Here is a 57,671-nt window from a genome sequence, read left to right on the forward strand (position 1 = left end):
ACCTCTACGGCGGCCGCACCACCCACGACAGCGACGACGCCGCCCGCCTCGCCTCCGAGCTGCCCATGGGCCGGGCCGTGCGTGAACTCGTCGGCGCCGTCGACTACTTGCGCCGACACGAGGCCGTCCGGGGAGACGCGGTGGGCGCCGTGGGCTTCTGCATGGGGGGCGGCTTCGTCCTGGCGCTCGCCGCCGAGGCGGGAGAGAAGATCGCCGCGGCCGTCCCGTTCTACGGCGTCGTCAGTGACGACGAGGTCGACTTCACGAACCTGAGGGCCGACGTCCTCGGCCACTACGGCGAGTTGGACGAGAACGCCACTCCGGAGCGCGCCGAGGAGATCGCCGCGCGCATCCACAGGGAGTCCGGGGCGAAGGTGACCATCGAGCGCTACCCGGCGGGTCACGCCTTCGCCAACGAGGAGAACCACCTGGGCACTTACGACCCGGAGGCGACGCGGCTCGCCTGGGAGCGCACCCTCGCCTTCCTCGGGGAGCGGCTCTGAGCGTGCCGTCGGACGCTGCCATCGTGCCGCCGGACGGTGCCGGCCCTGATGCCGTCCGACCGGCGACACAGGCCTGGGCGCCGGAGCAGGACCGGCGACCAGGCCTGTGCCGCTGCCCCGTCCGCCGCTCGCGCATCCCCCCGGTCAGGCCCCTCCGCTCGCCCGTCTCCCGGCCCGGACCGTGCGACTCGCGCGTCTCCCGGCCCGGAACTCCCCGGCCCACCGCTGAACTTGCATTGCAGCCGCGGGAAGAGGAGGGGCCGCGGGAAGGGAACGGGCGGCGGGGAGGGGACCAGCCGCGGGGCTCCGCTCAGGGCAGCAGGACGACCTTGCCGCCGGGATGGCCCTCCGCGAGGAAGCGGTGCGCGTCGGCCGCCTCCGCGAGGGAGTACGTACGGGCGACGACGACCTCGATCTCCCCCTGGTGTGCGAGCTCGGCGAGCTTCCGCCACGAGCCGGCTCTGATCTCGGTGCCGGGGTCGGCGTTCGGGCCGCCGCCGATCAGCTTGATCCCCGTGTCCCCCCGGTCGAAGGCGAGGATGGAGACGATGCGGCCGGGGTCGGGCACGAGTTCGAGGGAGAGGTCGATCGCCTCACGCGTGCCGGAGGTGTCGATGACCGCGTCCACGCCGCCGGGTGCCGCCTCGCGCACACGTTCACGCAGGCCTTCGCCGTACCGCACGGCGGTCGCTCCGTAGCGTTCGACGGAGTCCAGATGGCTCTCGCCCGCCGTGCCGATGACTCTCACGCCGTCCGCCACCGCGATCTGCGCCGCGAGCAGGCCCACGCCGCCCGACGCCCCGTGGATCAGCAGCGTCTCACCCTCGGAGACACCGATCACGGTGAGGGCGTGCACGGCCGTCGCGCCGGCGAGCCGCAGCCCGGCGGCCTCCTCCCACGACAGTTCCGGCGGCTTCGGCGCGACGCTCGACGCGGGCACCGTCAATTCGGTCGCGTAGGCGCCGGGGGCCGGGTGGACCATCACCTCGTCCCCGACGGACAGAGGGCCGGCAGGGCCCTCGGCGTCCCGGCCGACGGCGGTCACCACGCCGGACAGCTCCAGGCCGACCGGCATCGGCAGCGCGGCCGGATCGGCGCCCATGGCGCCGCCGTAGAGCTTGTAGTCGACGGGGTTGACCCCGATGGCCATGGCCCGCACCGTGACCTCGCCGGGTCCCGGGACGGGGACGTCGGACTCGATCAGGGAGAGGACTTCCGGGCCGCCGTACGAGTCGGCCACCACACGCTTCGCCATGCCGCGGTCCCTTCGCTCGGGTGTCCGTCACCCGCCAGGGTCGCACCGGGCGGGGCGGTACGCGCGGCGGCCGGAAGCCGCACGGGCGCAGGCAGCCCGGGAGCGGCCGGGGGACCTGGAGTGGCCTTGAGCGCGGGAGCGGCCGGGGGACCCGGGCCCGCCCGGCACTGCGCCGTCACGGCGCGAGCGTGCGCACCGGCTCTCCCGCCGCCCAGGCGGCGATGTCCTCCACGGCCTCCCCGTAGAAGATCCGGTACGTCTCCTCGGTGACGTATCCGATGTGCGGGGTCAGGACGGTGCGGGGCGCGGTCCGCAGCGGGGCGTCGGCAGGCAGCGGCTCGACGTCGTAGACGTCCAGGCCGGCACCGGCGAGACGGCCCTCGATCAGGGCGTCGACGAGTGCGTCGGTGTCGATCAGCGGACCGCGCGAGGTGTTGACGAGGTAAGCGGTGGGCTTCATCCACGACAGCTCCTCCCTGCCGATCAGCCCCCTGCTGCGTTCGCTGAGTTTGTAGTGGACGGTCACGATGTCGGCCTCGGAGAAGAGGGTCTGCTTGCTGACCGGCTCGGCACCGCGTTCGCGGGCGGTCGCCGGTTCGAGGTTGCTGCTCCAGGCCAGTACGCGCATGCCGAACGCCCGCCCCACGGTGGCCACTCGCGACCCGAGCCGTCCGAGCCCGACGATGCCGAGAGTGTGTCCGTACAGGTCACCGCCTATGGAGTGCTGCCACTGCCCCTCGCGGACCCCGGTCGACTCGGCGGGGATGTGGCGCAGCAGGGAGAGGATGAGCCCCCAGGTGAGCTCGGGCGTCGCGGTGGCGGGGCTCTGCGTGCCGCAGACGGTCACGCCGTGGCGTTCGGCGGCGGCCAGGTCGATCGAGGCGTTGGCCATCCCGGTCGTGACGAGCAGGCGCAGGTCCGGGAGGCGTTCGAACCGCTCGGCGGTGAACGGGGTGCGCTCGCGCATCGCCACGACGACCTCGTAGCCGCGCAGTGCCTCGGCGAGTTCGTCTGTGCCGGCGATGTGCTCGTGGAGGAAGGTGACTTCGGCGTCCAGACTCTGCCAGTCGGCGAAGTGGTGGGCGGCCTGCTGGTAGTCGTCGAGGACGGCGACGCGCACGGTCGTTCCTTTCGTACGGGATCACTGGGCCCCGGGTCCCCGTGGACCACGGTGCCGTCTGGGGCTCGCTGTCGTCCGGGCCCCCGGGGCCACGGCGTCCGGGTCGCGGACGACGTGCGGCGATTCCGGGTGACCTGCCCCTGACGTGGACCTTAAGTCCTTCGCGCGCTTCCGCGTAGCCCTGGGGCGGACGCGGTCCCCGAGGTGACCTGGGACGCGCGGACGCCGGATGCGGGACGCCCGGACGCCCGGACGCCCGGCCACCGGCCGGGCCGCGGGGGCTGCGCCGTGCGAGCACCGGCACGTGCCGGACCGTACGCAGGCGTCGGCGGCCGCTCTCCCGCGCCGCACCGCCGTGACGCCGGGGCGGTCCCGCACTTGAAAAGCGTCCGGCACGGGTCCGGCACGTGTCCGGCATGGACGGTGACTCGTTCCGGAGGTATCGAAGCCGTCGGGGGCAGCACGGAACCACCCGAGGAGTACATCGCCATGCCCAAGAAGACCGCACGCTCACTGGCCGCCAACCGTTCGATGCTGTCGCACAAGGCCGCGTATGCCCTGCGCAACCCGGGGCGGGTCGCCCCGTACGTGCGCCGTGCCATCCGGGACTCCTGGCTGCGCTTCAGGCACCCGGACCATGTCGGCTACTACCGGGCCGTGATGGCCTCGGACACCGCGAACGATCCCGAGGCGGCGGTCGGGAGCGGCAGCCACGAGCGGTGGCTCGCGCTCGGGCGGATGCAGTTCGACTTCCTCAAGGAGCACGGGCTTCAGCCCCAGCACCGCATGCTCGACATCGGCTGCGGAAATCTGCGTGCGGGCTGGCGGTTCATCCAGTACCTCGACACCGGCAACTACTACGGCATCGACATCTCCCCCGACATCCTCATCTCCGCGAAGGAGACGCTCACAAGGTACGAACTGCAGGAGAAACTCCCCCACTTGACGCTCACGCACGACCTGAGGCTCGACTTCCTGCCCAGCGGGCACTTCGATGTCGTGCACGCGCACAGCGTCTTCTCCCACTCGCCGATCGAGGTCATCGACGAGTGCCTGGCCCACGTCGGGCGGGTCCTGGCCCCCCGCGGCTTCTTCGACTTCACCTTCGACCGCACTGAAGGCGCGGAACACCAGGTGCTGCGTGAGGACTTCTACTACCGGACCGAGACGCTGGCCGCTCTCGCACGGAAGCACGGTCTGGCTGCCCGCTTCATGGACGACTGGGAGAAGCTTCCGCACAAGCAGTCCAAGATCCGCGTCTCGCTCGAGGACTCATCCGTGTCTGCCGAGAACTGACGTCTGCGGGGGGACGGGAACGGGTCCGAAGCCCGCCCGCCCGGTGCGACGCCCGCGCCGTGTGACGCCCGCGGCCCGCCGTCTGCGAAGCGCACGCGTGCTATTGACGGCGCGGCCCGGCGCCGGTGAGGTGGCTGTCCAACCCCCACAGACGGAAGGCAGTTCACATGCAGGGCATGACCACGGGCTCGCCGTCCCCCGGCGGCGGCCCGGGAGGCATACGCAGAACCGCACGCATCCTCGCCACGCTGACAGTGGTGGCGCTGGCCGCGGGAAGCGGTGCGGGTCTCTCGTCCGCCCAGGACACCCAGGACGCCCACGGCGCGCAGGGCGCGGTGAAGAAGACGGACGGCGCGCGGCACCCGGGTAAGGACGGGACCACCGAGGCGCGCGAGGCCACGTCCCCCTTCACGGGGCTTCCCGCCGATCCGGCGCCCGTGCTGGCCGTGAAGATCGACAACCACAAGGACGCACGCCCTCACACGGCGGTCGAGGACGCCGACATCACCGTCGTGGAGAAGGTCGAGGGCGGGCTGAGCCGGCTGCTCGGCATCTACTCCAGCAAGCTGCCCGACTCGCTCGGGCCCGTGCGCAGCGCCCGCGCGTACAACGTGGAGCAGCTGCGGATGTTCGACCGTCCCGCGCTCTCCTACTCGGGTGCGCGCGCGGGAGTCGAGGACCTCATAGAGAAGTCGACGCTCCACGCCCGCTCCCACGACAAGTACCCCGAGCCCTATTTCCGCGGCGGCGACAACGAGGCCCCGCACAACCTCTACGTGCACCCGGACGAGCTCCTCGACACCGCACCGGAGGCCAGCGAGAGCGCCGACATAGGTTTCCGCTTCGCGGACGACGCCCCGGAGGGCGGCGAGCCCACGAAGGAGCGCACGGTCGACTACGGCTCGGCCGAGACCACCTTCAACTGGTCGGAGAAGGAGGACCGTTGGCTCACCTCCTTCGACGGTGCCCCGGCGACGAGTACCGGCGGGGCGCGGCTGGGCGGCAGGACCGTGATCGTGCAGAAGGTGGAGATGCCGCCGGACGACGGCGGTACGCCGTACGAGAAGACCGTCGGCAGCGGCGATGCGACGGTGCTGCGCGACGGCAAGGCGTACGAGACGAAGTGGGAGCGCCCTACCGCCGAGTCGGGCACGAGCTTCACGCTGCCGAACGGCGAGCGGATGCCCTTCGACCGCGGCAACGTGTGGCTCGTCTACGAGGAGGCCTGAGCGCCGGCGCACGGTGAACGGCCGACGGCGCACGCCCGGTGTCCGGCGTGGCCGCACCGTGCGCAAAAGGGGCGCCGGCGGCGGACGGACGGCCCGCCGCCGGCACCTGGGTACCGGCCCCGCCTCCGGGGCTGCTCCTCAGCGGAGCGGAATTCCGCGCGCGTGTTCCATGCGTCCTCGGCTGCCTGGACCTTCTGACGTGCGGTCTCCAGGGTGAACGGCGGCAGCGGCGGGCGAGCGTTCACGTCGGGTGCCTTTCTCGGCGTCTGCTCCGGACGGGCTCCGGCTTCCGTGCGGTCGGGGCGGCGCCATTCCCTCCCCGCACGTCCAGGGGCTTACCGGACGCCCGGCCGCTTTTCCACTTCCGGTGGCGGCACGACCTTCGTCCTCAGACCGGCACGACGGTCACGGCGCTGTCCAGCCCCTTGAAGTCGTCGGCGTTCCGCGTGAAGAGCGGCAGGCCGTGGAACGAGGCGATGGCCGCGATCATCAGATCCAGTCTCCGGGGACGGGGATCACGATGCCGGGCGAGAGTGAGTGCGACGAGCGTTCCGTAACGGGCCGCCGCATCACCGTCGAACGGCAGGGGGTCGAAGTCGGCAACAGCTGCCCCCAGCTTCTCCATACGCCTCGTTCGCGCGACAGGATCCTTGGCCAGGGCCACACCTTGGTGAAGTTCAGCCAGGGTGATGGCTGTCAGCTCGGGGACAGCCGGGAGATCTGCGGGGTCGAGGACGTCCAGGTCGATATAAGTGCAGGTGTCCAGCACACCGGACTGCGGTCGCTCAGTCACGGTGGCGTTCCCAGGGGTCGTCACCGACACGGTCCTCGGTTCCGAAGAGCTCATCCGCTTCACGGCGCAGCTGATCATGATCGACGCGAGGCAGCTTGCGGTGTCGTGCCACGAGTTCCTCGGCGCTGAGGCGAGGCCTTCGGTGCAAGGGTCGCAGTTCGGCCACCTCGGTTCCATTACGAGTGATGTGGTACGTCTCGCCGCCTTCGACTGCGTTCATGACAGCTGCGGAGTTGTTGCGGAACTCGCGCTGAGTGATGGTCTTCATGACTCGATTGTAGCTCCATGTGTCTCGCTGAGCTACATGCCCATCCTGGTGCTCGCCGGGCGGCATGGGCTCACGCCACCAGATACTCCTCGTCCCGTACGTCCGTGATGAACATCCGGCCGGGTGCGTGGGTGATCGCGAAGGGCGGGCGGGACGCCATCACGGCGGCCTGGGGGGTCACGCCGCAGGCCCAGAAGACGGGCACGTCGCCGGGGAGCACGTCGGTGCGGTCGCCGAAGTCCGGCTCGTCGATGTCCGCGATCCCGAGCAGTGCGGGGTCACCGGTGTGCACGGGCGCGCCGTGGACCGCGGGCATGCGGCCCGTGACGCGGACCGCGGTGGCCACCGATTCCTCCGGCACGGGCCTCATCGAGACGACCATCGGCCCCTTCATCGCGCCCGCGGGACGGCAGCGGCGGTCCGTGACGTACATGGCGACGTTGCGGCCCTGCTCGATGTGGCGCAGCGGAACCCCGGCCTCCGCCAGCGCCCATTCGAAGGTGAAGCTGCACCCGATGAGGAAGGTCACCAGGTCCTTGCGCCACCGGCCGGTCACCTCGGCGGGCTCCTCGACGAGTTCGCCGTGCTCCCACACCCGGTACGCGGGCAGGTCGGTGCGCAGGTCCGCGCCGGGGGCGAGGACGGTGGAGGTCTCCCCCGGTTCCGTCACGTCGAGCACCGGGCAGGGCTTGGGGTTGCGCTGGCAGAAGAGCAGCACGTCGTAGGCCCAGTCGCGCGGTACGGAGATGAGGTTGGCCTGCGTGTATCCGGGGGCACGGCCGGGGGTGGGGCCGGCGTCGCCGTCGCGGATCAGCGCCCGCGCCTCGGCGGCGCCGGCGGCCACGGTCGCCGGTGTCGGCCCAGGGGCCGGTGTGCCGTGCGTCGTAGCGGGTGTCGCTGGGGGCATGGCGTGTGACCTCCGTCGGTCGGGCGAGCGGCACTTGTGACGACCGGCGTGGCCGGGCCGGAGTCGACCGGTCCCGGCCACGCGGTGCGCCGGGCGGGTCAGACCAGCGCCCGGCCCCGGGTCTCGGGCAGCCCCAGCAGGGCGATGAGGGCGACTCCGTAGCCGGCGGCCCCGAAGACGAGGGCACCGCTGACACCCCAGCTGTTGGCGAGGAAGCCGACCAGCGTGGGGAAGAAGGCGCCGACGGCGCGGCCAGTGTTGTAGACGAAGCCCTGCCCGGTGCCGCGCACGGCTGTCGGGTAGAGCTCGCTCAGGAAGGAGCCGAAACCGCTGAAGATGGCCGACATGCAGAAGCCGAGCGGGAAACCCAGCAGCAGCACGAGGGTGTTGGAGCCGGTCGGCACGTTGGTGTAGGCGAGGACGGCGAGCGCGGAGAGCACGGCGAAGACCGCGACGTTGCGCTTCCGCCCCAGCTTGTCCGTGAGGTAGCCACCGGTGAGGTAGCCGATGAAGGCGCCGGAGATCAGGAACGTCAGGAAGCCGCCGGTGCCGACGACGGTCAGCCCGCGGTCCGTCTTGAGGTAGCTGGGCACCCAGGTGGCCAGCGTGTAGTACCCGCCCTGCACGCCGGTGGAGAGCAGCACGCCGAAGAGCGTGGTGCGCCGCAGTTCGGGAGTGAAGATCGCGGAGAAGGAGCCCCGTTCGCGGCTGTTCATGCGCTGCTCGGCCGCCTGCGGCGCGTCCGTGACGTTGCGGCGCACGTAGATGATCAGCAGTGCGGGAAGGGCACCGGTCCAGAACAGCACGCGCCAGGCGACCGATTCGTCGAAGAGCTGGAAGACAGCCGTGTAGACGATGACGGCCAGCGCCCAGCCCACGGCCCACGAGCTCTGGATGACGCCGAGGGTGCGACCCCGGTTCTTCGCCGAGGCGTACTCGGCTACGAGGATCGCGCCGACGGCCCACTCGCCGCCGAAGCCGAGGCCCTGCAGGCCGCGGAAGACCAGCAGCGTCTCGTAGTTGGGGGCGAAGCCGCACAGCAGGGTGAACAGGGCGTAGGTGACGACGGTGAGGATCAGCGTCCTGACGCGTCCGATGCGGTCGGCGAGGATGCCCGCGACCGCGCCGCCGACGGCGGAGACGACGAGGGTGACGGTGGTGAGCAGGCCGGTCTGGCCCGGGTCGAGGCTGAAGTACGCGCCGATGGCGACCATGCCGAGCGGCAGCGTGAAGAAGTCGTAGGAGTCCAGCGCGTAGCCGCCGAACGAGCCCGCGAAGGCGCGGCGCCCGGAGGCGCCGAGCTCCTTGAACCAGCCGAAGGGGCCGCCGGAGCCCTCGCCCGGCCCTGAGCCGGGTTCGCTGCCGGAGTCCCGTACGGAGACGTGCTCGGACCCTGCGCCCTCCTGGGGAGCATTCGGTATCGGGTTGCTTTTCATGTGCACCTCGCAGAGGGGAAAGGGGCGCCGTCTTGGATGTGGGCGAGCCTGTGGTGCCTGCTCGATGTCCGGGATAACGTAGAGGATCGTTGAACGATCCTTCAAGGGGTTCGTAGCGCTGTATGCGGGGCATGCACGCCAGGAGGAGCCGCGGATCAAGAAGGGGGCGCGAGTTGGAGACGACCGATCCGGAGCCCGCGCGGCTCCCTGCCGTACAACGCGCGGTGCCGTCAGCCGTGCCGCCCTCCGCCGAGCCCGCGTTGAGGTCCGCGGTGCCCGCGCGGCACAACGAACTGGCGGGCGACCGCGCGCTGTTGAGCCGTACCAGCACGGCGGAACGCGTGGCGGACGTGCTGCGCAGCCGCATCGCCGAGGGGTTCTTCCCGCCGGGGGCCCGGCTGTCGGAGGGCGACATCGGCGGCGTGCTCGGCGTCTCGCGCAACACGCTGCGGGAATCGTTCCGGCTGCTCACCCACGAACGGCTTCTGGAACACCAGCTCAACAGGGGCGTCTTCGTCCGCGTACTGAGCGTCGACGACGTCCTCGACATCTACCGCGTGCGGAAACTCATCGAGTGCGGAGTCATGAACCAACTGGCCGAGGCGGGGCCGCCGTTCGGCCTCGACGCACTCGCCGCCACCGTCGCCGACGGTCAGGCCGCCACCCGGGAGTGGCGGTGGAAGGACCTGGCGACGGCGAACATCCACTTCCACCGCGAGGTGGTCGCGCTGGGGCGAAGTCCCCGCACGGACGAGGTCATGAGCAGCGTGCTGGCCGAACTGCGGCTGGCCCATCACGTCATGGACAGCCCGCGCCGCCTCCACGAGCCCTACCTCGCACGCAACCGGGAGATCCTGCGCACCCTCCGCTCGGGCGACGCGGCGGGGGCGGAACGGATGCTGCGGGAGTACCTGGAGGACTCCCGCAGGCAGATCGTCACCGCCTACGCGCAGCGCCTGGGCGCCGGCGGAGACCGGGACGCCCAGGGCGCGTGAAGCACTCAGCCGATGGGCTCCGGCATGGGCACCACGTCGTAGGTCAGCGAGATCTCGCGGCCCGTCGCCGGGTCGCCGAGCTGGACGCGCCAGCGTCCGGCGAACTGGTCCTCGCCGTGCAGCATCGGGATGGTCCCGGAGATCAGCACCGTGCCGGGCTCCAGTTCGCCCCGCTCACGCAGCACCTCCGCCCAGTGCTGCGGGGGGAGCAGGTCGGCGCCGGTGCCGTCCTGGATCAGCTGCTCCCCGGGGCCGCCTTCCGTGCCGGTGCCGGTGCCGGGGTCGTTGCCAGAGTCAGTGCCGGTGCCGGTGCCGCCTTCCGTGCCGGTGCCGGTGCCGGTGCCGGTACCCGCGGGGCCGTTGCCCCCTCCGGCGCCGCTCACCCAGGCGCGAAGGGTGAGACCGTCGATGCGGTCGGCGACGTCGTCGAACCGCCACGCGCTCGTGGCGAGCACGTCCGGGGCAGCGTTCTTGCTCCAGGCCACGCCGTACGTCTCCAGCTCGCGGTCGGTGTGGTCGCACGCCGCCGTCAGCAGCAGGTCCCCGGTGTCGTCGACGACGAGCGCCCACTCGGCCTCGCCGGAGGTCTTTCCGTGCTGCGCGAGAACCGTTCCGGTCTGCTGCGCGAGGTAGGGCGAGACGGGGTAGAGCGCAGGAGTCGTGGAGGGCGCGGGCACTCCCAGTTCGGCCAGCTCCGCCACGTGGGCGGCCACGTCGTCCTGACTGCGGCCCGCGTAGCCGGCGTTGAGCAGACGCTTCACGGTCACGGCGCGCCGGGTGCCGTCGGGGAGCGTGAAAGACAGGCCGGTCATGGGATTCCTCCAGGTCGGTCTCGGTTTCGCAGCGGTAAATTCCGCGCCCTGAGGGTTGCGCATACGAGCTGTATACAGCAAGTATGCCCCGTGTCCCGAAGGAACCCGACCGTGAGGAAGCTCCCGTGGACCACAAGACGTCGCACAAGGCGGCAGCGGACGAGCCCGATCCGCACAGCGGCGCGGGCGATCCGGCAGCTCCCGGCGATCCAGGAGCTCCGGCCGGTCCCGGCGAGGACGCCGGCATGAGCAGCGCACGCCGCAAGGACCTGACGAAGGCGTTCACCGCCAGCCTCACCGGGACCTCGCTCGAGTGGTACGACTTCGCCGTCTACTCGGCCGCGTCCGCGCTCGTCTTCGGAAAGCTGTTCTTCCCCTCCGGCGATCCCCTCACGGGCACGCTGCTCGCGTTCTCCACGTACGCGGTCGGCTACGTCTCCCGCCCGCTCGGGGGCTTCGTCTTCGGACGGCTCGGCGACGTGATCGGGCGCAAGCGCGTCCTCGTCGCCACGCTCGTCCTCGTCGGCGTCGCCACCTTCCTGATCGGCTGCCTCCCGACACACGCGGTGGCCGGACCGGTCGCTCCCGCGCTGCTGGTCCTGCTGCGCTTCGCCCAAGGTGTGGGCGTCGGCGGCGAATGGGGCGGCGCCGTACTGCTCTCCAGTGAGTTCGGCGATACACGGCGACGCGGATTCTGGGCCTCCGCGGCCCAGGTCGGGCCGCCCGTCGGCAACCTCATGGCCAACGGCGCCCTCGCCGCGCTCGGAGCGATGCTGACCGAGGAGCAGTTCCTCTCCTTCGGCTGGCGCATCGCGTTCCTGCTCTCCGGAGTGCTGGTCGTCTTCGGACTGTGGGTCCGCACGCACCTGGAGGAGACGCCGGTCTTCAAGGCGGTCGAAGCGGGCGGCGAACGTCCCGAGGCGCCGGTCCGAGAGGTCTTCGCCCAGCAGCGCAGGCCGCTGATCGCCGCGATCCTCTCCCGGGTCGCGCCCGACGTCCTCTACGCGATGTTCACCGTCTTCGTGCTGACCTACGTCACGGAGGAACTCGGCATGCCCAGGGGCCAGGCCCTCACCGCGGTGCTCATCGGCTCCGGACTGCAGATCTTCCTCATCCCGCTCGCGGGAGCGCTCTCCGACCGCTGGAACCGCCGGCGCCTGTACCTGGGTGCGGCCGTCGCGGCGGGCATCTGGCCGTTCGTCTTCTTCCCGCTGGCGGAGACGCGTTCGTGGCTGCTGATCGTGCTGGGCGTCATCGGCGCGCTCGTCATCCACTCGATGCTCTACGGACCGCAGGCGGCCTTCGTCGCCGAGCAGTTCAGCCCGCGGCTGCGCTACACCGGTTCCTCGCTCGCGTACACGCTGGCTGGGGTGATCGGCGGTGCTGTCGCTCCGCTCGTGTTCACCGCGCTGCTCGGCAAGTTCGGCACCTGGCTGCCGCTCGCGGGGTACATCGTGCTGACCGCCGTGCTTACGGTGACGGGTGTGCTGCTCGGCCGGGACGCCGACCACGCGGAGGACGAGGAGTACATCAGGCTGGTCGGCAGCAACGGCCACGGCAATGGCAGCGGGACGGGCGGCCCGGAGCGGACTCCCTCCTCGTCGTACGCCGCGAAGTCGCGGTGACGGTGGCCCGGATCATCCGGCGCCCGAATCCCGGCCGCTGGAAGCCGGACTGTTCGACGTCCGGCCGCTGGAAGCCGGCCCTTCGACCCGACCGCTCGACCTTGCGGAAAGGAGACAGCCAGTGACGACGCTCCGCACAGCGCTGTGCCAGTTCACCGCGGCAACCGACCCCGAGGAGAATCTGCGCACCATCGACACCATGGCCGCGCGGGCGGCCGGAGAGGGCGCACAGCTGGCCGTCTTCCCGGAAGCGGCGATGGCCCGCTTCGGTATCCCGCTCGGGCCGGTGGCGCAGCCGCTGGACGGGCCGTGGGCGGAGGGCGTGCGCGGGATCGCCCGCCGTCACGGACTCACAGTGGTGGCGGGGATGTTCACGCCGTCGTCCGACGGACGTGTCACCAACACCCTGATCGCCACCGGCCCGGACGTGGACGCCGCCTACGACAAGATCCACCTGTATGACGCGTTCGGCTTCTCCGAGTCGGACACGGTCGCCCCCGGCGAGAAGGTCGTCACCATCGACGTCGCGGGTGTGCGCGTCGGCCTGGCGACCTGCTACGACGTCCGGTTCCCGGAACTCTTCCGCGCGCACGCCGACGAGGGTGCCGTGCTCTCCGTGCTGCCCGCGTCGTGGGGCGCCGGCCCCGTCAAGCTCGACCACTGGCGGCTGCTCACCAGGGCGCGAGCACTGGACGCGACGCTGTGGGTTGCCGCGGTCGGTCAGGCGCCGCCCGGCCCCGACGCCGACATCCGGCAGCCGACGAAGGCGCCGACGGGTGTCGGGCACAGCCTCCTCGTGGGGCCTGACGGCCAGGTGCGCGAAGAGGCAGGGGAGACAACCGAGTTGATCGTGGCCGACGTGGACGCGGACGAAGTGGCCAAGGTACGCCGGGCGGTGGCGGTCCTGGACAACCGCAGGCTCTGAGCCGGACAACCGCAGGCTCTGAGCCGGACGACCGCGTGCTCCGACCCGGACGACCGCGGGCTCGGACCCGGACGACCGCGGGCCTGAGCCGGACGACCGCGTGCTCCGACCCGCCGGCGGAGCCCGCTGCGGCCCGGCCCGGGGACAGCAGACCGCGGCCCCGCGGCCGCTCCCGTGGGGGCGCCCCGCGGGGCCGGGCCCGTCGCGGCGGGCGCGGCCGCCGCCCCTGTGAGGCGGCCGCCGGCCCGCGGCCGGCGCCCGGCGGCGCGGCGGTCAGCCCTCGGTAAGGATGCGCCGCGTGGCCGCGATGTGGTCGTCGATCGCCGCGCACGCGACGTCCGCGCGTTCGGCCGCCAACGCCGTGACGATGTGGCGGTGTTCGGCGCAGACCTCGTTCTGCCGTCCCGGAGAGCGGTAGAGGGCGCTGACACCGGCCCTGACCTGGCGGCTGCGCAGCGCCTCGTACTGCTTGGCCATCAGCTTGTTGCCGGCGGCGGCGATGAGCGTCGCGTGGAAGCGGTGGTCGGCCTCGATGAACTCCTTGGCCTTCTCGCTGCCGCGCAGCGCGGTCTGTTCCTCGAGGATCCTGTCCATCTCGGCGACGGGCGCCGTGCCCGTCTCGACCGTACGGCGGGCGGCGTACCGCTCCAGCAGGGCGCGCATCTCCATCAGTTCGCTGATCTCACGGCCGGAGAGCGGCGCGATGTAGGCACCCCGTTTCGGGACGAGGCTGACCAGTTCCTCCGCGGCGAGCAGCAGCAGCGCCTCGCGGATGGGAGTGCGGGAGATGCCGACGCGGTCGGCGATCATCTGCTCGGAGAGGAACTCCCCCTGCATGGCGGGATCGGTCAGCACGGTCTCCTTGAGAAACCTGTATGCCTTCTCGCGTCCTGATGTCACAGCGAGCCTCCCCGCCGGCGTCGTCCGCGCCCGGCCTGCCCAGGGGTGCGCCGGCCGGCCCGGCTGCGGCCCCGCGTTGGTCGTCCTGCACACGCTCCTTGCATACAGGCTGTATACGGACTACACACCATCTGCACGCGCCTTGTCCAGCCCGCCCGCCTTCGGGTGGACGACGGCGCCGGCTGGCGTGGTGAGTCCGCGCCGCGCGAGCGGATTCCTAGTGTCGCCGCTGACGGACCGCTCCGCGGTGCGCGGCCCGAACCGCCTCGGTTGCGCGGCCGCGATGGCGGCCCGTCACGTCAACGGCGCTCCCTTCGCTCCTTCTGCGAGATCCCCCCGGGGGGCGCCCCCGTCCCCCGGGTCCAACGGCACAGCCCTGCGGCCCAGAACAGGTGGGTGTCGATGAGCCCCTCTCCACTCCGCGACCACTCCGGCGATCCGGACTCCCGGGAACCGTCACGTGCACCACGCGCGGGACGAGAGCCGTGGTGGAAACGCCTTCTCCCGCATGGTCGTTCGTGGCGCCGCGCGACGGCCATGACGGCGGTCGCCGTCCTGTGCACGGCCGGACTGGCCGGCGCCTCGGCCTCACCCGCGCCGGGCGGCGGCAAGCCGCCGGGCGGGGGCAAGCCGCCGGGCGGGGGCGGCGAGGCCCTGTACGTCAGCGACTTCACCGCGAACGACATCCAGAAGTTCCTCCTCCCGGAAGGTCCGCAGAGCGCGGTTCCCACCATGGGGCTGTCCCGTCCGACCTATCTGGCGTTCGACCGTGGCGGTGCCCTGTACATCTCCGACACCGTCAACAGCAGGATCGTGAAGGTCACCGCGGCAGGCGAACAGACGACCGTCCCCACCGAGGGCCTGCTGCGTCCCCTCGGGCTGGCGCTCAGCAAGGCCGGAGACCTCTACATCGCCGACAGCTTCAACGACCGTGTGGTGAAGGTGGCCGCGGGCGGCGGGCAGACGACCGTCCCCACCGAGGGCCTTCTCCACCCGGACGGTCTGGCGCTCGACGAGAAGAGGAACGAGCTCTACATCTCCGACTTCGTCAACGACCGTGTGGTGAAGGTGCCGACGGGCGGAGGGGGACAGACCACCGTCCCCACGAGCGGTCTCTCCCAGCCGACCGGCCTGGCGCTCGACCCGCGCGGCGACCGGCTCTACGTCTCGGACTCCGGCAACAACCGGGTGGTGAAGGTGCGGACGGCCGGCTCCGGGCAGACGACGGTGCCCACCAGCGGCCTCGCGAGCCCGCAGGGGCTGGCGCTCGACCGCGAACGCGCGCTGTACGTCGCGGACTTCGGGAACGACCGGGTTGTCCGGGCGCCCGAGGGCGGCGGGCAGACCACCGTGCCCCTGGTGGGGCTGACCACTCCCGTCGGCCTCGCGGTCCGGAAGGAGGCCGCCGGCACCCGGCTCGAGGCACGGCCGGCGACCGCCGAACGCGAGACCGGTCCTCCGCTGCTGAAGGTGAGGGGCCTTTCCGCGAAACTGACCGGTGCGCACGGCAGGCCGCTCGCCGGCCGGACGGTCGAGTTCAGCAACGCCTCGCGGAGCAAGCAGCTGTGCCGGGCGGTCACCGGCAAGAAGGGTGTCGCCCGGTGCGACGCCGCGATCCGCGGCAGCCGGGCCCAGGTCGACCGTCTGTTCCGTGACCTGGTCCGCGACGGCTACCGCGCGTCCTTCTCCGGGACCGGTGCCTACAAGCCCGCCACGGACACCGCTGCGGTCAGGGCCAAGCGCTGACGGGACGGGTCGAGGACGCGTCGACGGGACACCGACGAGCGGGTCACGGCGCACGGCCTGACGGGGGCCGCGCCGTGACTCGTCGACGGCGTGCCTCGCGATGCCGTGACTCGTCGATGCCGTGCCTCGCGATGCCGTGACCCGTCGATGCCGTGCCCCGCAATGCCTGACCCGCAACGCCCGCCGTGACCCGCGCCGCGGGCGGGGCCGCCGTACCCCCGCGTCACCAGCCGGAGGGCTGCCCCGGCCCGTCGGACGGGAGGCATTTCGGGGGCATGCAACTCCCGGCGGCTGAACGGCACTTGCGTTCTCCGCCGGGAGGGCGGACCGAGCCGCGCTGCCCTCCCGGGCGGGCCCGGAGGTCCGGCGGCTGGGCCGACGGGGTGGTTTCCACGCCGTCGAGGTCGCCGGTCGGCACCGGTGCGAGCGCACCGGCCCCGCGCCTCCGCACGATGGACGTATCCGACCCCTGCCGCCGCCCGTCGACCCGCTGCCAGCCGTCGTCGGCCTCGTGAAGGAGCGCATGTGAACGCGTCCCCCGCCCCCGGTGAGCCACAGCAGGACCGGCAAGAGCCGGGACCGCCGCCCGCGCGCTACGACGACCTGCGCGCGCTGATCTTCAACTGCACGCTCAAGCGGTCACCGGAACCGAGCAACACCCGAGGACTCATCGACCGCTGCGCCGCCATCATGACCGGGCAGGGCGTGCGGGTCGACGTGGTCAGAGCCGTCGACCGCGACATCGCCACCGGCGTCTGGCCCGACATGACGGAGCACGGCTGGGAGAGCGACGCCTGGCCCGAGCTGTACCAGCAGGTCCTGGACTCCGACATCCTCGTGCTGGCCGGCCCCATCTGGCTCGGCGACAACAGCTCCGTGACCAAGCGCGTCATCGAGCGCCTCTACGCCTGCTCCAGCCTCCTCAACGACCGTGGCCAGTACTCGTACTACGGGCGGGTCGGCGGCTGCCTCATCACGGGGAACGAGGACGGCGTCAAACACTGCGCGATGAACGTGCTCTACAGCCTTCAGCACCTCGGCTACACCATCCCTCCGCAGGCCGACGCCGGCTGGATCGGCGAGGCCGGGCCGGGGCCCTCGTACCTCGACCCGGGCTCCGGCGGCCCGGAGAACAGCTTCACCAATCGCAACGTCGCCTTCATGACGTGGAACCTGATGCACATGGCGCGGATGCTGAAGGACGCCGGGGGCGTCCCCGCGTACGGCAACCAGCGCACGGACTGGGACGCGGGCTGCCGCCACGACCACGAGAACCCCGAGCACAGGTGACGCGTCCCCCCATCCCCCATCCCCGCGGCCTCCTGCGTGAGGCGTTTCCGGCCCGTCTGCGATGAATTCCCCGCCCGCGTCCGGTCCGTACGGTCACGGACACGCACCCGCGGGAGGCAACCATGACAGCCGACGGCTTCACCACATGCCTGTGGTTCGACGGACAGGCCGAAGAGGCGGCGGAGTACTACATGTCCGTCTTCAAGGACTCCAGGCCCGGAAGGGTCGGGCGGTACACCGAGGCCGGTCCCGGCCCCGCCGGCTCGGTCATGGCCGTCGAGTTCGAGATCAACGGGCAGAGGTTCCTGGGCCTGAACGGCGGGCCGCAGTTCGAGTTCAACGAGGCCGTCTCCTTCCAGATCCACTGCGACAGCCAGGACGAGATCGACCACTACTGGAGCCGTCTGACCGAGGACGGCGGGCAGGAGGTGGCCTGCGGCTGGCTCAAGGACAAGTACGGGGTGTCCTGGCAGGTCGTTCCGTCCGAGCTCATCGGCATGATCGGGGACCCCGATCCGGAGAAGGCCAGGCGCACAACGGAGGCGATGATGTCGATGAAGAAGTTCGACATCGAGGCGCTCCGCAAGGTGTACGCCGGCGGCTGAGCGCAGACCCGCGGACCCGCAGGTTCGCAGGTTCGCGGCCGACGGTGACCGCGTGCTGCTCGTGGAGCGACGGTCAACGTCGTGGCGCCCGGCTACATCCACGGCGGCGGCCCCGCCCCGGAGTCCGCTCCCGGCGGCCATCCGGACATTTCTCGGCCGCCTGGTGCCGTCAGTGCCCGCCCATGGGGAACGCTCCCCTCAGACGCGGAGGAGGCGGTCGCCATGGAATGGACGGGGACGCGGCGGACGGTGCTGCTGACGGCGGGACTGTCGCTCCTGGGAGCGGCCTGCGACTCCGGTGACGGCGGCGGAGGCGGTGGTGGCGACGGCGATGAGGAGCGTTCGCCGTTCACCGGCCGCAAGGGCGCCGGCGACAAGGTGCTGGCGGTGAAGATCGACAACGTTGAGGCAGCCAGGCCGCACACCGGCCTGGGCAAGGCCGACATCGTCTACGTCGAGCAGGTCGAGGCCGGCCTCACCCGGATAATGGCTGTCTTCGCCTCCCGCCTCCCGTCGCTCGTCGGGCCCGTGCGCAGCGCCCGCGAGTCCGACCTGGAGCTGCTGCGCCAGTTCGACCGCCCGGGCCTCGCCTACTCCGGCGTCCAGTCCAAGCTGCGTTCCAAGATCGAATCGGCGCCGTTGGCCGCGCTCTTCCCGGGGCGTGTGCGGGACGCGTACGTGCGCAAGGGTGACCGGCCCGCACCGCACAATCTCTATCTGCGTCCGGGCCGTGCTCTCGCCTCGGACGCCGCCGCCGACGTGGGGGCGCCTCGCGACATCGGGTTCCGTTTCGGGGCCGCGCCGGACGGCGGCCGGAAGACTCCGGGGCGCAGCGTCCGTTTCCCGTCCGCACGATTCTCCTTCGACTGGTCGGCGGACAAGCGGCGTTGGCTGGTCTCCATGGACGGTTCCCCCGCCCGTACGACCGACGCCGGGCGGCTGGAGGCGGCCACCGTGGTGGTGCAGTACGTGAAGATCCGCGACTCCGAGCTCGGTGACAAGGGCGGCAACATCACCCCGTTCACCGAGTCGGTGGGTGAGGGACGGGCGCTGGTGCTGCGGGGAGGCAAGGAGTACGAGGCCCGCTGGGAGCGCCCGTCGGCGGCCGGCGGCACGGCCTTCACGGATGCCGGCGGGAAGCGGCTGGCCTTCGCGCGCGGCCAGGTGTGGGTGGCGCTCGCACCGGCCGGCTGAGGGCGGCGGTCCGCTCGGGCGGATGTTCAGGCGGGCCTGGGTCCGCTCGGGCTGAAGCCCCGGAGGCCGCCGGGTAGTTGTGTGCCGTTCTGCGCGCGGACGACGGCGCCGGTTCCGGCCGGCATGTTCCAGTTGCCCTGAATAAATTCAATGTCTCGTTATGCCCGCCTGGTGAAGGACGCGGGTGTTTCAAGGCTTCCGTAAAAGTATTTCCCGGCTGCGAATCCCGGTATCGGCCACTGGGATTCCAACGATTTCCTGACTCTCCGTCATGCCTTTCCTTCCGGGGAGCCAGTGTGCTCGTTCACGAACGACACACTTCCAACACGCCTTGCAAATACGGGAGTTGGGATTCGAGTGTGATTCGGCCGGCCCCGGGACCGGCTCTGACGTGCGGATCGTTACCAGAGGTATACCAGTGAGTACGAGTGACTGCGCGTTGCAGAATGCGGAAGGACTTCTGCCAGGTGTGAATTTCCTGTGTTAGCGTCCGACGCCCCGGATCAGCCGTCACAAAGGGGACTCCTGTGGGTCAGATGCATCACTTCACTTACGGGTGGCTGACGCCCGTGCTCTCTTATGTGATGGCGTGCGTCGGCTCGGGGCTCGGCCTGCGCTGCACCGTCCGCGCGCTCGCCGCGTCGTCCGCCAAGTCACGCCGCAACTGGCTGCTGACCGCCGCCCTGGCGATCGGTTCGGGCATCTGGACCATGCACTTCGTCGCCATGCTCGGCTTCGGCGTCTCGGGCTCGGCGATCCGCTACGACGTACCGCTCACCGTGCTCAGCCTCCTCGTCGCCGTCCTCGTCGTGGGCGCCGGCGTCTTCACCGTCGGGCAGGGCCGTTCACGCATCCGCTACCTGCTGATGGGCGGGCTCGGCACCGGTATCGGGGTCGCCGCCATGCACTACATCGGCATGGCCGCGCTGCGTCTCCACGGGGACGTCGGCTACGACCCGGTGCTGGTCGGCCTGTCGGTGGTGATCGCCGTGGCCGCCGCGACCGCCGGCCTGTGGGCGGCGCTCACGGTGCACGGCGCGGCCGGCGCCACCGTCGCCTCCCTCGTCATGGGACTGGCCGTCAGCAGCATGCACTACACCGGCATGGCCGCCGTGAGCATCCAGCTCTCGCCGGGCCGGACGGTGCTCCCGGGCGCCACCGCCACGGAGTTCATCTTCCCGCTCACGGTGGTCCTCGGCTCCTTCCTCTTCCTCACCTCCGCTTTCGTCGCACTGTCGCCCACCGCGCAGCAGCGCCGGGAATCCGAGTCGGCCGAACGGCGCCTCCACGAGGTCGAGCGGCACGGAGTCGAGATCCCGGCGCCCTGACGCGCCCCGCCCCGCCCCACGCCGCCGACTCCGCTCCTGCCGCACCCAGAGATCAACGCCCTGACCAGGCGCCCGCCCTTTCGTCACTCCCCTATCGAGGAAGTCATGCGTCCAAGCCGCGCGCCGGTCCAGGCCGAGGGCCGACACGACGATGAGAGCCCGCCGTCCCTGCCACCTGCGCCGCAGAGCGGGCCGAAACACGCGTTCCGTGAGCCGCAGGCTCCGCGTTCCGGGCGCCCGTGGTCACCGGTGCCGGGGCGGCTGCGTCCCAAGTCCGTGCGGGCGAAGATCGTTTCGCTGCTGATGGTGCCCGTCGTCTCGCTGATGGCGCTGTGGGGCTTCGCGACGGTCACAACGGCCCAGAGCGTCTCCGACATCTCCCGGTTCAAGGAAGTCAGCGCCAACCTCCTCGCCCCCACGAGCGACTACATCACCGCGCTCCAGGACGAGCGGAGCGCGGCGGCGCGCTATCTGGCGAAGCCGGACTCCGCGCGGCTCGGCGTGCTCAACACCCGCGCCAAGTCCACGGACGCGGCCGCCGCGAGCCTCCGGCGCGGCATCGATGCCAGCAGTACCGACACCGCCGCGCTCCAGTCCGAACTGCCCGCCAGGACCGACCGGTTGACGGACGCGTCGAAGCAGCTGCCGACCCTGCGCAAGGGCGTGACCGCGGAGAGGACCGGCTGGCAGGACGCCTACACCGCGTACTCGGAGACGATCGAGCTCGGGTTCGCCGTGGGCGGCGCGCTGACCGGCGTGGCCCCCTCGGGACCGGGTCGCGACCAGGACGAGGCCGTCGCCTCCGAGGCACGCGTCGTCCAGGAGCTCTCCCGCGCCCGGGAGATGATCGCCCGCGAGGACGCCGTGGTCGGTGCCGCTCTCGCCGGGAAGCAGATGACCCAGGAGGGGTTCCGTCTCTTCACCGGTTCCGTCTCCGCCCACCGGACGCTGCTGAAGCCCGCCGTCGACGACCTGCGGCCGGCCGACCGTCCCGCCTACCGCGCGGCCGTCGGCAGCGACCAGTACAGGCAACTCGCCTCCATGGAAAAGGCGTTGGAGGACGCCGGGCCGGGCAAGGTCGCATCCGGGGTCTCCGCCGTCTCATGGGACGAGGCCGTCGGATCCGTCCTGCGGGACCTGCGGGGAGCGGAGCGCAGGGCGAGCATCACCGCGGCCGGCAAGGCCGAGCCGTTCTCGTTGGACGTCATCGGCAGCTCCGGCGTGGCGGTGGTCCTCGGCCTGGCGGGCGTTCTGCTCTCGCTGCTGATCTCGATGCAGATCGGCCGCGGGCTCGTCGTCGAACTCGTCGGCATGCGCAACTCGGCCCTGGAGATGGCGGGACACAAGCTTCCCCAGTCGCTGCGCCGGCTGCACTCCGGCGAGGAGGTCGACATCGATGCCGAAGCCCCGGTCCAGCGGCGCGGCGACGACGAGATCGGCCAGGTCGGCTCCGCGCTGAACGCGGTGCACCGCGCCGCGATCAAGGCCGCGGCGGAGCGTGCCGAAGTGCTCAGCGGCATCTCCGGCGTGTACGTGAAGCTGGCCCGCCGCAGCCAGGTGCTGCTGCACCGGCAGTTGAGCCTGCTCGACAGCATGGAGCGCCGCGTCGACGATCCCGCCGAGCTGGAGGACCTCTTCCGGCTCGACCACCTCACCACGCGCATGCGCCGTCACGCCGAGAGCCTGATCATCCTCTCCGGCGCCGCGCCGGTGCGCGGCTGGCGCAGGCCGGTGCCGATGCTCGACGTCGTGCGGGCGGCGGTGGCGGAGGTCGAGGACTTCACCCGCGTCGAGGTCCGGGTCGCCGAGTCGGTCCGCGTCTCCGGGGCGGCCGTCGCCGACCTCACGCACCTCGTGGCCGAACTCGTCGAGAACGCCGTGGTGTTCTCACCGCCCCACACCAAGGTGCGGGTGCGCGGCGAACGCGTGGGCACGGGCCTCGCGCTGGAGATCGAGGACCGCGGTCTCGGAATGAGCCGCGAGTCCCTGGAGGACGCAAACCGCAAGATCGCGGATGCCTCGCAGGTCGACCTGCTCGACACGGACCGCCTCGGTCTGTTCGTCGTCAACCGGCTCGCCCACCGCCGCGACATCCAGGTCTCGCTGCAGCGCTCGGCGTACGGCGGCGTCACGGCCGTGGTGCTCGTCCCCGAGGAGCTGCTGGAGAGGGACGCGCCGGCGGGTCAGCCCGGCACGGCGGACGGAGGGCTGCCCGAACACCATTCGCAGCCAGGGGAGTTGCCCGTACTGCGGGCGCGGCGGACCGCGGCGCACAGGACCCGCGACCGGGTGGGCGCGGGGCACATGACCCGCCCGGCCGACGTGGGCCACGGCGCCGACGGTGCCGTCACGGCGCACGGTGTCCCGGAGCCCGGCAGGGAGGCGCCTCCGGGGCCGCTGCCCGTCGCCGAACCGGAGCGGTCCGCCGCGCCGCGGGCGCAGTCCGGGACCGCGCCCGCGCCGCAGGCGCCTGGCGGGCCCGCGACGCAGGCGCCGTCGGGAGCCGGGCCGCACGCCCCGTCCGGATCCCCGCCGCAGATCCCGTCCGAGCCCGGGCCGCATGCACCGGCCGGGCCCGGTGAGCCCGCGCCGCTGCCGCGCCGGGTGCGACAGGCGAGCCTCGCGCCGCAGTTGCGCGACGCACCCGGCCCCCCGACGGGCGCCGCGCCGTACGACAGCGCGCCCGCGGCGCCGTCGGCCCCCGCCGCACAGCGGACGCCGGACCGGGCCCGCGCCACCATGGCGGCCCTCCGCAGCGGCTGGCTCAGCGGGGGCGGCGCCGACGAACACTCGCGCGGACCCGCGGGCGGAGAAGCCGACGGAGACGGAGGGAGACCCGGGGCCGGACACACGGTCGGGGACGCGTCCGCCGAGGAGCGGCCGCCGTCCGTTCCGCGGCGCGGCTCCGACGGGAGCGCCGGCGGGAGCGCCGGCGGACGCGACACGGGGGAGACAGCCGAGACACCCTCACAAGGAGACGACGCCTGATGTCCGGGACGATGGAAACAACCGGCGAACTCAACTGGCTGCTGGACGAGTTGGTCTCTCAGGTGCCGCAGGTCAGACATGCGGTCGTGCTCTCCGGCGACGGGCTGCCCATCGGGGCGTCCGCCGACCTCTCACGGGACGAGGGCGAGCGCTTCGCCGCCATCGCGTCCGGCTTCCACAGCCTGGCGAAGGGGGTGGGCCGGCACTTCGAGGCAGGTCACGTCGTGCAGACGATGGTCGAACTGGAAGGCGGATTCCTTTTCGTCGCCGCGGCGGGCGAAGGCTCGTGCCTCTCCCTGTTCACGGACGCCGACGCCGATGTGGGCCTGGTCGCCTACGAGATGGCACGGCTGGTCAGGCGCGTGGCCGAACACCTCGGGGTGCCGATCCGTTCCGGCGGATCGCTGCCCGCCTCAGCGGCGCAGGAGTGACCGGAACGTCATGACCGAGCCCAACAGGAGCTGGTTCGACGACGGTTCGCGCGGCTCCGTGCCGAGCGGACCGCAGCCGGAGGCACCTCCCGAATACCCGGAGTGGTTCGACGACGAAGCCGGGCCGCTGGTCCGCCTGTTCGCGATGACGGCGGGCCGGGCCCGGCCCACCAGCGAGTCGTTCGACCTGATCGCGCTCATCCACGCAGCGGAGGCCCCGGAGGAGGCGCCGCCGCCTCCGGGGCCCGAGCACGCCGCCATCCTGTCGCTGTGCCGCGTCGCCTCGCGGTCCGTCGCCGACATCGCCGCCGACTCGGACCTGCCGGTCGGCGTCGTGCGCGTACTCCTCGGCGACCTCCTGGATGCCGGTCACATCACCGTCGGACGGCCGCTGGCGCCGGCTCAGCTGCCGGACGAGCACATTCTCAGGGAAGTGATCAATGGACTCCGTGCACTCTGACGAGCGGCGGCCCCGCCGGCTCGGCGGCTCCTACGTGTCGCTGAAGATCCTCGTGGCCGGTGGCTTCGGCGCGGGCAAGACGACCTTCGTCGGGGCGGTGAGCGAGATCCGTCCGCTGCGCACCGAGGAACGCCTCACCGAGGCAGGGCGGCCCGTCGACGACCTCGGCGGCGTCGAGAAGAAGACGACGACAACGGTCGCCATGGACTTCGGGCGCATCACGTTCGAGGACACCCTGTCGCTGTATCTGTTCGGCACCCCCGGTCAGGACCGGTTCTGGTTCCTGTGGGACGAACTGGCCAACGGGGCGCTCGGAGCGGCCGTCCTCGCCGACACACGGCGCCTTCAGGACAGCTTCCCGGCCGTCGACTACTTCGAGCGCCGGGGCATTCCCTTCGTGGTCGCCGTCAACTGCTTCGCGGGAGCCCACACTTACGCCTCCGAGGACGTACGGGCCGCCCTCGACCTGGACCCGGAGACACCCGTTGTGCTGTGTGACGCACGGGAGCGGGAATCGGCGAAGGAGGTGCTGATCGCCCTCGTGGAGCACGCCCGCCGCATCTACACCCGCGGCATGGAGAACGGCGCTCACTGAGCGGACGGGAGCCGGGCCCCACCCGGGTTCACCGGTCTCCGGTGCCGGCGCGCAGCCGGCGCCGGAGGATCTTGCCGGTCGAAGTCTTCGGCAGGTCGTCCAGGATCACCACCGACCTGGGGTACTTGTACGCCGCCATCCGCTCCCTGCAGTAGGCGATCAGGGCGGCCTCCGTGACGGGTGGCCCTCCCCCGTCCGTCTCCGGGCCCTGTCCTGCGGGGGAGTTGAGGGAGACGAACGCCTTCACCGTCTCGCCCCGGTAGGCGTCCGGGACGCCGACGACCGCCGCCTCGCGCACCGCGGGGTGCCCGTAGAGGACGTCCTCCACCTCGCGTGGCCACACCTTGTAGCCCGCCGCGTTGATCATGTCCTTCTTGCGGTCGACGAGGTAGAACCAGCCCCGATCGTCCATGAACCCGACGTCGCCGGTGCGGAGTTCGCCGCCGGGCAGGGACTCGGCGGTCGCCTCCGGCTTGCCCCAGTAGCCGGGCACGACCTGCGGGCCGGACGTGGCGATCTCACCCGTCTCCCCGACCGGCACCTCCTCACCGTCGTCGCCGAGGATGCGCACGACGGTGTCGAAGACCGGCACTCCCACCGACAGCGCACCGGACGCCGGGTCGACGGGCGCCTCCGCGTGCAACGGGACCGCGTGGGAAGGGGAGTTGGTCTCGGTCAGCCCGTAGCAGTTGTGGACGGACATACCGGTGCTCTCCCGCAGCCGTGCGGTGACGGCAGGCGCGACGGGCGCGCCTCCCGAGTACACGACCCGCAGCGACGAGAAGTCCTCGCGCCGCGCACCGGGCGCCGCGGAGAGGCTGATGAACGCGGTGATCGCACCGACGGTGAAAGCCGGCCGGTGCTCGCGCAGCGCGTCGAGCATCACCTCCGGATGGAAGCGGTGGGCCAGCACCAGCGGGCAGGGCAGCAGCAGCGAGAGCGTGAGATGACCGATCAGGCCGGTGATGTGGAAGAGCGGGGCGAGGCCGAGCACGCTGTCGGCCGGGGTCAGGCCCATCCACTCCCGGTAGGTGCAGGTGTTGAAGACCATCCCGGCGTGGGTGTTCATGGTGCCCTTCGGCACGCCCGTGGTCCCGGAGGTGTAGGTGAGGACGGCGACGTCGTCCGGCCCGGGCGCGTGCGGTCCGGGCGCGCGCCCCGCGTACTCCTCGACGAGCGTGAGCAGATCGAGCGTGCCCGCGTCACGGGCCGCGCGAGCGCTGGTGCGCGCCGTGCCCGCGCCGGTCCCCGCCCTGCCCGCCCTGGCCGGGCCGGGCTCCGCCTGCGCTGCGCCGCGTAGGTCCGGGGACGTGAAGAGCCGCGGATCGTCGCGGGTCTGCCAGTCCCGCGCCGAGCATGTGACGACGGTGCGGACGCGCGTGTCCCCGGAGGCGACCACCTCGGCGGCCACGGCCTCGTGGAGCTCGTCCAGGCAGAGCAGCGCCGTCGCGCCGGAGTCCGCGAGCAGATACGTCACTTCGCGCGCCTTGTTCATCGGGTTGACGGCGACGGCGCTGCCACCCGCCTTCCACGCCGCGATGAGCCCGACGACGAACGCGGGGTTGTTCTGCACGTACACCGCGAGCCGGTCGCCCCGCGCGAAGCCGTGGCCCTCGAGGGCGACGGCGAGCGCGTCGGAGGCCGCGTCCACGTCGGCCAGCGTGAGCACGCCGTCGAAGTAGCGGATCGCCTCGGTGCCGGGGGAACGTGCGACGGACGCGCGGAACATCTCCAGCAGCGTGCCGTGTTCGGGGACGATGCCGGCCGGTGTGCCGTCCTTGTACAGGCCGAGCCACGGCCGCTCCGCGTAGGCGCTCATCCTGCTGCCGTCGCGTGTACGGAACGGGCGGCGCAGTTGACGGCCACGGCGTCGGAGGGGGTCACGGCGGCGAAGGGGTCGTCGAGTTCGTGGCGGGACGTGCGGGTGTGAGGGTGCCGCGGGGTCGGACGTCCGGCGGCGTCCGGGGCCGGGGGGTGCCGGCGGGCCGTCGGGATCACGTCCACGTCCTCCTCGCGCACGAAGCCGCCCGCCCGGACGGCAGGTCGAGGGGCCGCCCGGCCGGAATGCCCGCCACTGTGGACGAAGGGTTCGGGGCGGGTCAACGGGCCACCAGGGCCCCGGTCTTCAGCGCACCTACTCGGACCCGGACTTCGAACCGGACCCGGACCCCGACTTGGACCCCGACTTGGACCCGGCCTCGGGCTCCGACCCGTACGCCGTCAGGAAGCGGTCGCGGAACTTGTCCATCCGCCAGACGGGCGCCTTGTCTCCCGGCTTGAGGCCCTCGTTCCAGCCCCAGCCGGAGACCTTGTCCATCACCTTCTCGTCCTTGGCGACGATGGAGATCGGCACGTCCTTGTTCTTGCTGCCGCCCGTCACGGTCGGCACGGGCTGGTGGTCGCCCAGGAAGACGAGCACCGTGTCCTCGTCGGCGTACTTCTCCATGTACTCGGTGAGGCTCTGCAGCGAGTACTCGATGGCCTTCCCGTACTGCTCGCGCACCCGGTGCGGGTCCTTCCACACCTCGGTGGGCCGGGCGCCCGCGTCGTGGATGGGCTTGTAGACCGAGCCGTCGCCGAGCTCGTCCCAGGGCAGCATCTTCGGCAGCGGCGACCACGGGTTGTGGCTGGTGGCGAGGATGATCGTCGCCATCATCGGCTTGTGGCTCGCCTTGCTGTGCTCCAGCCGCTCGAACGCCTTCAGGCTGAACTGGTCGGGCACCGGCGACCAGCTGAAGTACGGGCCCTCGTAGCCCAGTTGACGCGAGTCGTAGACGTGGTCCATGCCGTAGAACTTCGCCTCGGGCCAGGACCGCCGCACGCCCGGCATGATGCCGACCATCCGGTAGTCGCCCGTCTTGCGGAACGCCCTGGTGATGGTCAGCCGGTCGTTCGAGGTGACGCTGCGGTAGCGCTGCTGGTTCGCGATCCACAGGCCCGACATCAGGGTGGAGTGGCCCATCCAGCTGCCCGCCCCGGAGATCGGCGAGGTGAGCCAGCCGCTCTTGGAGGAGAAGCCGGCGTCCTCGAGAGCCCTCGTCCGGTCGGCGAGCACGGAGTTGACGCCGGGAGCGATCTCGGGGTCCTCGATCGCGCTGCGGCCGTAGCTCTCGACGAAGGTGAAGATGACGTTCTTGCCGCGCAGGTCCGGCACGAGCTTGCTGCCGGGGGTTTCGTCGAAGCGGTCGACGCGGGCTTCCTTGGCGAACGCCTTCTCGTCCTTCATCCCCGCCCTGACCGCCTCCACCCGGTGCTGGACGAGCAGGGCAGTGTTCCTGGAGGCGACGTCGACGTCTTTGCCCGTCTGGACGCCGAAGACGGCGCACACGATCCACGCGGTCCCGAGCGCGAGGGCGGCGCGGCCCGTCACCACGCTGTGCCGGGACATGATGCGGCTCAGCCGGCGCACCGCCAGCGCCATGAAGACCACGATCGAGAGCGCCAGGATCACGATGCCCACGAGCGCCAGCACGGCGCCGGTCCGGCCCACGGAGTCCTTGAGGAACTGGTGCGCGTCGTCGAGGAGGATCCAGTCGAGGACGAGGTCGAAGGGGCGGGCGAGCACCTCGTAGAAGCCCATGTCGATGAACTTCAGGATGGTCACCAGGCCGAGCAGGCACCCCGCGAGGACGGCGGCCCAGCGCCTGGAGCGAGGCGGCAGGATCAGCAGCACGACCGCGCCGAATATGCCCTCGACGGGTATGCGGAGGAACGCGCTGGGCGTGAGCCGGATGAGGGCGTTGGGCAGGAGGAGCGCGGTGAGTACGAGAGCCGTCGCGAGGACGGTGGTCGTGACCGAGGCGGCACGGGCTGCGGAGGGGTGCCGCCCCCGCCAACCGCTGCTGCTGCCGCCGTAGTCGCTGTCGTCGCCGTCGCCGTTGCCGGCGTCGGCGACGCCCGCGGAGCCTTCGTCCGCGGAGCCTTCGTCCGCGGAGCCGTCGCGCGCGGAGCCTTCGCGCGCGGAGCCGTCGGTCCCGTCCGTGCCGTCCGTGCCGTCCTTGCCGTCGGTGGTCGCGGCCGCGGACGGGTCGGTTCCGGACTCGGGGCTCACGCCCTTCTCCGTACCGTCCTTGTCCTTGTTCCGCTGCTGCCGAAGCGAACGCGTGAAGAGCGACAACCCGGGGGTCCTTCCGTGCCTGGCGCGGTGGTGTCACGGCGGACCAGTGATCACGGACCGGCCGCGCCGGAAGCGTACGACGCGGACGGTGCCCTGGTGGCGGGGTTTTGCCAGCACGATAGAGAACGACACGAGTCGTACTGAGCCGTGTTCGCACGGTCATGGGAGCGGAGGACGCAGCGGCGGAGGGGACGGCGGCAGCAGCCCCGCCGTGCCGAGGACCGCCTGGACGGCCTCCACGTCGTCGCCGTCGAACGCCTCGAACGGTTCGGGCAGTTGGTTGTGCGCGATGACCCCCTCCAGCACCAGGGCGGTCTTGAACGCGCCGACACCCGCGCCCCACCCCGTGACCGACGACGCGACGCGGGTGATCTCCATGAGGGCCGCGAGCCGGTCCTGTTCGCCGCGCACCGCCGCCCAGTCACCCCGGCGGAAGGCCGCGTGCATGCGTACGTATCCGTCCGGGTCGACGTTCGCCAGGCCCGGCACGACACCGTCCGCGCCCGCGAGATACGCGCCGTCGACGACGGCCTCGTGCCCGGTGAAGAGGGTCAGCGGGCCGCCCTCGGCGCGGTTGCGCAGCGCCAGCCGCCGGAAGGCGATGTCGTCGCCGGAGGAGTCCTTCACCCCGGCGATCGCCCCGCTCAGCCCGAGCTCGACGAGCATGTCCGGGTCGAGCTTGGTGTGCACGCACGGCGGGATGTCGTACGCGTAGACGGGGACGTCCGCGCGCTCGCCGAGGATCTCGAAGTGACGCCTGACCTGCGGTGCGTGGGTGGCGGCGTAGAACGGCGCGGTCGCCACCACCCCCTCGGCACCGGCTTGCCGAGCGGCTTCGAGCTGACGCAGGACCCGGTCCGTCTGGGTGTCGATGACGCCCGCGAGGACCGGGACGCGGCCCGCCGTGACGCGGACGGCCTCGCTGATGACCTGGGCACGCAACTCGTCGGTGCAGAACGCCGCTTCGCCCGTCGAGCCGAGCACGAACAGCCCGTCGACCCCGGCGTCGAGGAGCCGTCCGATCAGCCGCTCGAACGAGGGCACGTCGAGCGCGCGGTCCTCGGTGAGCGGCGTGACGAGCGGGGGCACGACGCCGCCGGTGAGCGGCCTGCGCGGGGTGGCGGGTCCTGCCGTGGGATCTGCTGCGGTACCTGTCGCGGTACCTGTCGCGGTACCTGTGCCGGCCGTGCCGGAGTTCGCGGAGGGTGTCATGACGTCATGCCTTCCCGGCCGGTACCGGCAGGTGCGGCGGGCACCGGAGCGCGCGGGACGACGTCGAGGGCGTCCGTCTCCCACACGTGCGCGGGCGCGAGTGCGCGCTGCGCGCGGAGCGGTGCGTTCACCGCCACGAGGACGATCACCACCGCCGTCAGGCCGAAGGAGAGCACCGCGAGCGCCGTCCCCAGCGGCATCGTCCGCGCCAGCCCCGCGCCGAGCACGGGTGCCACTGCGCCGCCCAGCGCGCCCGCGTTGTACGCGAAGCCGAGGCCCGCGGCCCGCTGTTCCACCGCGAAGTAGCCGCCGATCCACTTCGGCAGCAGTCCCGAGATGCCCTGTCCGAAGGCCTGCTGGAGGAAGAGGAGCGTACCGAGCAGCAGCAGCGACCCGCTCCCGGAGAGGAAGACCGGGAAGACGAGCACCTGCGAGACGACGAGGCTCGTCCAGTACGCCCTGCGCGTCCCGAAGCGGTCTCCGAGGAAACCGCCGAGCACGCAGCCGGCGGCGGCGCCGAATCCGGAGAAGAACAGCAGATCGGCGACGTTCCCGGCCGCGAGCCCGAGATCCGCCTTGAGGTATGTCGGCAGCAGGGCCTGGATCGGCCATGAGTACAGGAACGCCGTGAACACGACGAACATCAGGGTGACTCCCGTGGGCCATCTGCCTCCCGAGAACTGCACCATGAAGCAGACGAAGACCGCGGTGATCACTACGGCGAGCCCCGTGACCGGCAGCGCGCCGCGGACGAGTCCGGCGAAGACGAGAAGCAGCGCGCCGAAGGCGACGAGCGTGAGCGCGATGTTCGCAGCGTTGATCCGTGCGCGCGCGCCCCGGTAGAGGGTGCGGAACATGTCGGGCGTCCCCCGCGCTCCCGCCCGGTGTGCGTCACGTGCCCGCTGCCAGTCACCGGACTCGGGCAGCGAGCGGCGCAGCCACAGCGCGACGACGATCGGCACAAGGCCGACGGCGAACAGGGCCCGCCATCCCCACTCGGGCACCACGAACCGGTAGACCTGGGCGCACAGTGCCGCCCCGATGGCGAACCCGCTGATCAGGAAGCCGGAGGCCTTGTTGCGCAAGTGCTCCGGCCACGACTCGATGACGTACGTCGAACTCGACCCGTACTCACCGGCCATGCCCAGGCCGATCAGCAGCCGTGCGGCGAAGAGCACCCAGTAGGCGGGGGCGACCGCGCACAGCGCCGACCCGGCGGAGAACAGCACGATGCTCACGACCATCGCGTTCCTGCGTCCGAAGCGGTCGGCGAGCGCCCCGAGGGCGAGGCCGCCGAACCACCGGGAGACGAACGCGGCGGAGACCAGCGCGGCGGCCGTCACGGACGACAGGCGGAACTCGTCGGTCACCTCGGTCAGCACGAGGGTGATGATCACGAAGTCGAAGCCGTCGAGCAGGTATCCGAGCCAGGCGGCGGTGAAGGACCGCCACTGCGTGCCGGACAACTCCCGGTACCAGGCCGTCCGCTGTTCCCCGCCCTCGCTCCTGCCGGTCATGGCAGCCCCCGTCCGACGCAGGACATCAGATGTCTGATGTCCTGACGTTAGAGACCCGCTGCCGGTGCGGCAAGACCGCCTCGGTCCCTGCCGGTCCGTGTCGGTCCCTGCCGGTCCCTGTCCGGGACGGGACCCGCGGGGGCGCCCATAGGATGTCCGATGTCGGGACGCACGCTCTCCGGGCGGCCGCGAGGCCGCTCCTGACCTCGGAGGTCCGCCCTCGGATGCCGGCGAAGAAGCTGCCTGCGGAGCACGGTCCCGGCGACCCCGGCCGCCACCGCGCCCCCCGGGAACCGGGCGGTCCGCGCGACCGGGGCGTCTTCCGCGGCCATGACCCGCGCGGCTCCCGCTCCGCCGAGCGGCCCGTGGTGGACCGCATCAAGGAGTACATCCTCCTGAACCGGCTCGCACCGGGCGATCCGATGCCCACCGAGCACGAGCTCGGCGAGCAGCTCGCCGTGAGCAGGTCGCGCGTCCGCGAGGCGATGAAGACGCTCTCCGCCCTCGACATCGTGGAGGTGCGGCACGGCTACGGCACCTACGTCGGGCGGCTCGGACTCACGGCCATGGTCGAGTCACTGGCCTTCCGCGGGATGCTCGACGCCCAGGACGACCAGGACGTCATGGCCGACCTGATCGACGTGCGCGAGCTGATCGAGACGAGCCTCGCCGAGGTCGTCGTCGAGCGGACGACGCCCGAAGTGATGGCTGCCATGCGGCAGTTGACCGGCACCATGCACGAGAAGGCCGCGCGCGGTGAGGAATTCCTCGCGGAGGACCGGGAGTTCCACCTGCTGCTGATGCAGGCGACCGGGAACGCGCTCGCCGTCCAGCTCACCGGCGCCTTCTGGGACGTCCACGCCATCGCCCTCGGCGCGCTCCCCGGCACGACCGACCTGGCCCAGACGGCCTCCGCGCACGTCGCCGTCCTCGATGCCATCGGCGCCGCTGACAGCGAGCTGCTGCGCGAGGCGATCGTCAGGCACTACGCGCCGATCCGGGAGCGCATCGGCCGCCGGAGCCCGCAGGGCGGCGCCACGGGGGAGTGAGCGGCCGGGGCCGGGCGCCGCCCCACCCCGTCCGGTGCGGTCCGAGCTGCGCTCCGCGGCGAGCGCCGCCGGCACGGCCGACGCCGACCCCGCCGACGTCTGCGCCGAGGACGGCCGGAACGCGCGGTCCGGGCCCGGCGGCCGGAGACGTCCCCGCCGTGCGAGGGCGGCACACCATCCGTCCGCTTCGTCACAGGATCCGTCCCCCTGTGCGCCCTTCTCCACGGCCCGCGGCGGCGTGCGCGGCCCGTGCGGTGTACTCCCTTGACAGCGGGCCTTGTTGGCCCGAACCTTCCGGCATCTCTCGTTCAGTGGATCACTGGCCAGTCCATCCTGAGGAGCCGCCATGACCACGTCCACACCGGCAAGCGCGCCGGAGACAGTACGCAGCCAGCGACGCCGCGCTGTGGTCGCCAGCACGGTCGGAACCGCCATCGAGTGGTACGACTTCTTCCTGTACGGCACCGCGGCCGCCCTGGTCTTCCCGCAGCTCTTCTTCCCCGGCCAGTCCACCTACGTCGGCGTGCTCGCCTCCTTCGGCACGCAGTTCGTGGGCTTCGCCGCGCGCCCCATCGGTGCCGCGATATTCGGCCACTTCGGAGACCGCGTCGGGCGCAAGTCGACCCTGGTGATGACGCTCATGCTGATGGGCGTCAGCACCTTCCTCATCGGACTGCTGCCCACGTACGCGTCGATCGGCTTCGCCGCGCCGGTGCTCCTCGTTTTCCTCCGCATCATCCAGGGCATCGGCGTCGGCGGTGAGTGGGGCGGCTCGGTCCTGCTGTCGATGGAGTGGGGCTCGAAGAAGCGCCGCGGGCTGATGGCCAGCTGGCCGCAGCTCGGCGTACCGCTCGGGCTGCTCGCGTCGACCGCCATGGTGCAGCTGATGAGTTCCGCCTCGGGCGACGGCTTCGAGAGCTGGGGCTGGCGGGTGCCGTTCCTGGCCAGCTTCGCGCTGATCGGTATCGGCATGTACGTGCGGCTGCGCGTGCTGGAGAGCCCCGCCTTCCGGGAGGTGAAGGAGGAACGGGAGGTCGTGCGCATGCCCGTGCTGAGGGTGCTGCGCGACCAGCCCCGCGAGGTCATCACGTCCGCCTTCGTGCGCCTGTCCGAGCAGGCGCCGTTCTACCTCTTCATCACCTTCGTCCTCACCTACGGCACGGAGAAGGTGGGCCTCTCCAAGGAGGAGCTGCTCAACGACACCCTCATCGCCGCGGCCCTGGGCCTGGTGAGCGTCCCGCTGTGGGGATACGTCTCCGACATCATCGGGCGGCGGCTGACGTACGGAATCGGCATCGCCTGCGTCGGGGTCTTCGCGTTCCCGTACTTCGCGATGCTCAACACCGGCAGCTCGGGGCTCGTGATGGCCGCCATCGTGCTGTCGCTGTTCTTCCACGACATCCAGTACGGGCCGCAGGCCGCGCTGATCGCCGAGAGCTTCGGGGCGAACGTCCGCTACAGCGGCGCCGGCCTCGGCTACCAGCTCGCGTCGGTGATCGCGGGCGGTCCTGCGCCGCTCATCGCCGCGGCGATCCTCGAGCGGACCGACTCCAGCATCGGCATCAGCTGGTACATCGTCGCCTGCTGCGTGATTGCCATGGCCGCCCTGGTCCTCATGCCTCGGGGCACGGCCGAGCCCGGCACCGCGCTCGCGGAAGCCGGAAAGACCGGGACGACCGGGACGACCGGGGAGAGCGACGCGGAGAAGACCGAAGCCTGATGGCGTGAGGATCGTGAGGAGCCCCGGGGGAGCGCGCGAGGAGCCCGCACGGGGCGTGCGGGCGGCCCGGCGTGTGCCTGAGCACACCTTCGAGCGAGGCGACCGCCTGTCGACTGGCGCGGAAGAGCAGTGTAAACAGGGGCAATGGCAGGACCGCTGACACGTCTCCGGGCCCTGGCGGCCACGCTGAACCCCGGCAGGCGCCCGCGGCGGCCGCTGCTGGGTGAGGGCAGCGTCGCGGGGCAGGTCTTCGTCCTGCAGGTCGTCGTCGTTCTGCTGCTCGTCGTCGCGGCCGTCGCGGCGCTGGTGCTCCAGGTGCGGCGCGACGGTACGCAGGCCGCCCGCGACAGGTCGCTCGCCGTCGCCGAGACCCTCGCGAACTCCCCGGGCACGGTGAGCGCGCTCCGCTCGTCCGATCCGAGTGCACGGCTCCAGGGGCCCGCCGAGGCCGCACGGAAACGTACCGGCGTCGACTTCGTCGTCGTGATGAACAAGCAGGGCATCCGCTACACGCACCCCCTCCGGGACAGGATCGGGAAGAGGTTCGTCGGCACGATCGGGCCGGCACTCGCGGGACGCGTGCAGGAGGAGACCGTCGAGGGCACCATCGGCCGCATCGTCCAGGTCGTCGTGCCGGTGACCGGGCACGACGGCAAGGTCGTCGGCCTCGTCTCCGCGGGGATCAAGATCGACAAGGTCAGCGGCGTGGTGAACCGGCAGCTGCCTATCCTGCTGTTCGCCGCGGCCGCCGCGCTCGCGCTCGCCACCGGCGGCGCCGCCCTGGTCAGCCGCCGGCTGCGCAGGCAGACCCATGGCCTCGGCACGCTCGAGATGACGCGCATGTACGAGCACCACGACGCGGTGCTGCATTCCGTCCACGAGGGCGTGCTGATCGTCAGCAGTGAGGGGAGGCTGCTGCTCGCCAACGACGAGGCGAGCCGGCTGCTCGCTCTTCCGCACGACGCCCAGGGGCGCGAAGTGCGCGAGCTCGGCCTCGAGGCTCCCATGAGCGAACTGCTTCACCCGGGGCGCGTGGCAACGGACGAGGTGCTGCGCGCGGGCGACCGGCTTCTCGCCGTGAACAATCGTTCCACCGACCGCCACGGAGGACCTCCCGGCTGGGTCGCCACCCTCCGTGACACCACCGAGCTGCGGCTCCTCTCCAGCAGGGTCGAAGTGGCCCGCAAACGCCTCCAGTTGCTCTACGACGCGAGCGGCGGCATCGGTACCACCCTCGATCTGCGGCGCACCGCCGAGGAGTTGGCGCAGGTCGCCGTCCCGCGCTTCGCGGACTTCGTCACCGTGGACCTGGCCGAGGACGTGCTCCGCGGCGACGAACCGGGCGGCGGCCGCCCGTCGATGCGGCGCACGGCCGTCCACGGCATCCGCGACGACCAGCCCCTCTATCCGCTCAAGGAACTGATCACCTTCGACCCGGTCTCGCCGCAGGGCCGCTGCTTCGAGAGCGGACAGGCGGTGATCGAGCCCCGGCTGAGCGAGGCGGCCGGATGGCGCGGGCACGACCCCGAACGCACCGGCAAAGTCCTCGAGTACGGCATCCACTCGCTCATCGCGGCGCCGCTCAGTGCCCGCGGGATGCTACTGGGCGTGGTCAACTTCTGGCGCTCGGAGAAGCCCGAGCCCTTCGAGGTCGACGACCTCTCCCTCGCGGCCGAACTGGCCGCCCGCGCCGCGGTGTCCATCGACAACGCGCGCCGCTACACGCGTGAGCACGGCATGGCCGTCGCGCTCCAGCGGAGTCTGCTGCCGCGCGCCCTGCCGGAGCACAGCGCCGTCGAGGTCGCCTCCCGGTATCTGCCGGCGCAGGCCGGGGTCGGCGGCGACTGGTTCGACGTCATCCCGCTGCCGGGCGCCCGCGTCGCGCTCGCCGTCGGGGACGTCGTCGGGCACGGCCTGCACGCGGCCGCGACCATGGGGCGGCTGCGCACCGCCGTGCACAACTTCTCCGCCCTCGACCTGCCACCCGACGAAATCCTCGGCCACCTGGACGAGTTGGCGTCCCGCATCGACGAGGACGCGATCGAGGCGGGCGACGAGACGGCGATAACCGGCGCGACCTGCCTGTACGCGGTGTACGACCCGGTCGCCCGCACCTGCGTGATGGCCAGGGCGGGACATCCGACGCCCGCGCTGGCACTTCCCGACGGCACCGTGGAGTTCCCCGACATACCGTCCGGACTGCCCCTCGGCATCGGCGGACTGCCCTTCGAGACGGCCGAGTTGCGGCTGCCGGAGGGCAGCAGGCTCGTCCTCTTCACGGACGGCCTCGTCGAGCGCCGCGACAAGGACATCGACGTCGGGTTCCGGCTCATGCGCGACGCCGTGGCGCACGCGGACCAGACGCCGGAGGAGAGCTGCGACGCGGTGCTCGACGCCCTCCTCCCCGACCGCCAGGGCGACGACATCGCGCTGCTCGTCGCCCGTACAAGGGTGCTGGACCCCGGCCGGGTCGCCGAGTGGGAGGTTGAGTCGGACCCCTCGGCCGTCTCCGGCGTGCGCGCCGCCGTCTCCTCCCAGCTCGCCGAATGGGGCCTGGAGGAACAGGGTTTCACCACCGAGCTGATCCTCAGCGAGCTGATCACCAACTCCATCCGGTACGCCTCGGGGCAGGTCAGGGTGCGACTGCTCCGCGACCGGGCCCTCATCTGCGAGGTGTCCGACCACAGCAGCACCTCGCCCCATCTGCGGTACGCCGCCACGACGGACGAGGGCGGACGGGGTCTCTTCCTCGTCGCCCAGTTCGCCGACCGGTGGGGAACCCGCTACACCAAGGACGGCAAGGTCATCTGGACGGAGCAGGTCCTGCCGGGGACGTCGTAGGACGCGCTCGGCTCACGCCCACCGGGACGAACGGGACGGGACGAACGGGGCGGCCGCGACCGCCCGTCGACCCCGGGAGACCCCGCTGCGGTCGGCCCCCTCCGGCACCCCGCGGCGAGTTCGCTCAGGGCCCGGACGGCCCGAAGTGACCCAGATGCGCGGCCAGTTCGCGGCGGGTGGCGATGCCCAGCTTCGCGTAGGCCTTCTGCAGATGGTTGTCGACGGTACGCACGGAGAGGGTCAGCGCAGCCGCTATCTCCTTGCTCGGCTCACCCGCCGCCGCCAGGGCCGCGATCTCCCGTTCCCTGTCGGTCAGGGGAGCCGCGGCCCGCACCGTGTCGAGCAGGAACGTCCTCGCCCCCTCGCAGTGCGCCTGTGCGATGGAGCCGGAGCGCACCGAGGCGGCCGTCGCCGGACGTCTCTCACCGCGCCGGCGCCAGACGCCCGCGGCAGCGGCCGCGGCCTCGGCGGCCGGAAGATGAGCACCGAGCGCCTCCAACTCCTCCGAGACCAGCAGGAGTTCATTCGGGTCACCCGCGGCGAGCGACGCGGCCAGCCGGGCCCGCACCGCCGCCAGGTCCCCGTCGCACCGCTCCGTGATCCCGCTCAGGCGCGCGGCCACCGCGTCCGCGCCGCCCAGTCGCGCGACGTCCGTCAGCAGCAGCCCCTCGGAGGCGACGTGACCGGTGGCGCGCGCCGCGTCCGCCGCGTTCATCAGCACATCCCGTGCCCTGCTGAAGTGGCCGCCGGCCGCCAGCAGCCAAGCCTCACCGAGTTGTTCCTCCCCGACGGAGAAGTAGCCGGGGGCCCCGCCCGCCAGACCGTCCAGCTCGGTGAGGGCGTTCCCCGCCGCTTCGGTGTCCCCGAGCACGGCCGCGCAGGCGGCGAGGCCGCTCAGTGCGAAGCGCAGCAGCTTCACCTGGTGTTCGCGGCGCGCGAGCGCGGCCAGTTCGGCGTACATGCGACGTGCCGTCGCGGGATGTCCGGCGAGCCACTGCGTACGTGCGCTCAGCAGCGCCGGGAAGATCCTCAACAGCGGGCTGTGCAGGGCGAGATCGGCGCTGACGCTCTCGCAGAGCGCCGCGGCCTCCTCCAGCCGTCCGTCCTCCGCGAGCGCGAGGACCATGGTCCCCTGCTGCACGGCCGGATGCGCGGGACGTGCCTCCTCGTCCGTCAGCACGTGCGCGGCGTGGGCGCGTTCCGCCCAGTCGACGGCCTCCTTGACGCGGCCCAGGAAGGCGAGCCCGAGGGTTCTCACCGCCGCTCCGCACAGCCACATCCGTCTGTCGAGCGCCTGGTCGGCGTGGGGTTCGAGCCGGTCCAGCAGCTCCAGGCCGGTGACGGGCTCACCGCTGGCCAGTCTGATGAACCCCTCGTTGACGAGCAGCGGTTCGCGCAGCGGACCACTGGACGCGGCGCTGCGCGCGGCCTCGTTGACCTCGAGGATCTCGGCGAGAGGCGTGTTGCTCACCAGGAGGTTCGTCGTCCTCGTCACGGTGATCGCTATGCGTTCCGCCTCGTCGCTCGCGGACTCGGCCGCCTGCGCGAGTACCGCGTCGGCGAGATCCCAGCTGCCCGTGATGAAGTACGCCTCGCCCAGCATGAGCCGGGTCCCGGTGTCGTGGTGCGACTCCGGCAGCGCGTTGAGGAAGGCCAGGGTCCGCGGGTGGTCGTGCGCGTAGTGGGCGAGACGGGCGGCGCGCAGCAGCAGAGCCGGATCGGCCTTGCCGGTGGCGTCGAGCCGCCATGTCGCGATGCGCAGCGCGTCGCCGCGTCTGCGCGCCCCGAACGCCTCGATCCTTGCGGCCTGTTCGAGCTGGAGCGTCCTGTGCCGCAGGGCCGGAACACCGGTGCGCAGGACCTCCTCGTAGAGCGGGTGCGCCAGTGAGACGCGTGTGCGGCGCCCGTCGGTGCCGAACCGGATGAGGCCCCTGCGTTCGAGTTCCGTCAGCACGTGCTGAGGTGCTTCCGGCTCCAGAGCCGCGAGAGGCAGCGAGCCGCAGCAGGCGAGGAGTTCGAGCGCGTCACGGCCGGAGCCGTCGACGGCGTCGACCTTCACCCGGATCAGCTCGGCCAGTCGCAGCGTCGTCCAGTCGGCGCGGGGGCCGGCCTCCCACACCTCGCCGTCGCTGGTGAGGGTGTCGTTCTCCAGCGCTCCCCGCACCAGTTCGCGCAGGAAGAGCACGTTCCCGCCGGACACTTCGTGCAGGTCCCGCACCGTGCTGCGGGCGACCGGCCCGCCGAGCACCTGCTGGAGAAGTCCTTCGGTGCGCCGGAGGTCGAACGCGTCCAGCCCGACGTGGAGAATCGTCTCCCCCGACGTCAGCGCCTGCACGGCCTCGGTGGCGTGCTCCCCGGTGCGGATCGTCGCGATGAGAGTGATGACGCCGGCGTCCATCAGCTGGCGCAGCAGCATCGCCGACGTCGCGTCGAGCAGATGGATGTCGTCGACGAACACCGCGTGCCGCTCCCGCGGATCGCGGCCGCCCCGGATCGCCTCCGCCACCGCGGCGAACCCCCGCACCGGGTCGGAGAGGTCCACCCCCGTCGGCAGAAGGTGCGCGATCGCGCCGAGGGGGACGGCCGCGGCAGCGTTGCTCGCGACGGCCCGCCCGGTGCGGAAGCCGGCCCGCGACGCCACGTCCAGACACTCCTCGGCCAGGCGCGACTTGCCCACGCCGGCCCGGCCGAAGACGATGAGCCCGGAGTACCGGTTGCCGGTCAGCGCGCCGGTGAGCCGGTTCAGCTCCCCGTCCCGCCCGTACAGGGGCCATCCCGCCACCGACTCCGGCACACGAGAGTCCTCCATGCCGCAACTCTAGTGCCGCGTCAGCCAGGGGCGCCCGGTAGCGAGGTGCCCTGGTGCGTGCTGGGGGCACTTCCCCGGCTCCGCCGGGGAGACCCCACCCCGGCGGAGTTGCGGGAGGGAAGGCGGCCGGAAGCCCTCGTAGTGGGCCTACTCGGGGTTTCGGCCAACGCCGCCTGGGGGCACCCCCGGCCGAAGGTCGGGGGGAGCGCGTGCCAGGGCTGCGAGCGGGGTGAACCCTGGCTGATGCGGCACCGGGCAGGGGAGCGCCCGCTTCAGCCGGTCCGTGCGGGCTCTTCGCGTGCTCCGGAGGAGTGCGCGGCAGCGCCCGGGCGCGGCGCTTTCAATCCGGATACGGGGAACGGGGCGGGCAGCAGGAGTTCGGCGTTGCGGTCCTTCTCGCTGCCGCGGTGGCTCTCGTCGACCTGGAGGTCGTTGACGGCCAACTCCCTTGCCAGGGACGCCAGGGCGCGCGGGCTGCTCAGGTCGCCGTCGTTGGAGAGCGGCGCCTCGATGTCGAGCACGGTGGTGAAGACGGAGATCGACTCGCGGCCCGCGCCGTCCTGTCCTGCGGCGATCTCGATGACGCGGCTCTGGACGGGCCAGTCGATGTGTGCCGCCGCCGAGACCTCCCAGAAGCCGCCCGGCCTTGCGTGGTCCGCGGGGCGCGCGTGCGGCCTGATCTCGTTGCGGTGCGTGTGGCCGTTCGCCATCAGGACGACGTTGGGGAAGCGCAGCAGAAGGGCTTCCACTTCCTCGCCGGAGCGGTGGTCGTTCTCGACGTTCGTCATCGTGTGAATCGGGTGGTGGCAGAAGACGACGATGAGCCTGTCCCGTACGCCCTGCTGCGTCACGGCATTGCCCGAATCGTCGAAGTAGGTGCTGCTGGACTCCTTCAACCGCTCCTCCAGCCAGCGGAACTGGTCCTCGTCGATCCCGCCGTTCGCGTTGCGCGCGATGTTGGTGAGGCCGCAGGGGTTGGTGGAGTCCAGGCTTATGTACTGGACGGGGTCGTTCTCACCGGCCGGTATCGCGTAGTAGGCCTTGTCGCTTCCGGCCTCGAACCCGTGTCCCTGCGGCAGTCCGCTCGTGCGGTGGTGCTCCTCGACGAACTCGGCGGGGCTGAGCAGTCGTCTGGCCGGGTCGGCCGTGACGTCCTCCGAGTCGACGCCGTCGAACACGGCCCTGATCACGTCGACGAGGTCCAGGTCGTCCATGTCGGCGGGGAGTTCGGGACCTTCGGTCCACTTGGAGCCGTGCACGGTGTGGTACTTGAGCGAGTGGAAGAACGGCAGGTCGGTGTCGATGCGCAGGTTCCCCTGCGCCATCACGTCGTGGTTCCCGTACACGGCGTACCACGGCATGCCGAGGCCGCCCCCGGTGAAGGGCTTGCGCGCGGCGCCCAACAGGCCCTGGATCTGGGGAAATCCGCGTCCTCCGTAGCGGTTAGCGGGGTCCGCGGGGTCCTCGGGGCGCCAGTAGTGCTCGTTGCGGCCGAACGTGCCGTTCGCGACGCTCTCGTCCCGCGTGAGCGAACCGGAGTCCGCCTGGACGGACTTGCCGCCGTCGAGGAGGTCGATGTACCAACGGGTCTCGTTCAGCTGGGCGTTGTCGACGGCGTCACCCGTCACGACCGTGAAGGCGAGGGGCAGCCCCGTTCTCGGACCCTCGCCGAGCTGCCTGAGCGAACGGCACATCGCGTCGACGAGATGCAGTGAGAGGAACTCGTGCGCGCGGTAGCCCGCCGAGAAGGGCCAGCCCGAGTCGGGTTCGTCGTTGTAGCGGTCCAGGAACTCCACGCGGGACGGCGACTGGTCGTCGACGATGTGCAGATCGCTCAGGTGCCCGAACGCGGCGAGCGGCTTCAGCTTCTCCGCCCGTACGGAGGTGATGTCCGTGCGCAGCAGATGCTTCTCGCCCTCGCCTTCGACGAGCTTCCTGAAGCCCTTGCCGTCCGGCGGCCCCGGGAGAACCGTCCTGCTCAGGGTGGTTCCGGCTCCCTTCCCGGGCAGCGGGGCGCCCGGGGAGAACAGCTTCGAGACGGCAAGCGCGGCACGGCCCTTCCCGCCTGCGTCGATGGCCGCGGCGGCCACACCTGCCGCGGCGAAGGTCAGCATCCTGCGACGTGAAACCGGCACCTGGCCCATCCCCATCCCTGCTCGGACCGCCGCCCGCGGCAATGGGGGAGCCGCGGGGGGCGGTCACGGAAGAAGCGCCCCCCGCCGGTCACGCGAGGGGGCTGCCGCACGGCGTCCGTGCGGCAGGCAGGATTCTTGAACGGAAGACGGCCCGTACGCATGAGTAATCACTACTCCCCCGCGGGAGCCCGGTCCGCCGCGGGTCAGTGGGCGCCGCGGCCCGCGCCGTTTCCCGCCAGGCGGTGGAACCCCGTGAGGAACGGAGTGATGCTCACCGGGAACGGCCCGGCCGCCCCCGGCGCCAGCGCGGCCCGTACCTCCTCGTCAGGGGCGCCGTAGACGTCGAGCCGCTCGACGGCGCAGTGCTCCATCACGCCGGCGATATAGGGGTCGGACAGCTTCCAGTGGGTGCGGATCGCCTCGGAGTCCGCATACAACTGGAAGCTGTGGGCGCGCAGTTCGGACTCGTCGACGAACACCTCGACCATGAGCTGCGGCCCATGCTCCTCGGCGAAGTCGACGGCACGCCGGACCGCCTCCCTGAAGCCCTCCAGATGTCCCTCTGTGATCTTCATGGTGTTGTGCATCAGGACGGCGGTCGCGCCCGCTGCTGCTCCGGTTGTGGTCTCCATGGCGCGAGTCTTCAACTTGAACCTCCGTTGAAGTCAATTCCTCAGGTGAGTCATTTGCTTTAGTGGATCCAGGAGTTGGCGAAGATGACGACAAGCCCGATCGCGAGGTCCACGCCGCCGGAACGGAACGAGGCGGGCCATCCGCGTCCCGCGAGACGCGCGGCACAGCTGCCCCAGATGAACAGCGCGACGGTGTTGAACCACAGCGCCGCCTCCACGGCGTCGGCCTCCCGCCACCAGCCGGCGACCGCGAAGCAGAGCAGCACGACCGTGGGCAGCACGGCGGCGACCAGCGGCCACTCGGCGAGCACCGTCCGCACGGCGCTCATCGTTGCGTTGCTGCTGTCGGCTGCGCGGTGGGCGACCACGTGCGCGTAGCCGTGTGCGGCCGCCGTGGCCACGGCGGCGAGCAGCACCCACAGCAGGTCCGCCGCCGGCTGCGGCTCCTCCGCCGGACTCTCCAGCGCTGCGACGAGCGCGCTGGCCAGTACGAGCCCGTACGTGCCGCCGAACAGTGCCCGCTCGTCCGGCGGGTGCCGCCGGACCCACGTGAGCACCGCGGCGGCGGACGGCGGAAGGGGCCTGTCGGGCTGGGACATCTGTTGGCCTCGGTGCGGGAGGAGTTCCAGGTCCCGACATGCTCGCGCGCCGCCCTCCCCGTACCGCGCGGCGACGCGTACCCAGCGTGCCTCTTCCGCCGTACGGGACGCCCTTTCCGGGGCCGGACGGCCCGGCTCAGAGGACTAGGGTGGCCCCCGCGACCTGCGCAGCCGGAACGAGGGGGCGGTCGTGGAGGAGTTCAGGCGCCACCACTACACGTGTCCTCTGGGCCGTCCCGCCGGGGTGCGCCGGCTGGACATGTTCCACGACTACGCGGCCTTCCCCGTATGGGGACGGTTCACCGCGCCGCCCGTCCGTGGCCGTCCGCGGCGTGAGCTGCACGGCATGCTGAACCCCGCGCACCTGGGCATCTCCGAGGGCCTGGCCGCGGATCTGCGGAACTGGGCGGAGTCGACCGATGCCCACGGCGAGTGGTCCGGCCGGCGTCCGGCGACGGACGCGCAACGCGAGGCGCACTCGGAGCGCGGGCGCGTGCTCGCCGGCCGCCTCGCGCGGGAGACCGGAGCGGAAGTCGTCTTCGACTGGCGCTGGGCGGACGGCGATCCCGGCTGCCCGCACTGCGGGGAGCGTGTGCGAGCGCACCGCTGACAGCCGGGCGGAGGGGGCGGAGACGAGGGCCCGGAGACACCCGCGGGCGGATGGGCTCGTACGGCCGCTGGCTGCTGCCGGTGTGGCGGACACCGGCGCCTACGGAGCCGGGCTCGCGAGCGTCCTGACGGCGGCCGGAACCAGGGTCGTCCATGGCCGATCGCCCGGAACGGTGCGGAGTACCGTCGAAGGAGGGAGCTCTTGCATGCATCCGCTGAGCTGGAGGCGACCATGTCAATGGATGTCGAGAGGCTGCCGGTCGAGCAGTCCGAGTTCCGTACGACGGACCCCGGAGCCGCGGAAGTCCTGAGCGCCGAGATGTACGGCGCCTTCCGGCCGCGGTACGGCCCGACTGACGAGTTCATATTCGACGGGCGCCGTACGACCGCCGGGGAGATGAGCCTGGACCACCTCACGCACTCGGCCATGAGCATCGACTGCGCCCCTCTGGACTACTTGATGTTCGTCGTCGTCAGAGACGGCACGGTCACCGTGACCTCCGGCGACATGGAGACGAGGCTGCGTACCGGGGACACCGCGGTCTGGCCCCCCGGGATTCCCCTGACGATCAGCTGGGACCGTCTGAGCAAGGAAGTCATCTCGGTTCCGTTCCAGGCAGCCGAGGAGGCGGCGGCGGAGTACGGGACCGAGGGCGGATTCGACTTCGTCGGAACGACACCCGTCTCACCGGCGATGGACAGGTTCTGGCGTTCCACGGTCGGGTTCGTGGCAAGTCAGCTGGAGTCCTCCGACAGTCCGCTGGCCGAACCACTGGTCTACTCGCGGGCTCTCAAGCTGCTCGGTACGGCGGCAGTCAGGGCGTTCCCGAACAGCACGATGACGGCCGACTACCAGCCCGGTCCCGGCCAGATGGCGCCCGCCCTGCTGCGCCGAGCGGCCACGTTCATGGAGATGAACGCCGAGCGGCCCATCACCCTGACCGACGTCGCCGCGGCGGTGTCGGTCTCCCCGCGCTCGTTGCAGCAGGGGTTCCTCCTTCAGTACGGAACGAGTCCGATGGGTTATCTGCGTCGCGTCCGTCTCGAACGCGCGCACCGTGACCTCCAGTTCACCGACCCCACCATGGGTGCGTCGGTCGGCTCCGTCGCCGCCCGCTGGGGCTTCCCGAACCCCGCGAAGTTCTCCGACACGTACCGGGACGCGTTCGGGCAGCTGCCCGGTGACACGCTCTACTCCTGATCCCGGTCGGACGGATTGATGCGTCGGACCGAGTGAGGCGACGGACCGAGCGAGGCGGGCGTGCCGGAACAATCACCGACCAGGCAGCTCGATGCGGCTGCCGGAGTGCTGATGCGCCTTGCGGGAGTGCTGGGCCTTCTCGCCGGAGGCCGGGTGCTCATCCGCTCATCCCGCGCCGTGCGGATCCGCATGGCACACGCACTGCACGGTGTCCCTGCCGGGCAGTGCGTGTGTATCCCCGTGCGGCCCGGCAGAGGTGAGCCGGGGCGCGGGGCCCGGGTGGCCCGTCAGTCCGTCCCGGGTTCCGGCGGGTAGAAGGTGATCAAGGTGACGCTCCCGTCCGGGGCGACGAGCCGGACGGCGGGTTCCGGGAGGTCTTCGCTGGTGACCTGGACCTCCTTCGGGTGCGCCACCATGTGCCGCATCACGACGGGGTAGCGCGGCGGCTCACCGCCGACGGCGACGATCACCACATCGTCCTTCGGGTCGTACGAGAGCGAGGAGAACGGCAGCCGCTCAGCCTCGTACTGGTGGCCGATCGACGCGTCCAGCACCTCGATGCTGACGCGTTCTCCCTGATGCTCGGCGTCGAATGCATCGAGTGCGGACCGCCACTCCTTGCGGTGGAGCGTGGGGGTGGAAGCCATGCCGGCCCTCCCGCTGAGGTGGTTCCGGTGGACTGCTCTTCAGTTCCACCGTGCCCGTCGGCACCACCCCCGGCCATGGCCCGGGAGGTCCAAAGCACCCGTCGGCGCCTGGCCCGCCGGGCCCAGGCCGGGGCTTCGCCGAGCCGCTGGGGGCTGTCCCCCGGGGCGGGAGGACGCTGCCGGGAGCGGCCGGGCGGGAGGCGGGAGTACGCGACGGGGACCCGTTCCGCCGCGGCGCCGCGTCCGGCGGATCGCGGTCCAGCCGCGGCCATGTCAGCAGGCCGGCGAGCCTGTCGCGGCCCGCTATGTCAGCAGGCCGACGAGCCTGTCGCGGACGCCGTCCCCGCCGTCCACCCGGTCCGGCACCAGCTGCTCCAGGTCGCGCGGGTCCCGGGCGAGGACGTGCAGCCGCCCGTCGTCGCGCGCGAGGATCAGATCGGTACTGCCGGTGGCGACCTCTGCCGATCCCTGCGCGGTGAAGTGGGTGACGGTGACCAGCGCGGAACGCTCCGACGCGGCGAGCACGGCATCGGTGTCGACCGCTTCGTCGGGGTCCGCCAGGTGACCCCGCGGCAACCAGTCGACGAGGACGCGGAGCGCCTCGTCGAGCTTGTGCAGACCGATCTGGTGGACGCCGAGCGCGTCGATGCGGACCATCAGGCAGATGTCCTCGGGCTGGGGAAGCAGCAGGATCCGCCACGGCTCCCCCGGGCCCGTACCGGTCGTACGGGCGTCGAGCACCGAACGGGCCCGCCGCTGAAAGGCCACGATGATGCCCAGGTCGCCCCGGACCTGCACCTGCTCGCCGTCGGAGCCCGCCAGCAGCAACTGGCGTGCCGCCAGCGAGCGGACGGCCTCGGCGAGCACCTCGTCCGACGGCCGGGCTTCGAGGAAGTCCACGATCGCGTCCACGGCTGTGAGCTCGGCGACCGTGTACGCACCGAGCAGCACCGGTCCCGTGTCCACGAGATGCAGCACGGCCGGGACCAGTCCCTCCGGGACGGACGCGTCGCCGATCTCCGGCCCGGGGCCCCGCTCCCGGCCCGGCCCCGGTTCCGGTGAAGGCCCGTCGCGCTCCGCGTCGCTCATGCTGCCCCTCTCTCCGGTCCCTCGGGCCTCTCCGATTCCCCGGTCCTCTCCGACTCGTCCGGCCCTTCTCGTCCCTCGGGCGATCCCTCCCGTCCCTCCAGCCACGCGCGCGCCGTCCTGGGCGGCCGGGGCTGCTCCCGCACGACCTCGGCTGCGCTGGGCGAGGGCGTCTCCGTGACCCACACCTCGGAACTACCGAACAGGCCCCGGCCGGCTCTGCCGGACAGCGACCGGCCCAGCTCGGCGGCCAGGTCCTCCCGGTCGGGAGGGGGGAAGCGGGACGCCAGGTCCGGGGAAACGGCGGTCACGTCGTCGTCCGTCTCGATCCGGCGCAGCGCCCGGGTCAGCGACCGTGCGACCGGAGGAGTCAGGGAGGTGGGAACCGCCAGGACCGGCGACAGGTACATCGGGTACCGCTCCGTCATCCGTGACAGGCCCCAGGGACCGACGTTGCTGCGGGTGACCCGGTACACCACGTAGTCCACGAGATGCCGCACGTCGTTCAGGCCGGGCAGCTTGCCCTTGCCGAAGGCAGCCGGGGTCTTCTCCAGCTGCACCCAGGTGCCCTGCGCCGTCCGGCCGTGCAGCTTCTCCCGTACGACCTGGCCGTGCATCCCGATGTCGGGATAGCGCTCCTTGTCGATGTCGCGGTGGTGGCTGGACAGCCGTGTCCGGCTGCCCCTGGCGGACCGCCAGTCGTCGTAGAGCCGCGGATCGTCGACCAGCACATGGCCGCCGCACAGCACGTCGTGCAGCTGCGGCACCTGAAGCCCGTTCCGCTCCAGATCGGCCAGGATCGACGCTTCCTCGGGGCTGAGGCGGCGGACCGCCGCCAAGAGTCCCTTCCGGTACGCGCCCGCCCGAGCGGTGAGCTCGATCATGAGCCCGACCCGGCGGCGCTGCTCCTCGGCCGCACGGGCCCGGACGGCCTGGGAGGCCGCCTTGCCGGAACGCCCGCTGCGCGAGGACGACGCCGATGCGTGCTTGCGCTTCACCCGGCCAGTACAGCACGGCGGGCCGCGGCGCGCGCGGGCTCGCCCGCCCTCCGAATGGCCTCCGACCTGGCCTTTTGTGTCCCGCTCGGCGTCCGGGGCCGTCGCGCGCCCGCCAGGGTCGCCGACGGAAGTGAATGGTGCGGACGGGTGGCTTCCCGCCCCTGGACGGGCCGGAGGGTGTCCCGCCCGGTGAGGGTGCCGGGCGGGACACGGAGCCCGAGCCCCTCACCGGGGAAGGCACTGCACCCTCGAACACTTGAGGGTGTCTTCCCTCGTCCGGGCGGCCCGGCCTCTCGTCCGGCCGGCCCGGCACCGACACCGGCACCGCGTGCGGCTCGGTCACCACCTCACGGCGGTGAAGTCGACCGGGCGGGGCCGCAGTTGACCCGTCCGTTCCGCGAGGGCCCGCAGTCTGGCGGACATCTCAGCGGCGGGGAGCAGCCGCCGGTCGCCGTGGCCCGGGAGGATCCACTCGAAGCGCACCTGGGCGGCTGCTCTGGCCAGCGAGGCGGCCAACTCCTGGATGGAGTACCAGGTCACGCTCTCCGCCACCTCCAGATCACCGGTGGAGCGCGACCAGTAGACGCTGTCGCCGCTGAAGCAGTACCGGCCGTCGGCGAGGTAGAGCACGCTGCCCTCCGTATGTCCGGGCACCGGCAGGGCGGTGACCCCCTCGCCGATCTCTGTGGGCTCGCGTCCGCGGATAACCCGGTCCGCGTCCGGTGACGCGTCGAGGTCTCCCTCATGGATCCACAGCCGGGCGCCGAAGTGGTCGGCGTAGCGGCGTCCGTGCGCGGCGTGGTCGCGGTGGGTCAGCAGCACATCGGTGACGCGGCCCGGCTCCGCGTAACGTTCGGCCAGTTCAGGGCTCCAGCGCGGCGTGTCGATCATCATCAGCGTGCCCGACGCCCGCGCGAGCAGATACGAGTTGGCTCCCGCGGTCCGGCGCGAGTTGTGCCCGCAGACGAGCACCCTCTCGTCGAGTGCCATCGGGAACGGGTCGTGCGCCTCGTCGGGCCTGCCTGAGACCGGACGGATCGAACGCGTGGGGCAGGCGAAGACGGCGGCGTGCAGGCGCCGCATCTCCCCCTCGTCGCGCGGCGGGCGCAGGATCTCGGACTTTCCCCCTCTCTCACCGATGAGTCCGGGCGCGAACTGACGGGCGGCATCGCAGTTGGTGCAGCGGTCGTCCACGTACCAGCTGTCCACGACAGGTCTCCCTCCGGCTGGGAACGCCCGGAACACGGGCGTCCCTTCAGGGATAACCGCTCCCAGGGCGGAACCGGCAGACCCCGCCGATCTTGTATTCCGGGCCCGGGCCGGCTCTCTGTCGGGTTTCGGACAGCGTTCCCTCGCCGGTGAGGGCGCGTGTCGGCTCCGCCGGTCCGTCGGGGAGGCCGCGGTGATCCGCGAGTCGGGTGCGGGCCACCGCGGCCTCGGGCAACCGGCGCGCGTCCGGATGCTCCTGCGGGTCTCAGTCCTGGAAGACCAGCGTGCGCTCACGGTCGGCCGAGCCGGCGGCGCCCTGGGTGAAGTTCTCCTCGACCTCGGCCTTCTCGGAAGCGTCGGGGTCGGCATTGGTGCAGGAGACTCCGGCGCTGGACCCGGACATCAGGCTGGAGCACGGACCGGGCTTCACGTCGGGCAGGCCGAGGATGTGGCCCAGTTCGTGCGAGGCGATGCGCGTGGTGTGGTAGCCCTGCTGCACCGCCTCGCGGCCCATGTAGACGGTGCCGTTGCCGAGGCTGGTGGTGACGGCGCGCGGCCAGCCGTCGTCGGCGACGATGCGCACGTTTGCCTGCGCGCCGTCCGCCGCCTTCTCGAGGCGGACGGCGGTGACGCTGTCGTTCCACACCTTCACGCCGCTGTCCACAGCCTCGGCGAACTCGGCCGATCCGCTGGAGTCGTAGGTGAGGACCTTCGGTTCGGCGGCGCGGGGTGGTTCCGCCGATGCGGCCACTGCCTGGCCGCCGAGCAGGGCGATGACCGTCAGCGACCCGGCGAGGGCTGCTCTGGTGACGTTACGGACAGACACATCAGCCTCCTGGTGGGGGACAGAGCTCAGATGTTGGCGTGTACATGCCCCAGTTGGAGCCGGTGGACTCCTGCGGGAGGCAAAGCGGCCGGTTCTCGCGCAGGTCCCAATTCGAGTGCGTCCGGAGGAGCGAGGACTTAGCATCCGCTGACGACCGCACCCTGGGGGCATGACGATGGACGACGTCGAAATGCGGCACCTGCGCCGCTGCGTTGAGCTGGCGGCCGAGGCCCTGGAGGCGGGCGACGAGCCGTTCGGCTCCGTGCTCGCCGCCGCGGACGGCACGGCCCTGGCCGAGGACCGCAACCGCGTGGCCCTCGGCGACCGCACCCGCCACCCGGAGTTCGAGCTGGCGCGCTGGGCCGCGGCGAACATGACCCCTGCCGAGCGGGCGGCAGCGACCGTCTACACGTCGGGCGAGCACTGCCCGATGTGCGCCGCCGCGCACGGCTGGGTGGGTCTGGGCCGCATCGTCTACGTGAGCTCCTCCGAGCAACTGTCGGGCTGGCTCGCGGAATTGGGAGTCCCCGCGCCTCCCGTGCGGACGCTCCCCATCCAGGAGGTCGCCCCCGCAGTCGTGGTGGAAGGCCCGGTCCCCGAACTCGCCGAGCAGATCCACGACCTGCACCGCCGCCTCCACGGCACGCCCTGAGAACGACACGCGATCCTGCGCGCCGAGCGCGCGGTGGCCGAACGGCCCGACGTCGGTGGGTGCGCAGGCAGTTGGCGGGAAACCCGGCCTGCCGCCCGCACCGCACTGCCGACGGCCGCGGGCGGTCGGCAGTCACGGCAGGCGGCCCCGCAGCGCCAAGAAGGTGACGGCCACCGCGAGCCCGGCCATGCCGAGGACGAGAAGGGTCTCGACGAGCTGGATGGGCCAGAAGTGCGAGGCGGGATGGATCTGCATGATCTCGCGCGTGGCGTGGTCGGCGCCCGTGGACCGCCCGTCCGGGAGCCGGTCCGCCGACTCCGGAACCTCGTACCTGAACTCCTGGGCGTCGTCGGGCATCCGGCCCTGCCAGTCCCAGCGGTCCTTCGGCCACAGCTCGGAGCGGAAGATGTCGCCGAGCAGCCGCAAGAGGAGGGTGACGCCGAACGCCGCGCCGAGAGCCGGCATCGCTCTCCCCGTCAGCAGCGCGACGAGCGTGCCGAGGGCCAGGCCGAGGAGCGCGTAGGCGAGAACCGTCGGCCCCATGGCGTTGAACATGCCGGACGCGTACCAGGGGTCGAGCAGGTTCTCCTCGCCCGAGAGCCACGCGAGTCGGAACGCGAGCGCCATCGCTGCCGTGCCGGCCGCGATCAGCAGCGCCGCGAGGCCGAGCTTGACGGCGAGCCAGCGGAGGGGACTGATCGACTGGGTCCACAGGAGGTCGACCGTGCCCGCCTCGAAGTCGCGTCCGATGTACACACCGCCGGCGTAGGCGGCGACGGCGAACGGCACGCCGGCGATGAGGAAGGCCACCAGGCCGATCAGACTCCGGTGGTCCCAGCCCGGGACCACGGCGGACCCCTCGGTGCAGAAGGCCTCGGCTTCCAGCTCAGTGCACAACCTCTTCGCTTCGAGGATGTCCAAGCCCTCGAAGTGGAGCCAGACGGCACCGGCGACGGCGAGGACCACGAACGCAATCCACACCCACAGCGCGACGCGGTGCACGCGCAGCACCGTCCAGACCGTGCCGCGTGGCTGGAGGCGGGTGACCGGTTCCGGTGAGGCTTCGATCAAGGTGACGTTCGGCGCGCTCATGCGTCGGCCTCCTGACGGGCTGCGGACACGGCGCCGGCGGGCACCGAGTCGGTGGGCACAGGTCCGGAGGGCGGGCCCCCGGGGGGTACGGCGCCGGCAGGTACCGCGTCGGCGAGCAGCAGGTCCGGCACGTCCGGGTTGCGGAGGTAGCCGAGAAGCAACTCCTCCAACGTGGGCTCCTCCACGGCCCATTCGGCCCCCTGGGATCCCTCGGCCCCCTCGGCTCCCCGGGCTCGCTCGGCCACTTCGGTTCCCTCGGTCCTCTCGGCCCCCTGGGCTCGCTCGGCGCCCTCGTCCGGGTCCGCCGGGCCGCGCGGACCGGCGGACCCGGACTCAGGGGACCCGGACTGGTCGTCCGACCCGGACTCAGGGGACCCGGACCCGGACCGGACGTCGGACTCCGCGTCGAGTTCCTCGTCCGGCCCGAGGGCCTGCTCGTCGTCGGCGTGACCCGTGCCGGCCGGGGCGTCGAGTTCGCCGGCCGTGCGGACCAGCGCCGTGCGGCCGCGGCCCGCGTCGTACTCCTCGACGACCTGGTGCGGGCCGAAGTCCTCCCGCAGTCCGGTGAGCACGCGGTGGGCGTCCAGTAGGCCGTCGTGATCGCCGGCCAGCCGGATCCGTCCGGAGCCGAGCAGCAGCAGGTAGTCGCAGGCGCCGTCCAGATCCGCGACGACGTGCGAGGACATCACGATGGTGGTGCCGCGCTCGGCCGCGTCGGCCATCAGGGCCCCGGTCAGTTCGTGCCGTGCGAGCGGGTCGATGTCGGCCATCGGCTCGTCCAGCAGCAGCAGTTCGGGGCTCTTGCCGAAGGCGAGGGCGAGCGAGACCCGGGTGCGCAGGCCGCCTGAGAGCGTCCGGATCTTCGAACGGGGCGCGATCCCCTCCCCTCCGTACGCGATGCGCTCGGCGGCATCCTGGTCCCATCGGCCGGGGTTGAGTTCGGCGCCGAGCCGAAGCGTCGCCTCGACCGTCAACTGCGGGTACAGCGGCTTGTGCTGGGCGACGTACGCGATGCGTTCACGGGCCGCCGCCGGGGTCGTGCCCAGCAGCCGTACGGTCCCCTCGGTCGGCCGTATCAGCCCGGCCGCTATCGCGAGAAGGGTGGACTTGCCGGCGCCGTTCGGCCCGACGAGTCCGCAGATGCGGCCCGCGGGCAGCCGGAAGGTGCAGTCACGCAGCACGTGTTGACGGCTGCGCGCGTAGCCCATGCCGAGGCCGAGCGCTTCGAGCGCGGCGGTGGTCTCCTCGCCGCTCCCGGTGCTCCGGCCGTTCCCGGCGTCCGCGCCGCTCCCAACGCCCCCGAGGGCGACGGCGTGTCGGGCGGGCTGCCGGGCCTCGCTGCTCCCGTTCTCCTCGGCGTCTTCGGCCTCAGTCATCGATCCCCCTCGGGAAACTCCTGGTCAAGTGCGGAATTGAACAGTGCCGTGACGACCTCGCGGTCAAGTCCCGCCTCGTGTGCGCGTTTCAGCCAGTCGGCCAGCTCCGTGCCGAGCGGCGAGCCGGAGGACGCGCCGTCCAGCGATTTCCGTACGAACGTGCCGAGGCCGCGGCGCGCCTCGACGAGCCCCTCGCGTTCCAGCTCGCGGTACGCCTTGAGCACGGTGTTCGGGTTGACGGCGGTCGCCTCCACGACCTCGCGGGCGGTGGGCAGCCGGTCGCCCGGTTCCAGCAGTCCGAGCCGCAGCGCCTGCCTGGTCTGCTGGACGATCTGGAGGTACGTGGCGACACCGCTGCGCCGGTCGATCCGGAAAGTGAACACTCACGTCCACCACCCTTTCACTAATCAAGTAGTGAAAGGGTGGTGGGAGGCGCGCTCGGTGTCAACCTCCCGGGCGCGTAGGTCAGTTGGCGAGCGTCCCACTCGTCACACGGACGGAGCATGGCCGCCCGCGGCGGCGCCGGGCGGGCCGCCGCGGACCGTGGAAACAGGAGGACGGCGGGTCCGGGGGCGCGGTGGAAACGGAAGGCTGCGGGCCCGGGGGCGCGCCGGAAAAAGCAGGCCGAACCGGTCAGGAATCGAGAAGCGCGGTCACCGTGCCGTGGCTAGCGTGACTGCATGGACATCACCATTCACACGAGCGTTCTCCCGCACGACGACCCGGAAGCGTCCCTGGCCTTCTTCCACGACACCCTCGGCTTCGAGGTCCGCAACGACGTCGGCAAGGGCAAGATGCGCTGGATCACGGTCGGCCCCGCCGGCCAGCCCGGCACGTCCATCCTCCTGGCGCCTCCGGCCGCCGACCCGGGCATCACCGACGACGAGCGCCGCACCATCGCGGAGATGATGGCCAAGGGCACCTACGGATGGATCCTGCTGGCCACCTCCGACCTCGACGGCACCTTCGCGCAGGTGCAGGCCGGCGACGCCGAGGTCGTCCAGGAACCGACCGAGCAGCCATACGGCGTCCGCGACTGCGCCTTCCGTGACCCCGCCGGCAACATGATCCGCATCCAGGAACTGCGCTGAGCCGGCCGGCGGCCGCAGCGGCGACCGGCCCCGCCCGCCCCCGGCCGGTCACCTGCCGACCGGGGCGCGGCTCGCGTCAGCCGCCCACCCCGCGGTCGAGCTCCCAGAGCTGAAGCAGGGAAGAGGAGTTGAGCGCCCACTCCACGCCTGTGATGTCGTCGTGGGCCGCGACGTACTGCTTGCCCTGCCACAGCGGCAGCACCGGGACGTCTTGGGCGACGATGTTCTGGGCGCGGGCGAACTTCTTCGTGGCGTCCGCGCGGTCGGGCTCACGCCGGGTCTGCGGGATCAGCTCGTCACGGATCTCCTTGTTGGAGTACGGGGAGTTGAGCACGTTGTCCTTCTCGAGGAAGGGCGCGATGAAGTTGTCCGCGTCCGGGAAGTCCGGCAGCCAGCCGAAGCCGTAGACCTGGTACTTCCCCTTCAGCGAGGCGGAGCTGTAGGAGTCCGGGGGCTCGCTCTTGAGGGTCGCGTCGAAGACCCCGCTCTCGTTGAGCTGCTTCCCGAGCACCGCGAACTCGCTGGCCGAGGAGCTGCCCCGGCTCGTCCGCGGGTAGTGGAGGGAGAGCTTCACCGGGGTCTTGACGTCGGCCTCGCGCAGGGTGCGCCTGGCGGCCTTGACGTCCGGCTCGCCGTACTCGTTGAAGAAGGAGTTCGTGTGTCCCAGCAGGCCGCCGGGGACGATGGAGTACAGCGGCTCGGCGGTGCGCGAGTACACGTCGCCGACCAGTTGCTTGCGGTCGATGACCTGGGCGAAAGCCTGCCGCACCGCGCGCCGGCCCACCGTCTTGTCCTCCGTGTCGAAGACGAGGTAGCGGACTCCCTGCCCCGGCTGCTCGACGAGCTTGATGTCGTCGTCCCGGTCCGCCTCCAGCTGCTGGACGAACCGGGAGGTGATGCCGCGGTTCATCATGTCGATGCGGCCGGAGTCGAGGGCCTTCTGAAGCGATTCGGAGGAGCGGAAGAAGCGCAGCTCGATCTTGTCGTTCTTCGCCTCGGAGCCGCCCCGGTAGTCCGGGTTCCTGCTGAGGAGGACCTTGCGCCCCTTTGAGTCGAAGTCGTCGAGCACGTACGGCCCCGAACCGGTCCGCTTGAAGCCCTTGGCGAGGCGGCCGGCGGGATAGGTCTGGCTGTCGACGATCGAGGCCGCCGGGGTGGCGAGCTTGTACGGGAAGGTGGCGTCGGGCTTCTTCAGATGGAAGACGACCTTGTCGGCGCCTTCGGACTCGACCTTGCCGACGTTGCCGAGCAGTGAGGCCGGGCCGCCCTCGACGTTGAGGCGGAGCAGGCGCTCGACGGAGAACTCGACGTCCTCGGCGGTCAGCTTGTTGCCGTTGGAGAAGGTCAGCCCGTCCCGCAGGGTGCAGCTGTACAGGTCGTTGCGCCCGCCGGCGAACCGGCACTTCTCGGCCGCGTCCGTCACCGGTTCGGTGCCTGAGCGGGGCGGCCGCAACAGCGTCTGGAACGTGTTGCGCATGATGTTCCAGGAGCCGATGTCGTAGGAGGCGGCCGGGTCGAAGGGCGCGGGGGTGTCCTCGGTCACCGCGACTCTCGCCGTCGTACCGACCACGATGGGCTTTCTCTGGTCGTCCTTTCCGTCCACCGCGCCGCTGCAGGCGACGAGGGTCGAGGCCAGCAGCCCGGCAAGGGCGGGCGGCGTGAGCGTCCTGCGGTTCATGGTCGGCGCCCTCCTGTGTCCGGCCAGAGGTTGTCGCACATGCGAAATGGCGCGGGGAGACGCTAATGCTTCCGCAGCGACAATCTGATGCAGGGCGGTGAGGAATGGCTACCCCCCGGCGGGACCAGGCGTCGCCGTATCCGCAATACGAACGCTGGAACGTATCGCACGTCGGTGAACCAATGCGGGCACACCGGTCCGTGGAATGCCCGTTTGGCTCGGCTTCAACCACATGGGCGTGGGGGTTGTCGATGCCTCAGTCAGTGACGAACGTCACGTCAACTCTCGTACTGGCGAGGCGAGTTCGCTCCTTGTCGGACCCTTCGGCCGCGTAGTGGGGGAACGGGGGCGCCCGCATCGGAACGATTCTCGAAAATACCTGTTCGTGATTTCCGGATCGTTGTGTCATTGTCCGGAAAGAACAGACTCGGCAAGAAGTTGCAAAAGCACTGGGCGAGACGCCGCGCCTTCCGCTCCGAAGTCATGTCCGCCTCGCGCGGGATGCTTTCCGGGCCGTCCGGATTCGGATTGCCCGGGATAATCAATTACGCCGGACACGTGCGGCCCGACACCGGACCCGGGCGCGCGGCGGCACCATCACCGGAGCCCATCCGGCCGGCCGCCTCTCCCCGGGTGCCCTCATCCGAACCGCCGTACGCCGCAACGCACTCAGGCCCCGTCCTGCTTCGGGGTGCGCGGGCCGTACCGGGACGGTGGGTTAAGCCACAACCGCGGAGCCGGCGTTGACGTTTGCTGCCTGGGGTGGGGGGCACGCGGAGGTGAGTGCTTCGGCAAGAAGGCACATCCGCGGGAGTAGGGCTCATTCGAGAGCTCGGTCTCTGCTTGTGGCCGTAGGTTCGGTCCGTCCCGCTTGTGTCTTGTCTCCCGCGGTGTCCGCAGATGCAGTACACCCAGGGAAGTAGGCCAAGCACATGACTTCTGCGCCGATGCGTACGACGCGTGCCCGCCATCCGCATGATGACGCTCCTGATACCGCGGCGGATTTCCGCCGGATCGTCTCTCTGCCCGAGGGGGTGGAGAAGGAAGAGCTTCGGCAGGAGGTCGTGCGGGCGTGGATGCCGATGGCGGAGCGTCTGGCGCAGCGGTTCCGCAATCGTGGGGAGTCGCTGGAGGACTTGCGGCAGGTGGCGTCGCTGGGTCTGGTGAAGGCGGTGCGCCGCTACGATCCGGACCGCGGCAGCGCGTTCGAGAGTTTCGCTGTTCCCACCATTGTGGGTGAGGTCAAGCGGCATTTCCGTGACCACATGTGGGGGCTGCATGTGCCGCGCCGGGTGCAGGAGTTGCGTAACCGGGTGCGTGCCAGCCGTCGGGAGCTGGGTTTGTCGATGGGGGAGCGTGCTCCGTCGGTGGCGCAGATCGCCGAGCATGCGCGGATGTCGCAGGAGGATGTGCTGGTGGGGCTGGAGGCTCTGGAGAGTTTCAGCACGTTGTCGCTGGATGCCGAGTTGCCGGGTGCGGATGACGGGTATTCGCTGGCGGACACGCTGGGCCGCAGTGAGCCGGGGTTCGAGCATGTGATCTATCGGGAGTCGGTCAAGCCGCGGTTGGAGCGGTTGCCGGAGCGGGAGCGCCGCATTCTGTACATGCGGTTCTTCTGCGACATGACGCAGACGAAGATCGCCGATCAGTTGGGTATCTCGCAGATGCATGTCTCGCGTCTGATCAGCCGGACGTGTGAGCGGATCCAGCAGGAGGTCGACGCCGGCACGGACCGCGAAGGCGAGCCCGACGGACACCGGGCCGAACTCACCGCCGCCTGACCCCGACAGCGGCCCTCGCGCACACGACAGGGCCACAGGCGACCGGACATGAGACAGCACGCACGCCCGACCCGTTCGCGAACTCGCGGCGGG

Annotated in this window: 48 protein-coding genes and 2 pseudogenes (1 of these 50 only partly in view); 23 read left to right on the top strand and 27 right to left on the bottom strand. The window is 71.5% G+C overall.

Annotation, left to right across the window (positions count from 1 at the left end):
• On the top strand, positions 1-503 hold the 3' portion of the coding sequence (locus tag EV375_RS19475; protein WP_130300565.1) for a dienelactone hydrolase family protein. It extends 226 nt beyond the left edge of the window; the window shows 503 of its 729 coding nt (coding positions 227-729); its start codon lies off the left edge, out of view; the stop codon is at positions 501-503.
• A gap of 310 nt (positions 504-813) precedes the next feature.
• Here EV375_RS19475 and EV375_RS19480 read toward each other — a convergent pair whose 3' ends face one another.
• Both EV375_RS19480 and EV375_RS19485 read right to left on the bottom strand, forming a co-directional pair.
• Positions 814-1,758 (bottom strand): NADP-dependent oxidoreductase, encoded by a 945-nt coding sequence (locus tag EV375_RS19480; protein WP_486588583.1) that lies wholly within the window; start codon positions 1,756-1,758, stop codon positions 814-816.
• Positions 1,759-1,933: 175 nt separating this feature from the next.
• Positions 1,934-2,878 carry a D-2-hydroxyacid dehydrogenase family protein gene (locus tag EV375_RS19485; RefSeq protein WP_130300566.1) on the bottom strand — a complete coding sequence of 315 codons (945 nt, stop codon included), beginning with the start codon at positions 2,876-2,878 and terminating at the stop codon, positions 1,934-1,936.
• A 489-nt stretch (positions 2,879-3,367) separates the two neighbouring features.
• Here EV375_RS19485 and EV375_RS19490 point away from each other — a divergent pair, with 489 nt between their 5' ends.
• Positions 3,368-4,174: a class I SAM-dependent methyltransferase gene (locus EV375_RS19490; RefSeq protein ID WP_130300567.1), complete on the top strand. Its 807-nt coding sequence runs from the start codon at positions 3,368-3,370 to the stop codon at positions 4,172-4,174.
• A 176-nt stretch (positions 4,175-4,350) separates the two neighbouring features.
• Positions 4,351-5,403, top strand: a complete 1,053-nt coding sequence (locus EV375_RS19495) for a DUF3048 domain-containing protein (RefSeq protein WP_130300568.1) — start codon at positions 4,351-4,353, stop codon at positions 5,401-5,403.
• 140 nt (positions 5,404-5,543) lie between these two features.
• Here EV375_RS19495 and EV375_RS19500 read toward each other — a convergent pair.
• The 5 genes and pseudogenes from EV375_RS19500 to EV375_RS19520 all read right to left on the bottom strand — a co-directional run.
• Positions 5,544-5,648: pseudogene (locus tag EV375_RS19500) on the bottom strand (DUF1348 family protein); the annotation flags it as partial.
• Between the two features lie 143 nt (positions 5,649-5,791).
• Positions 5,792-6,196 carry a type II toxin-antitoxin system VapC family toxin gene (locus tag EV375_RS19505; protein ID WP_130300569.1) on the bottom strand — a complete coding sequence of 135 codons (405 nt, stop codon included), beginning with the start codon at positions 6,194-6,196 and terminating at the stop codon, positions 5,792-5,794.
• Positions 6,189-6,464 carry a type II toxin-antitoxin system Phd/YefM family antitoxin gene (locus tag EV375_RS19510; RefSeq protein WP_130300570.1) on the bottom strand — a complete coding sequence of 92 codons (276 nt, stop codon included), beginning with the start codon at positions 6,462-6,464 and terminating at the stop codon, positions 6,189-6,191. Before EV375_RS19510 ends, EV375_RS19505 begins: the two co-directional genes overlap by 8 nt.
• Before the next feature lie 70 nt (positions 6,465-6,534).
• Positions 6,535-7,371, bottom strand: coding sequence for a putative hydro-lyase (locus EV375_RS19515; protein WP_130300571.1), 837 nt, complete (start codon positions 7,369-7,371; stop codon positions 6,535-6,537).
• 98 nt (positions 7,372-7,469) lie between these two features.
• The gene (locus EV375_RS19520; protein WP_130300572.1) at positions 7,470-8,807 is read right to left on the bottom strand and encodes an MFS transporter; all 1,338 of its coding nucleotides are present in this window, start codon (positions 8,805-8,807) and stop codon (positions 7,470-7,472) included.
• Between the two features lie 272 nt (positions 8,808-9,079).
• Between EV375_RS19520 and EV375_RS19525 the strand changes: the two genes are divergently transcribed.
• Positions 9,080-9,802 (top strand): GntR family transcriptional regulator, encoded by a 723-nt coding sequence (locus tag EV375_RS19525; RefSeq protein WP_486588759.1) that lies wholly within the window; start codon positions 9,080-9,082, stop codon positions 9,800-9,802.
• A gap of 5 nt (positions 9,803-9,807) precedes the next feature.
• Here the strand turns inward: EV375_RS19525 and EV375_RS29800 are convergent, their stop codons facing one another.
• Positions 9,808-10,614: a DUF2848 domain-containing protein gene (locus EV375_RS29800; protein ID WP_486588584.1), complete on the bottom strand. Its 807-nt coding sequence runs from the start codon at positions 10,612-10,614 to the stop codon at positions 9,808-9,810.
• Between the two features lie 245 nt (positions 10,615-10,859).
• Between EV375_RS29800 and EV375_RS19535 the strand changes: the two genes are divergently transcribed.
• Both EV375_RS19535 and EV375_RS19540 read left to right on the top strand, forming a co-directional pair.
• Positions 10,860-12,239 carry an MFS transporter gene (locus EV375_RS19535; protein ID WP_130301973.1) on the top strand — a complete coding sequence of 460 codons (1,380 nt, stop codon included), beginning with the start codon at positions 10,860-10,862 and terminating at the stop codon, positions 12,237-12,239.
• A gap of 121 nt (positions 12,240-12,360) precedes the next feature.
• Positions 12,361-13,164: a carbon-nitrogen hydrolase family protein gene (locus EV375_RS19540; RefSeq protein ID WP_130300574.1), complete on the top strand. Its 804-nt coding sequence runs from the start codon at positions 12,361-12,363 to the stop codon at positions 13,162-13,164.
• A gap of 273 nt (positions 13,165-13,437) precedes the next feature.
• On the opposite strand, the gene EV375_RS19545 is transcribed toward EV375_RS19540, so the two are convergent.
• Complete coding sequence (locus EV375_RS19545; protein ID WP_055484853.1) at positions 13,438-14,064, bottom strand: GntR family transcriptional regulator; 627 nt, start codon at positions 14,062-14,064, stop codon at positions 13,438-13,440.
• Positions 14,065-14,601: 537 nt separating this feature from the next.
• Between EV375_RS19545 and EV375_RS19550 the strand changes: the two genes are divergently transcribed.
• The 9 genes from EV375_RS19550 to EV375_RS19590 all read left to right on the top strand — a co-directional run bounded on the left by EV375_RS19550 (position 14,602) and on the right by EV375_RS19590 (position 24,701).
• On the top strand, positions 14,602-15,810 hold the full coding sequence (locus EV375_RS19550; RefSeq protein ID WP_130300575.1) for an SMP-30/gluconolactonase/LRE family protein: 1,209 nt from the start codon (positions 14,602-14,604) through the stop codon (positions 15,808-15,810).
• Between the two features lie 525 nt (positions 15,811-16,335).
• Positions 16,336-17,100, top strand: a complete 765-nt coding sequence (locus EV375_RS19555) for a flavodoxin family protein (RefSeq protein WP_130300576.1) — start codon at positions 16,336-16,338, stop codon at positions 17,098-17,100.
• 122 nt (positions 17,101-17,222) lie between these two features.
• Positions 17,223-17,705 carry a VOC family protein gene (locus tag EV375_RS19560; RefSeq protein ID WP_130300577.1) on the top strand — a complete coding sequence of 161 codons (483 nt, stop codon included), beginning with the start codon at positions 17,223-17,225 and terminating at the stop codon, positions 17,703-17,705.
• A gap of 222 nt (positions 17,706-17,927) precedes the next feature.
• Complete coding sequence (locus EV375_RS19565; protein ID WP_130300578.1) at positions 17,928-18,899, top strand: DUF3048 domain-containing protein; 972 nt, start codon at positions 17,928-17,930, stop codon at positions 18,897-18,899.
• Between the two features lie 527 nt (positions 18,900-19,426).
• Positions 19,427-20,227 carry an MHYT domain-containing protein gene (locus tag EV375_RS19570; RefSeq protein WP_130300579.1) on the top strand — a complete coding sequence of 267 codons (801 nt, stop codon included), beginning with the start codon at positions 19,427-19,429 and terminating at the stop codon, positions 20,225-20,227.
• Positions 20,228-20,332: 105 nt separating this feature from the next.
• Positions 20,333-23,215 (top strand): nitrate- and nitrite sensing domain-containing protein, encoded by a 2,883-nt coding sequence (locus tag EV375_RS19575; RefSeq protein ID WP_130300580.1) that lies wholly within the window; start codon positions 20,333-20,335, stop codon positions 23,213-23,215.
• On the top strand, positions 23,215-23,646 hold the full coding sequence (locus EV375_RS19580; protein ID WP_130300581.1) for a roadblock/LC7 domain-containing protein: 432 nt from the start codon (positions 23,215-23,217) through the stop codon (positions 23,644-23,646). The genes EV375_RS19575 and EV375_RS19580 overlap by 1 nt, the downstream gene beginning before the upstream one ends.
• 10 nt (positions 23,647-23,656) lie before the next feature.
• Complete coding sequence (locus EV375_RS19585) at positions 23,657-24,106, top strand: DUF742 domain-containing protein (RefSeq protein WP_130300582.1); 450 nt, start codon at positions 23,657-23,659, stop codon at positions 24,104-24,106.
• Positions 24,087-24,701 carry an ATP/GTP-binding protein gene (locus EV375_RS19590; protein WP_130300583.1) on the top strand — a complete coding sequence of 205 codons (615 nt, stop codon included), beginning with the start codon at positions 24,087-24,089 and terminating at the stop codon, positions 24,699-24,701. Before EV375_RS19585 ends, EV375_RS19590 begins: the two co-directional genes overlap by 20 nt.
• A 28-nt stretch (positions 24,702-24,729) precedes the next feature.
• Here the strand turns inward: EV375_RS19590 and EV375_RS19595 are convergent, their stop codons facing one another.
• The 5 genes from EV375_RS19595 to EV375_RS19615 form a co-directional block, all read right to left on the bottom strand.
• A complete protein-coding gene (locus EV375_RS19595) occupies positions 24,730-26,520 on the bottom strand; it encodes an AMP-binding protein (protein ID WP_130300584.1) in 1,791 nt (596 codons plus the stop codon).
• Positions 26,517-26,699 (bottom strand): hypothetical protein, encoded by a 183-nt coding sequence (locus EV375_RS19600; protein ID WP_130300585.1) that lies wholly within the window; start codon positions 26,697-26,699, stop codon positions 26,517-26,519. Before EV375_RS19600 ends, EV375_RS19595 begins: the two co-directional genes overlap by 4 nt.
• A gap of 136 nt (positions 26,700-26,835) precedes the next feature.
• Positions 26,836-28,818, bottom strand: a complete 1,983-nt coding sequence (locus EV375_RS19605) for an alkaline phosphatase family protein (RefSeq protein WP_130300586.1) — start codon at positions 28,816-28,818, stop codon at positions 26,836-26,838.
• A gap of 159 nt (positions 28,819-28,977) precedes the next feature.
• Complete coding sequence (locus tag EV375_RS19610) at positions 28,978-30,030, bottom strand: dihydrodipicolinate synthase family protein (protein ID WP_130300587.1); 1,053 nt, start codon at positions 30,028-30,030, stop codon at positions 28,978-28,980.
• The gene (locus EV375_RS19615) at positions 30,027-31,547 is read right to left on the bottom strand and encodes an MFS transporter (protein ID WP_130300588.1); all 1,521 of its coding nucleotides are present in this window, start codon (positions 31,545-31,547) and stop codon (positions 30,027-30,029) included. Before EV375_RS19615 ends, EV375_RS19610 begins: the two co-directional genes overlap by 4 nt.
• Before the next feature lie 224 nt (positions 31,548-31,771).
• Here EV375_RS19615 and EV375_RS19620 point away from each other — a divergent pair, with 224 nt between their 5' ends.
• The 3 genes from EV375_RS19620 to EV375_RS19630 all read left to right on the top strand — a co-directional run bounded on the left by EV375_RS19620 (position 31,772) and on the right by EV375_RS19630 (position 37,157).
• Complete coding sequence (locus EV375_RS19620) at positions 31,772-32,596, top strand: FadR/GntR family transcriptional regulator (protein WP_130300589.1); 825 nt, start codon at positions 31,772-31,774, stop codon at positions 32,594-32,596.
• 346 nt (positions 32,597-32,942) lie between these two features.
• Complete coding sequence (locus tag EV375_RS19625; protein WP_130300590.1) at positions 32,943-34,316, top strand: MFS transporter; 1,374 nt, start codon at positions 32,943-32,945, stop codon at positions 34,314-34,316.
• A gap of 144 nt (positions 34,317-34,460) precedes the next feature.
• On the top strand, positions 34,461-37,157 hold the full coding sequence (locus EV375_RS19630) for a SpoIIE family protein phosphatase (protein ID WP_130300591.1): 2,697 nt from the start codon (positions 34,461-34,463) through the stop codon (positions 37,155-37,157).
• Between the two features lie 124 nt (positions 37,158-37,281).
• On the opposite strand, the gene EV375_RS19635 is transcribed toward EV375_RS19630, so the two are convergent.
• From EV375_RS19635 to EV375_RS19650, 4 genes are all read right to left on the bottom strand, one after another.
• On the bottom strand, positions 37,282-39,966 hold the full coding sequence (locus EV375_RS19635; protein ID WP_130300592.1) for a LuxR family transcriptional regulator: 2,685 nt from the start codon (positions 39,964-39,966) through the stop codon (positions 37,282-37,284).
• A 272-nt stretch (positions 39,967-40,238) separates the two neighbouring features.
• Positions 40,239-42,101, bottom strand: coding sequence for a TIGR03767 family metallophosphoesterase (locus EV375_RS19640; RefSeq protein WP_165434775.1), 1,863 nt, complete (start codon positions 42,099-42,101; stop codon positions 40,239-40,241).
• Between the two features lie 203 nt (positions 42,102-42,304).
• Positions 42,305-42,733 carry a hypothetical protein gene (locus EV375_RS19645; RefSeq protein ID WP_130300594.1) on the bottom strand — a complete coding sequence of 143 codons (429 nt, stop codon included), beginning with the start codon at positions 42,731-42,733 and terminating at the stop codon, positions 42,305-42,307.
• Between the two features lie 59 nt (positions 42,734-42,792).
• Positions 42,793-43,332, bottom strand: coding sequence for a hypothetical protein (locus EV375_RS19650; protein ID WP_130300595.1), 540 nt, complete (start codon positions 43,330-43,332; stop codon positions 42,793-42,795).
• Between the two features lie 190 nt (positions 43,333-43,522).
• On the opposite strand from EV375_RS19650, the gene EV375_RS19655 reads away from it, so the two are divergent.
• Entirely contained in the window at positions 43,523-43,942 is a 420-nt protein-coding gene (locus tag EV375_RS19655; protein WP_130300596.1) for a hypothetical protein, read from the top strand.
• Positions 43,943-44,143: 201 nt separating this feature from the next.
• Positions 44,144-45,142, top strand: a complete 999-nt coding sequence (locus EV375_RS19660) for a helix-turn-helix domain-containing protein (RefSeq protein WP_130300597.1) — start codon at positions 44,144-44,146, stop codon at positions 45,140-45,142.
• 287 nt (positions 45,143-45,429) lie between these two features.
• On the opposite strand, the gene EV375_RS19665 is transcribed toward EV375_RS19660, so the two are convergent.
• The 5 genes from EV375_RS19665 to EV375_RS19685 form a co-directional block, all read right to left on the bottom strand.
• Positions 45,430-45,789 carry a DUF5335 family protein gene (locus EV375_RS19665; protein ID WP_130300598.1) on the bottom strand — a complete coding sequence of 120 codons (360 nt, stop codon included), beginning with the start codon at positions 45,787-45,789 and terminating at the stop codon, positions 45,430-45,432.
• A gap of 303 nt (positions 45,790-46,092) precedes the next feature.
• Positions 46,093-46,878 (bottom strand): hypothetical protein, encoded by a 786-nt coding sequence (locus EV375_RS19670; protein ID WP_130300599.1) that lies wholly within the window; start codon positions 46,876-46,878, stop codon positions 46,093-46,095.
• The gene (locus tag EV375_RS19675; protein ID WP_130300600.1) at positions 46,875-47,873 is read right to left on the bottom strand and encodes a hypothetical protein; all 999 of its coding nucleotides are present in this window, start codon (positions 47,871-47,873) and stop codon (positions 46,875-46,877) included. Before EV375_RS19675 ends, EV375_RS19670 begins: the two co-directional genes overlap by 4 nt.
• A 339-nt stretch (positions 47,874-48,212) precedes the next feature.
• Complete coding sequence (locus EV375_RS19680) at positions 48,213-49,082, bottom strand: MBL fold metallo-hydrolase (RefSeq protein WP_130300601.1); 870 nt, start codon at positions 49,080-49,082, stop codon at positions 48,213-48,215.
• Positions 49,083-49,347: 265 nt separating this feature from the next.
• Positions 49,348-49,908, bottom strand: coding sequence for a zinc metalloprotease (locus EV375_RS19685; RefSeq protein WP_486588585.1), 561 nt, complete (start codon positions 49,906-49,908; stop codon positions 49,348-49,350).
• Positions 49,909-50,083: 175 nt separating this feature from the next.
• Between EV375_RS19685 and EV375_RS19690 the strand changes: the two genes are divergently transcribed.
• Positions 50,084-50,560, top strand: coding sequence for a nucleoside deaminase (locus tag EV375_RS19690; RefSeq protein ID WP_486588760.1), 477 nt, complete (start codon positions 50,084-50,086; stop codon positions 50,558-50,560).
• Between the two features lie 132 nt (positions 50,561-50,692).
• Here EV375_RS19690 and EV375_RS19695 read toward each other — a convergent pair whose 3' ends face one another.
• From EV375_RS19695 to EV375_RS19705, 3 genes and pseudogenes are all read right to left on the bottom strand, one after another.
• Positions 50,693-51,652, bottom strand: coding sequence for a hypothetical protein (locus tag EV375_RS19695; protein ID WP_130300604.1), 960 nt, complete (start codon positions 51,650-51,652; stop codon positions 50,693-50,695).
• Positions 51,653-52,110: 458 nt separating this feature from the next.
• Positions 52,111-52,860, bottom strand: a pseudogene (locus tag EV375_RS19700) (ABC transporter ATP-binding protein); the annotation flags it as partial.
• Positions 52,861-53,024: 164 nt separating this feature from the next.
• A complete protein-coding gene (locus EV375_RS19705) occupies positions 53,025-53,411 on the bottom strand; it encodes a GntR family transcriptional regulator (RefSeq protein ID WP_130300605.1) in 387 nt (128 codons plus the stop codon).
• A gap of 297 nt (positions 53,412-53,708) precedes the next feature.
• Here EV375_RS19705 and EV375_RS19710 point away from each other — a divergent pair, with 297 nt between their 5' ends.
• Positions 53,709-54,119 carry a VOC family protein gene (locus EV375_RS19710; RefSeq protein WP_130300606.1) on the top strand — a complete coding sequence of 137 codons (411 nt, stop codon included), beginning with the start codon at positions 53,709-53,711 and terminating at the stop codon, positions 54,117-54,119.
• Between the two features lie 76 nt (positions 54,120-54,195).
• On the opposite strand, the gene EV375_RS19715 is transcribed toward EV375_RS19710, so the two are convergent.
• Entirely contained in the window at positions 54,196-55,797 is a 1,602-nt protein-coding gene (locus EV375_RS19715; protein WP_130300607.1) for an ABC transporter substrate-binding protein, read from the bottom strand.
• Between the two features lie 932 nt (positions 55,798-56,729).
• Between EV375_RS19715 and EV375_RS19720 the strand changes: the two genes are divergently transcribed.
• Positions 56,730-57,578 carry a sigma-70 family RNA polymerase sigma factor gene (locus EV375_RS19720; RefSeq protein ID WP_486588586.1) on the top strand — a complete coding sequence of 283 codons (849 nt, stop codon included), beginning with the start codon at positions 56,730-56,732 and terminating at the stop codon, positions 57,576-57,578.
• The last annotated feature ends 93 nt before the right edge of the window (positions 57,579-57,671 follow it).

The sequence above is a fragment of the Streptomyces sp. CNZ301 genome (assembly GCF_004217425.1).

Coding starts and splice junctions, on each gene's coding strand:
- EV375_RS19480 (WP_486588583.1), bottom strand. CDS start 1,758: ATGGCGAAGCGTGTGGTGGCCGACTCGTACGGCGGCCCGGAAGTCCTC.
- EV375_RS19490 (WP_130300567.1), top strand. CDS start 3,368: ATGCCCAAGAAGACCGCACGCTCACTGGCCGCCAACCGTTCGATGCTG.
- EV375_RS19495 (WP_130300568.1), top strand. CDS start 4,351: ATGACCACGGGCTCGCCGTCCCCCGGCGGCGGCCCGGGAGGCATACGC.
- EV375_RS19510 (WP_130300570.1), bottom strand. CDS start 6,464: ATGAAGACCATCACTCAGCGCGAGTTCCGCAACAACTCCGCAGCTGTC.
- EV375_RS19515 (WP_130300571.1), bottom strand. CDS start 7,371: ATGCCCCCAGCGACACCCGCTACGACGCACGGCACACCGGCCCCTGGG.
- EV375_RS19520 (WP_130300572.1), bottom strand. CDS start 8,807: ATGAAAAGCAACCCGATACCGAATGCTCCCCAGGAGGGCGCAGGGTCC.
- EV375_RS29800 (WP_486588584.1), bottom strand. CDS start 10,614: ATGACCGGCCTGTCTTTCACGCTCCCCGACGGCACCCGGCGCGCCGTG.
- EV375_RS19535 (WP_130301973.1), top strand. CDS start 10,860: ATGAGCAGCGCACGCCGCAAGGACCTGACGAAGGCGTTCACCGCCAGC.
- EV375_RS19550 (WP_130300575.1), top strand. CDS start 14,602: ATGACGGCGGTCGCCGTCCTGTGCACGGCCGGACTGGCCGGCGCCTCG.
- EV375_RS19560 (WP_130300577.1), top strand. CDS start 17,223: ATGACAGCCGACGGCTTCACCACATGCCTGTGGTTCGACGGACAGGCC.
- EV375_RS19565 (WP_130300578.1), top strand. CDS start 17,928: ATGGAATGGACGGGGACGCGGCGGACGGTGCTGCTGACGGCGGGACTG.
- EV375_RS19575 (WP_130300580.1), top strand. CDS start 20,333: ATGCGTCCAAGCCGCGCGCCGGTCCAGGCCGAGGGCCGACACGACGAT.
- EV375_RS19580 (WP_130300581.1), top strand. CDS start 23,215: ATGTCCGGGACGATGGAAACAACCGGCGAACTCAACTGGCTGCTGGAC.
- EV375_RS19585 (WP_130300582.1), top strand. CDS start 23,657: ATGACCGAGCCCAACAGGAGCTGGTTCGACGACGGTTCGCGCGGCTCC.
- EV375_RS19590 (WP_130300583.1), top strand. CDS start 24,087: ATGGACTCCGTGCACTCTGACGAGCGGCGGCCCCGCCGGCTCGGCGGC.
- EV375_RS19595 (WP_130300584.1), bottom strand. CDS start 26,520: ATGAGCGCCTACGCGGAGCGGCCGTGGCTCGGCCTGTACAAGGACGGC.
- EV375_RS19610 (WP_130300587.1), bottom strand. CDS start 30,030: ATGACACCCTCCGCGAACTCCGGCACGGCCGGCACAGGTACCGCGACA.
- EV375_RS19615 (WP_130300588.1), bottom strand. CDS start 31,547: ATGACCGGCAGGAGCGAGGGCGGGGAACAGCGGACGGCCTGGTACCGG.
- EV375_RS19620 (WP_130300589.1), top strand. CDS start 31,772: ATGCCGGCGAAGAAGCTGCCTGCGGAGCACGGTCCCGGCGACCCCGGC.
- EV375_RS19625 (WP_130300590.1), top strand. CDS start 32,943: ATGACCACGTCCACACCGGCAAGCGCGCCGGAGACAGTACGCAGCCAG.
- EV375_RS19630 (WP_130300591.1), top strand. CDS start 34,461: ATGGCAGGACCGCTGACACGTCTCCGGGCCCTGGCGGCCACGCTGAAC.
- EV375_RS19635 (WP_130300592.1), bottom strand. CDS start 39,966: ATGGAGGACTCTCGTGTGCCGGAGTCGGTGGCGGGATGGCCCCTGTAC.
- EV375_RS19645 (WP_130300594.1), bottom strand. CDS start 42,733: ATGGAGACCACAACCGGAGCAGCAGCGGGCGCGACCGCCGTCCTGATG.
- EV375_RS19650 (WP_130300595.1), bottom strand. CDS start 43,332: ATGTCCCAGCCCGACAGGCCCCTTCCGCCGTCCGCCGCCGCGGTGCTC.
- EV375_RS19665 (WP_130300598.1), bottom strand. CDS start 45,789: ATGGCTTCCACCCCCACGCTCCACCGCAAGGAGTGGCGGTCCGCACTC.
- EV375_RS19670 (WP_130300599.1), bottom strand. CDS start 46,878: ATGAGCGACGCGGAGCGCGACGGGCCTTCACCGGAACCGGGGCCGGGC.
- EV375_RS19690 (WP_486588760.1), top strand. CDS start 50,084: ATGGACGACGTCGAAATGCGGCACCTGCGCCGCTGCGTTGAGCTGGCG.
- EV375_RS19695 (WP_130300604.1), bottom strand. CDS start 51,652: ATGAGCGCGCCGAACGTCACCTTGATCGAAGCCTCACCGGAACCGGTC.
- EV375_RS19710 (WP_130300606.1), top strand. CDS start 53,709: ATGGACATCACCATTCACACGAGCGTTCTCCCGCACGACGACCCGGAA.
- EV375_RS19715 (WP_130300607.1), bottom strand. CDS start 55,797: ATGAACCGCAGGACGCTCACGCCGCCCGCCCTTGCCGGGCTGCTGGCC.
- EV375_RS19720 (WP_486588586.1), top strand. CDS start 56,730: ATGACTTCTGCGCCGATGCGTACGACGCGTGCCCGCCATCCGCATGAT.